Origin of the sequence: Pseudomonas sp. B21128 (genome assembly GCF_044218865.1) — a bacterium.
In the GTDB taxonomy this organism is placed as follows: Bacteria; Pseudomonadota; Gammaproteobacteria; order Pseudomonadales; family Pseudomonadaceae; genus Aquipseudomonas; species Aquipseudomonas iridis.
This window is the reverse complement of sequence record NZ_CP162590.1, coordinates 4142104-4199774: the sequence shown is the minus strand read 5'-3', so window position 1 is coordinate 4199774 and position 57671 is coordinate 4142104. Positions and strand designations below refer to the sequence as shown.

Genomic DNA, 57671 nt, shown 5'->3' with positions numbered 1-57671 from the left:
ATCCAGGGCTCCCAGGTCTGACCATCGTCAGTGCTGTGCAACACCATGCCGAAAGCACCTACGGCAAAGCCATTACCCTGCTCATCAAACAGCACATCCAGGAACGGTGCGGCCAGTACGTCGGGTGTCGCCGAACTGCTGGCGGCCATTGCAACTTCCCTGAGCACCAGTGCGGCCGATTCATCGCCTTGTTCAGCGCGCGGCCCGTAGTAAGCATTGAGCAACGTCAGCAGACGGCGTCCGTCGAGTTGCACCTGCCAGCTGTCACCGCCATTGCTGGTGTGCAGCACCACGGCATCGTGACCGACGATCCAGCCATTGCGCTCGTCGCGAAAACGTACCTGCACCAGATCGCTGGACACCGGGCTGTCGAGTTGTCGCCAGGTCCGGCCCTGATCGGTGGAACGCTGGATCAACCCGTGCAGGCCGACGCCAATCATTGCATCGCCCACCGTGGTGACCGACAGCAAGGGTGCTGGCAGCTGCGCGTCGATCGGTTGAGCCGGCACGTCCAGCGAATCGGAAGACGCCGCAACTGCGCTGTAAGCAGGCGTGGTCAGCAACGAACTGGCGCCGACGATCAACGCGACAGCCATCAGCCGGCGCGATTTACAGAGAAGAAAAGAAGCAGGGCAAGGGCTAGTCATTATTTTTATTCCTTAACCATCCCGCGGGGCAAACCCGCCCGTGACGCCTGCCCGGCTTGATGCGCAAACCGGCAGGCAACACAGGCGAATCACATCAGCGCTGGGTGACCCGCGCCACAATGGCCTCAGGGTTCATGTCACGCTCGGACAAAGGTTTGTCGATGAACTTGTAGCCGCCCTTCAAACCATCGTTGAGCAGCGCGTACATGCCTTTGTTGAAGTCATACACGACGTTCTTCACGTTGTACGGGATGTTCTTGTCATACAGCTGAACGCCGCTGAGGAAGATCGAGCGATACAGCGCGCCGCTCTTGTCCCAGGCGTCATACAGGCCAACGCCGAAGGTGTCTTCATCCAGGTAGTAAGTACGTTTGCTGTATACGTGGCGCATGCCCGGCTTCAGTGTCGCCTCTACAACCCACACCCGATGCAGCTCCCAACGCTCGTTCGCTGGGTTGGCGTGGTGCGGCATGAACTGATCTTCCTGCTTGGCAACGCCGAAGTAGAATTTGTACGCGTTGTAAGGGATGTACATTTCCTTGCGGCCGACCAGTTTGTAATCGAAGCGGTCCTGGCTGCCCGAGAACATTTGCAGTTCGTCGAACAGCGTCACGCCACCCTGGCTTGCTACCGGTGTATCGAAGGCGAATTCAGGCGCCAGTTTCACCCGACGCTGACCTGGGGAATAACTGAACGAACGACGAGCCTTGGCCAATGGATCGAGGAAGTCGGTAAGCACCACAACTTCACCCGAGCGGCGCGCCGGATAGTCGTTGCGCGAGAACACCCGGGCGTACATCATCGGGTCGCGGTCTTGCTGAGTAACCTGGTAGTACGGCGTTTCTTCGAACGTCGCCTGCTCGGCGGTCTTGGTGATCGAACCGTTGGCATCCACTACCCAGCTGTTGGAGGAAGTCGTGGTGGAGTAACCGGTGCCGATCTTGTAACGCACCTGCTGGTTCCACATCACTTCGTTACCGGTCTTCGGGATCGGGAACGGCAGGCCGCCACGGCAGGCTGGATCCACGGCGAGGCCGTCCTTCTGGATCTTGCAGCTACTGGCATTGCGCACCGTCGCGTCCAGCACTGCCTGCGGATAGGCCGTAGTGCGGTGGCTCGGGTACACGTCGAGATAATAAGTCGGGTACTTCTTTATCAGGGCCTTCTGACCCTCGCTGAGTTTGTCGGCGTATTTGTCGAGGTTCTTGGCGTCGATGCGAAACAGGGGTTTCTCATCCTTGAACGGATCGACCCAGAAACCGCTGTCGGGTTTGAATCCTGCCGGTGCGGTGGTCAGGCCGCCCTCGTAAGCGGGGATCGTGCCGTCTGCGTTGCCGGCCTGAATGGCGCCGAACTGCGTGAGGCTTTTGCCCAGGTCCGCGGCATCGCCAGCAGCAACTGCTGAGAGGCTACAGGCCGCAAAACTCATCAAGGCGACAGTTAAAGCAAGTGGACGTTTCATGAACACGTTCTCCGATTCTTGTTTGATTTATCAGAAGGAGGTCTTGAAGGTGAAAGCCAGCCAGCCGCGGTCTTCACCGCCGACATTGCCGTTACCGGCAACGGTACCGTTGGCCAGGTTTTTCGGTTGGGCCGCTGTGTCGGCATAACGCAAGCCGAACTCGTACAACTGGGCATAAGTAAGCTTCACGCCGACGGAGTAAGCCAGGGCACCTTCGCTGCCACCACCGGCGGTCGGCGCGTTACCGTGCAGCCCGTAGTTGACGGTCAGAGGCACATCCATATCCCAGGACGGGAAGATCGAAATGTATTGCGGAGTGTAGTTGACCGCGACAGCGTAATAGTTCTTCGAGGAGCAGCCGTCCGACTCGCTGCCGGACCCGGCAATGCCGGGCGTTCTGGCATTTGTGCAGGCGTTTTTGCCAACCCCTTTATAGAGTTCTTCATGCTCGGTCACACGTTGCAAGTGGCTGTAGGCGAATTCGCCGACCAGCGTTGCGTTGTTGGAGATGAAGTTACGTGGCACGCCGTAAACGGCGTTGGCAATGAAGTGGATGGTGTCGCCGCGCGGGCCTTCGTTGTCCAGGGCGCTGACACCCGTGGCATTCAAGGCGCCGTTCATGCGGTAGGACAGTTCGGAACCCACTGCGACCGTGTTGAACACCCGGGCAAAACTGACGCCAGCCAGTTTCACGCCGCGCGGGTAAACAACCCGATACGCACCCTGCGCGGCTTTGACTTGCGGGGCGAGCCATGGCTGATAGTCGTCGAACTGACGGTAGTACGCGCCAAACGTGGACTCGACTTCTTCAACGTTGAGTTTGGCCATCACACCCCAGTTCTTGCCATCGCGGCCGAAGCGCGAATCCTGACGCTGAAAAGCTGCGCCATTAGGTGCCAGCGGCAGTTGGTCCGGCCCTTCGAACAATGGGTCAGCCGCGCCGAAATAGGTACCACCATAAGGGATGCGCGTAGGCTCCCATTCATAAAAGTACTGACCGGCAACGGACAGGTGATCAGTGACCTGCGCCTTGGCCGAGATCTGCCCGACCGGCAGGAACACTTCCTTGGTTTCGATACCCGGGCTGGTCGATGCTTTCACGCCATCGCTGGGTGCCTGGGAGTAGGACACCGCGTGCCCCCCGAACAGCAGGCTTTCACCCCAGTAGTTGGTGTGGCGACCGACCTTGAGGTTGACCGGAGTATCGCCGACGTTGAAGTTGCGCCAGACAAACGCATCGAGAATCTCACCCGACGGCCCGTTCATGTAGCGGTCCACTTCGTTGCTGTACTTGTTGTTGTGATAGCTGGTGGCGTAGCCGGGAATGTTGCTTTCCACCTTGTCGTCGTTGTAGGCCTGGTCGAACCAGCCGGCGGCACTGAGACGAGCGCCCCACTCGTTGAGGTAGGAAAAATCGAACTCACTCAACACATCGAGACGATTTGTAACAATATCGCCCCGGTCGAACTTGCCGTCGGACTCGTCGAAGTTCGGCGTGTTCATGATGCGACTATCTTGACTGTCTGTTCGCACGCCCAAGTTGTAACGGACTGTGTTATCCCAGCGCAGGCGGTAGTCGGGGTTGGGGAGATCGAACGAAAGCGCCATTACGCCTGGAGCAACGCCAGCCAGCATCAGCGTAAACGCACCTTGAGCCAGCACCAGCCGACTCTGCTTGGTCTTATGTTTCATACACACTACCTTTTATTTTTATTTTCAGCCGTTATGTGCGTTCAAACGATCCTTCCAGCGCCCTGCGAAACCTCACAGGGTCATTGAAATCGCGCTTGGACAGTCCGCTCAAAAGGTCTGGCAGGCATTCAGGACCACTTCCCTCCTCAGCTGAAAGTCACCGTAACGGATCGCAAAACAAAATTCCACATAAAGATTTGTATTCTCTATCCAGAATCACGCTTCCGTTTGCGCGCATAAATGATTCAGCTGCAGGTAATCCTTGGCTAATACTGCACACATAACAGATAAACGTTCAAATAATCTTTGACGCTTTCCGCCTTTAGGCTTTCAATGACCCTGCCTTGACCACCAGAATCGTGGTTCGGCGCAACGAAACGGCAGTTCAACCGGCAGAACAAAAACAACAGGAACCCCCCATGAACATTGATTTGAGTGCCAAACGCGTGATCATCACGGGTGCTTCCCGGGGCATTGGTCTGGCGATCGCCCGAGCATTCGCCGCGGAAGGGGCACGCGTTGCCATTTGTGCGCGCAACGAGGACGACGTCCATGCTGCCGGCGCACAGCTTGCGGAACACGCCCAGGCCGTTATCGCCCGCGTCGTTGATGTCACCGACAGCGACGGAGTCAAAGCTTTCGTGGCGGAAGTTGCACACACTTGGGGCGGCGTCGACGTGCTGGTCAACAATGCCGGTCAAGGTCGTGGCGGCAACCTGGATACCCTCACACCCGAAGTCATCCTCGAACACGCCAATATCTTGCAGATGGGGCACTTCCGCTTCGTTCAGGCCGTGGTGCCGTTCATGCGTGCACAGCGCTGGGGGCGGATCATCGAGATCAATGCGCTGGCCGGGGCGATCCCGACGCCAGACGGCATTCCCTCGGTGATCAATCGCGCCTCGTGCATCGCCCTCTCCCGCTCGCTGGGCATGTCACTGCCAAAGGACAATATTCTGGTCAACAGCCTGAATATGGGCTGGATAGATACCGGCCAGTGGGACCGTCACTACAAAGAAATGGGACCGGGTGTCAGCCGCGACGAGTTCGACGCCATGGTGATGAAGGTCGTGCCGCTCGGCCGCTACGGCAAGCCTGAAGACGTTGCCGGCATGGCGCTTTTCCTCGCCAGTGAATATGCCAGCTTCATCAGCGCGGCCTCGATCGACATCGCTGGCGGAATGGGTGGGCAGATCGCCTATTTCCCGACGCTCAAGCGAGATTTCGCGGCGGCCATTGCAGCACGCAACGCGGCAGGCGAATAATCCGAGCATGCATTCGAGCATCCACTGACCGCCGCGCATGCGGGGTCAGTCCCGGTGCGTAGTCCTAGGCCTCCAGCAGACTGTTTCGCAGCGCCTGCAAGCCCTGCTGGCTCAGACCACTGAAGCGCTGCAGGTATGAATCCAGCCCACCGTAATCGGCGTCGATACCTGCATACGCGGCATTCAGATACTCGGGCCGGGCATCCAGCACCGCATCGAGTGCCGCCTCGCTGACCACTTGGCCCACCAGGTGATTTACCGTGATGCTCGTCGCTTGCTGACGCTCCACTTCCAGTTGACTGTATCGACGTGCCGACAGCAAATAATCGGCCATGACAAGTTCCGGCGCGACGCCCAGGGCGTGCAACAGCAGCATCACCGCCACCCCGGTGCGGTCCTTGCCGGCCGCGCAATGAATCAACACCGATGCATGCCGGGTAGAGAACAGCTCAAACAGCGCAGGCAACAACGGCGCCAACAGCTGCGGGAGTTGCCGATAAACCTCCAGCATCATGTTTCGCGCGCCCTCCTCCGTCGGGTTTTCAGCGAACATGGCGGCAATCCGGGGGTCGGCACGAACATCACCCAGGACTTCCAGGTGAAGTTGTGCAATAGCAGATTCCGGGACGCAGTTGGGGTAACGTTCACGCTCCCCCGCGCTGCGTAAATCGCAGACGGTTTTCAGGCCGATCCGCTGCAAGGTCTGCCAGTCTTCAGCCGTCAGTCGATGCAGCTGCTCTGCCCGCAACAGGTGATGGTTGCCGATACGACGACCACAACCGGTGGGCATGCCTTTGAGGCTGCGAAAGTTGTCCGCGCCCTGCAAGAGCAAGTCTTCCTGCCCAGCCATCTTCAATCCTCCAATAGATGTTGATAGGCCTGCGTCAATGGACGCGCACCCTGCCCCAACACCGGTGTGCGGCGAGGCGTACGGCCACGCGTCAGCAAGGGCAAAGTATCAAAATCTTCCGCGGCGGCGAAGAAGCGTTGCACCATCGGCAACCCGGCCTGTCCCCATTCATCCATGTTGGACATCCAGGTCTGCATTCCCCAAACCGGCCAGCGCCGGAACTGTTCCCACGCAGCATCCTGGTCAAGCACGCCTTCGGCACCCAGACTGATCAGTTTTTCGCGGTACAACCCCAGCAGGTGTTGCGCATCGGTGCGCCGTTCCTCGACGGTCAGTGCCCCCAGCATGAAATAGGCGACATCGCGCCATGGCCGGCCACGCCTCGCCAGCTGCCAATCCAGCCAGATTCGTTGGCCATCGCTGCGTAAAAAGCTGTTGCCCTGATGCGAATCACCATGGATCAGGCAGCTGGGTGACGTCTGTTCGCGTTCGAACGCAGCCAGTTCATCGAACGCATGGCTGAACAATTCCGGCGTCTCGTACATCCATTTCGGCAACAGCTTCTGATAGTCGGGTTTGCGCAAGTTGACCTTTATGTAGTTGTACATGCGCAGCAGCCCCTCGGTGTCGACCGGGTTGGCCATCGACACCGGCAGCCAGCTTTGTGCTTGTAACTGCGGGCTGTTTCAGGTGGCCGCATGCAAGGTCGCGAGAGATTCCAGCCCGCGAGCGACACCGTCCACGCCGAGGTGATCATTGCTATGACCAAATTGTCCGGCTGCCAGGCCAAGGTCTTCCATGATCACTACGCCTCGACCACCGCCGTCCGCGTCCCAGTCCGTGAAATACACCCTCGGTAATGGCGCATGGGACCAGCCACGCGCCAAATGATAAAAACGCGCTTCCAGCTCGCAAATATCTCCGCTCTCGAATCCCTCGGACCAATTCGACTTCAGGCACACTTGCTGCGCAATGCCGGCGTGCCGACCGATTTCATTCAACTCGAGGCTGGCGCGAAACTTTGTGGTGTGCCCGTTTCGTACCTCCACCGCCTCCAACGCCAGTACCTCGATGCCCGGGTAGCAAGGCTGCATCAATTGCGTAAGCCAGGCCGCGCTGAGCTCGCTCAAGTGCCGAGGCAGGCGCCCGCTACGCTGCGGATAGGGGCGCCCGGCAGGCATGGCCAGCAGGCTGTCCGTCACGGCGTCAGAATCCGGTCCGACCCAACCGGCACTTCAAGCTTGAGCAGTTCGATGGCATTGCCACTGCGGATCCGCTCACGGTCGACCGTCGACAAACCAATCCCATCGGTCAAATCGCCATGGTCATAGGCACCGCCGAAGTTGGTGCCGTACAGCAAACGCTCGACCCCTACCACCTCGGCGACTCCACGGCGCAGGCCGGGCGCATGCACATCGAGGTCGAAGTAGAAATTTTGCATGTAATCCATCAGCGGGCGCTGGTTGCGCGAATCCGGAGCCATGGCGCGATTCAATTCACTCAAACGCCCCAACTGGAAAACCGCCATGCCACCTGCGTGGGTGATGTAGGTTTTCAACGTAGGGAAAACATCCAGCGCACCACCGCAGATCAGGTACCAGAAAAACAGCGTTTCATCGACACAGTCGCCGATAATCGACGTGGTCTCGAACTTGTCGTCGGTGTGTTTTTCACCCCAGTAAATCGACTGGTTGAAGCCATGCACCATGATTGGCACATCCAGCTGAGTGAGTTTTTCCCAAACAGGGAACAGGCGTTCGTCGTGCGCCTCCAGACCATTAAAGTTGGCTCCGCCCACGCACACGCCTTTGGCGCCTAACTGCGTGACCGCGCGCTCGATTTCCCTGGCGGCGTTTTGCGGGTCGGCAAGGTTGGCATGACACCAGAAATCGAAGTGATCGGGATCGGCACGGCAGAAGGCGGACAACTCGTCGTTGCAGATGCGCGCGTATTCATTGGCGAAATCGCCTGCCCAATACATGAAGCAGTGGGACGGTGTGGACATCACCAGTTTGTCGACACCGCGCTCGGCCATCAGCGCCCGGCGGCTGGCGTGGCTCATGCGCGCCAGCAGATTCGCCTGCGCTTCGGCATCTGTTGCGGCTTTGGCTGGTTGTTTGGTGCCGAGGGCAAAATGACCTACGGTCAGCCCTTGCACCTTCATGAAGGGGCCCCAGAACTCGTGACGGTTGAACATGCCCTCGGTCAGCAAGTGGGCGTGGACGTCGATCAGCATGGCGTTCTCCTTGTTGTCATTTGCCAGCAGGTCCGAACCCCCTTGGGCGAACGGCCGGGTCGTTTGATGCGATGAATGCACCAGGAATAATATAAACACATATTTGATATGTGTTCATATTATATCTCGGTGAAATTAGCGCGGAGGGATTTGTGGCGAGGGGATTTATCCCCGTTGGATTGCGAAGCGATCCCAAAAAGTGATCGCTGCGTAGCACAACGGGGAGGTACGGCATTCCGATAAATCCCCTTGCCACAATGGATGCCAGGCTCAACCAATCACTCGCTGGGTCAGCGTTGCGTCTCCTGAGAAACAATCGACTCGGGTTTCATATCACGCTCAGACAGCGGCGTGTCGTGCACCTGATAACCACCTTTGAGTCCATCGTTCAGCAACGACCACATGCCCTTATTGAAGTCGTAACTGACGTTTTTCACGGTGTAAGGCAATTTCTTGTCGTACAGCTGTACACCGCTCAGGAACAACGCACGGTAGAGAACGCCGCCCTGATCCCAGGCGTCATACAGACCGGCACCGAACGTGTCTTCGTCCAGGTAGTACGTGCGTTTGCTGTAGACGTGGCGTTTGCCCGGTTTCAACGTCGCCTCCACCACCCAGACCCGATGCAGTTCCCAGCGTTCGCAGGCCGGGTTGGCGTGACGCGGCTTGAATTGCTCTTCCTGACCGCAGCTGAAATAGAACTTGTAGGCGTTATAGGGAATGTACATTTCCTTGCGGCCGACCAGCTTGTAATCGAAGCGGTCCTGGCTGCCGGAAAACATCTGCAATTCATCAAACAGGTTCACGCCCCCCTGATTGGGCACGGGCGTGTCGTAGGCGAACTCCGGCGCCAATTTGATGCGGCGCATGCCCGGGGTGTAACTCCAGGCGCGGCGCGGCTGGCTTTGCGGGTCCAGGTAGTCCGCAAGAATGATCAGTTGACCGGCACTGCGCGCCGGATAGCTGTCCAAAGCCCAGGCGCGGTAATACAACTGCGGATCCCGATCGGTTTTTTTGGTCTGGTAATACGGCGCCTCTTCCATAGTGGCGGACTCGGCGGTCTTGGTCACCGAACCTTGCGAGTCTATCACCCAACTGTTGGATGACTTCGTGGTGGTGTAACCCTGGCCCTTGTAGCGCAACTGCTGATTCCAGATCACTTCGTTGCCGTTTTGCGGCAATGGAAAAGGCAGCCCGCCCCGGCACGCCGGGTCGACTGCAAGGTTGTCCCTGGCCGTGCGGCACGCGCTGGCGTTGCGCACAGAGGCATCCAGAATCTCTTGCGGGTACGCGGCGGTACGGTGAGTCGGGTAGATATCAAGGTAATACTCGGGGAATTTACTCAGGAGCATTTTTTGCCCGCCGCTCAAGCGATCAGCGTACTGCTCCATGTTTTTCGAAGTGATGCGCAGCAGCGGTTTTTCATCCTTGAAAGGGTCTATCCAGAATCCGCTATCGGGCTTGAAGCCTGGCGGGATTTGCGTCAGGCCGCCGCTGTAAGGGGGAATGCTGCCATCGGCATTGCCCGCGATGATCGCGCCGAACGGCGTCAGGGTTTTACCGATTTGCGCCACCTGATCGGCCGGTGCCGCGCCCTGGCTGGCCGTGGCGATGGTCAACAGCGCCAGTGCCCATGCAATTTGTCCTTTCATAAACAGATACTCCGCATTTCAGCTTTGTCAGATGGAGGTTTTGAAGGTGAAGGCCAGCCAGCCACGGTCTGTTCCGCCCACGGCGCCGTTACCACCGATGGTGTCGCCAGGGATGTTTTTCGACTGGGCCTCGGTGTCGGAGTAGCGCAAGCCAAATTCGTAGCGCTGGGCGTAGGTCATTTGCACGCCGGCCGACCAGGTCAAGGCGCCTTCGTTACCACCGCCGGCGCTGGCGGCGTTGCCCGACAAACCGTAATTGACGGTCAGCGGCACCGTCATGTCCCAGGACGGGAATATCGACAGGTATTGGGGGGTGTAATTGACCGCGATGGCGGCGTAATCGCGGGTCGAACAACCGTCGCGTTTGCCTCCGGAACCCGGCGTGCCCGCCCGCGGATCAACACAATTGCTGCTGTTCTCACCCAGATAAAGCTCTTCGTGGTCAGTCACTTTGCGCAAATGGCTGTAAGCGAATTCACCTATCAGGGTGGCGTTATTGGCAATGAAGTTGCGTGGCACGCCGTACACAGCGTTGGCAACGAAGTGGAAGGTGTCACCGCGCGGCCCTTCGTTGTCAGTGGGGTCCACGCCCACGGCGTTCAATGCAGCGCCTTTTCGATAGGAAATTTCGCTACCGACCGAGACCGTGTCGAGCACAGTGGACAGGCTCAAACCGATCAGTTTGACGCTGCGTGGATACACCAGACGATAGCTGCCGGTGGCAGCGGACACTTCAGGTGCAAGCCACGGTTGGTAGTCATCGAACTGGCGGTAGTACGCGCCCAGCGTCGACTGTATGGCGTCGACGTCATATTTGGCCATCACGCCCCAGTTGGCGGAGTCACGACCGTATTTGGATTTCTCTCGATTGAGGGAAAAACCCGGCGCGACCGGCAAGCGGTCCGGGCCTTCGAAAAAAGGGTCTGCAGCGCCAAAGTAAGTCCCACCGTAAGGGATCCGGGTGTAATCCCACTCGTAAAAATACTGCGCAGCCAGGGTCAGATTGTCGGTGGCCTGGGCCTTTGCCGATATCTGCCCGATGGGCAGGAACACTTCCTTGGTTTCGATACCAGGACTGGTGACGGCCTTGGCACCATCGAGTGGCGCCTGCGAGTAGGAAATCGCATGCGCACCGAACAACAGCCCTTCGCCCCAGTAATTGGTATGCCGGCCAATCTTGACGTTCACCGACGCATCGCCCAGGCGAAAGTTCTTCCACACGAAGGCATCGAGAATCTCCCCCGACGGGCCTTCGACGTAGCGTTTCACTTCCGAGCTGTATTGATCGTTGTCGTAGCTGGTCTGGAAGCCGGCAACTCGGCTGCGCACATCATTGTCGTGGTAGGCCTGGTCATACCAGCCGGCTGCACTGAGACGCGCGCCCCATTCTTTGCGATAGGAGAAATCCAGTTCGGTCAGCAGGTCGATACGGTTGGTGACGATGTCACCTTTGTGGAACTTGCCGTCAGATTCATCGTAATTGGGGTTGTTCATGATGCGCCGGTCCTGATCTTCCATGCGCATGCCCAGGTTGTAGCGCAACGTGTTATCCCAGCGCAGGTTGAAATCCGGGTTGGCCAATTCGATGGGCGCCGCCATGGCCGCACCACCGTAGCCCATCGCCAATTCCCCGACTGCCAGCAATACCACCGCGCGCCGGGCTCGCATGCGGCCCTGTTTACTAATCTTTTTCATGCCAACCACCTGTTGTTTTTATTGTCAGTCGTTCGGACGCGCCCTCGGTTACAGGGCGCTACGGCTAGCGTCCGATGGGATAGATGATGGATTTTTCCTGTGTGAACTCTTTAAGCCAGTTCGGCCCGAACTCGCGGCCCAGCCCCGAGCGCTTGAAGCCACCGATGGGTGCGTATGGCAGGCTGCCGCTGCCCCCGTTGATGTAAACGCTGCCGGCGCGAATGCGTCTGGCCATAGCGTAGGCGGTGGCGGCATCGGCCGAGGCCACGGCACCGTTGAGGCCGAAGCGTGAATCGTTGGCGATGGCAATGGCTTCGTCATCGCTGTCGAAGCCGATCACCACCCCCACTGGCCCGAAGATTTCTTCCTGAGCGATGTGCATGTCGTTGCGCACGTCATCGAACAGGGTGATGTCGCTGAAAAAACCTCGCTCAAGGTGGGCCGGTCGTCCACCGCCACACACCAGCGTGGCACCGGCATCGCGGCCACTGGCAATGAAGTGTTCGACCTTGGCGCGCTGCGATTCGCGGATCAGCGGGCCCATCATCACGCTCGGGTCCGCCGGGTCGCCGACTTTCCATTGCCCGGCGATGGCTTTGGCGCACTGCACAAATTGCTCGCGCACCGACTGGTGCACTACGAAACGCGTCAACAGTGCGCAACCTTGCCCGGCATTGACCGCCAGCCCGGCGACGGCACCCAGCGCGGTGGCCTGAATGTCGGCATCGGCGCGTACGATCAAGGCCGACTTGCCACCCAGTTCCAGGTGCACGCGTTTCAGGGTCGGCGCCGCCTGACTCATGATGCTTACACCAACTGCCTCCGAGCCGGTGAACGAGACCATGTCTACCCGTGGGTCGCTGCTTAACAGGCTGCCCACCTCAACGCCGCCCGTGACAATGTTGAGTACGCCTTTGGGCAAGCCGATTTCCTCGGCAATCTGACCGAACAGCAGCGCCGAGAATGGGGTAAACGGCGAAGGCTTGAGCACCAGGGTGTTGCCCGCCAACAAGGCTGGAAAGACCTTGGCCAGGTTCAGCAGAAACGGAAAGTTGTAGCCGGTGATGCCGGCCACTACGCCGATGGCTTCGCGCTCCACCGTGCCGCTGCCCAGCAGCATCGGCCCGGTCGGGTTGAACGGATTGGGATTGGCCTGCACGGGGATTTGCAGACTGTCGCTGTGCAACGACTGCTCGATGGCGGTCAGTACATGACCCAGCGGCATGTCCACCTGCATGGCATACGTCACGCCCTGAGAGCAGCCGACTTCAGCGATGATCAGCGCAGCAATCTGCGCCCGTTTAGCCACAAGCGCAGCGTGCATGCGGCGCATATAAGCGGCGCGCTCGGCCATGCTCAGCCAGGGCCAGGGGCCGTTATCAAAAGCGTTGCGCGCGGCGGCGATAGCACTGTCGGCGCTGGGCAAGTCACCGGTGGGTGCATGACCGATCACCGCCTCCGTTGCCGGGTTGAGCACCGCTTCGCGCGGGCCATCGGCGGCCACCCAGGCGCCGTCGATGTAGAGTTTGTCCAGTTGGGTGAAGGGGATACTCATGGTGCTGGATCTCCTGAGACTTTGCCGGTAATAAGCTCTGCGGCACGCATGGCGATGGCCATGGCCGGGGCGTTGGTGTTGCCGGACACCAGACACGGCATGATCGAGGTGTCGACCACACGCAGGCCTTCAACGCCTCGAACACGCAACTGCGGATCGAGCACCGAAGCGCTGTCACCCCCCATGCGGCAGGTGCCGGACACGTGGTAAGCGGTTTGGCCGAAGCGCCGGAACGCGGCAAGAATCTGCTCATCGCTCTCCACCTCAGGACCCGGGGTCAGTTCGCCGACAATGAACGGCTTGAGTCCCGGTTGTGCAGCAAGGCGGCGAAACCAGCGGAACAAGGCAATGGCGGAGCTGCGATCAATGTCGGCGCTCAAGTAATTGGCATTGATCTGCGGTGGCACCGAGGCATCTACCGATTGAATGCGCAACTCGCCCTGGCTTTGCGGGCGCAGAAAGTAGCCGCCGATGGTCAGGCCGGGCTGCTTGTCGATTTCGACCTTGTTGCCGTCGCCGTCCATGGAATAGAGGCTGACGCCGATCTGCGCGTCCGGACAGTCCAGCTCCGGGCGGGTTTTGATAAAGCCACCCGCCTCGTGGGCGGCATGGGTCATCGGTCCTTTCTTGCGCAGAAAATACTGCGCCACGGCACCCAGCAACCCCACTCCGTGGAAGCAGTGGTTGAAGCTGCCGCTGGTGACCCGATACTGCATGGCCATGTAAACGTGCTCGCGCAGGTTGCGCCCCACTTGAGGGGCGTGTTGCAGCACGCCGATACCCAGTGATTCCAGCAACCCCGCCGGGCCGATGCCGGACAGTTGCAAGAGCTTGGGCGACTCGATGGCGCCGGCGCACAACAGCACCTCGCGGACCACGGCGAAGCGCGCTTTGCCGCCACTCCCCATGACCTGCACGGCGCTCGCGCGACGCTGGCTGAATTCGATGCGCTGCACGAGCGTGCCGGTCATGACCGTCAGGTTCGGGGCGCACGCACCGGGTCGAGAAATGCTTTGGCGGCACTGAAGCGCTGCCCCTTCCAGGTGGTTTGTGGCTGATAACCGAAGCCTCCGTGACTGACCGAATCGACATGGTTGGTGTCGTCGGTACGCGCCGCCCCAAGCTCACCCGCAGCGCTGATCACCGCATCACAGAGGGCGTGACCGGACGGGTGCACGCTGACCTTCAACGGGCCACCCACCCCGCGCCATTGGCTTTTGCCCAACTGGTGATCCTCCAGGGCTACAAACTGGCGGCCCATGTCTTTCCAGCCCCAACCGGTACAGCCTTGCGCTTCCCAATTGTCGTAGTCGGCAGGTGTGCCCCGCACATAGACCATGCCGTTGACCGAACTGGAACCACCAATGGTCTTGCCTTTAAGCCACTGTTCGTCGCTCATGCCCTCGCCGCGTGCGGCCTTGTAGCTCCACACATGGGGATTGCCGGGACTGAGCAGTTTGCCGATACCACGCGGCATCGCAATCAACGGGCTGGTGTGGTCCGGCCCGCTCTCGATCAGCAACACTGAAACGTCCGGGTCGGCGGACAGACGATTGGCCAGGACACAGCCAGCCGACCCCGCACCGATGATGATGTAGTCGTACGATTTGCTCATTGTTGTTCTTCTTTTGCTGGTTGCTTAAAGCCTTGATGACGGGGCGACGGTCACCGTGGTTCGTCACCGCTGTGACTCACCTCAATGACTCGCTCCGGACAGGCTCTGGCGCCGCGTTGCGCCATTCCCTCCTGTCCCTCCGGCACGCTGAAACCGCTGCTTGCGATGTAGCCGTTGTCGTCGAGTGGAAATAGTGCGGGGGCAATGTGGTTGCAGCGGGCATGGCCCACGCAGCCAGGTTGATTGATCAGCACTTTCATGCGCCCACCGCCGCTGACTGCGAGAAAATTGCCGTGGCATCCGGCTCGTCCCACTGCAGGTGCAGGTCCTCCATCCCGAAGACGCCGAAGGCATTGAATTTGGGCGTGCTGTTGTCGGCAATCCGCAAGGACGGCAGCCGTTGCAGCCATAACTCCATGGCGATACACAATTCCCTGCGCGCCAGGTGCGAACCGACGCAACGGTGCACGCCATAGGAAAATGCCATGTGTGGAGACGCACCGGCGCTGCGCTGGAAGTCGACCTTGCCAGCCTGGTCGAACACTTCAGGATCGAGGTTGGCCAACTCGGTGCTGATCAGCACCGTGTCACCCTTCTTCATCAAAACGTCGCCGATCTGTACGTCGCAGGTGACCGTGCGCCGCATGTTGACGATCGAGTACGAGCGCAGCAGTTCTTCCACCGCATCGCCGATCAGTTCAGGGTTGTCTCGTAGTTGTACCTGCTGCTCGGGATGGCGCGCCAGATGCCGAAAAAACAGGTCCAGACAACACGTCACCGTATCCAGGCCGGCAATAAAGATCAGGAAGTTGATGCCGAGCATTTCATCGTCGGTCAAGGGCCGGCCATCGATCTCGCTGGTCAGCAGATAGCTGGTGAAATCATCACCCGGATTGGCGCGGCGTTCAGCGATGTGATTGCGGATCCAGGTGGTAATCGCCCGCGCGTTTTCGGTGACCGTTTGCAGGTCGACGCTTTTGATCAGTGTCCGTGTCCTGTGCTGGAACAGGGGTCGGTCTTCCAGCGGCCAGCCCATGAGCGTCAAGAAAATCAAGGTAGGAAATGGCTTGGCGAACGCCTCGTTGAAATCGCAACGCCCGGCGTCTTGCACCTCGTCAATCAATTGGTTGGCCAGCTGGCGAATGTTCTGCTCCAGCGCCTCGATCTTTTTCGGGGTGAACAGCGGGTTGAGCAAGGCACGGTATTTGGCGTGTTCCGGTGGATCGATTTCCAGCGGCGCCAAGCGCCAGCTCTCACCTAGCAATAGCGCGTAGGGCGTCAGGCCGACACCGCTGAACGTCTGCGGGTCTTGCAGAATGCACCGCAGGTCCTCGGCACGTCGTGGTACCCAGATTCCGGGCAAGAAGCCCAGGCGCGGGATCCAGAAAACAGGCGGTGTGGTCTGGTGCAGTTCGGCGGCCCAGGTATAAGCGTTTTCACCTTGGGCGGTGAGTTCCGCCCACAGGTCGAAATCGCGTACCAGATGCTCGGGGATGTGTGCGGGAACAGGTACTGGCGTTTCAGGAGTGTTATTCATTATTGTTCTCCAGGGCCTCAGTCGGACTGGAGAAACGGTAAGGCCGAGGGCACAAAGGCACAACGGACAGAACTGCAAAACTGTACGGCATGCGCTGGATTCATTAACACTTTCACGAAAAATGTTCTAAAACTAATCTGTGTGGAATGAAAACCCGCCGTTACTGTTCGTCGATCACCGCCGGAAAGCTCAACTGCCCGGCGCCAAGAAATCAATAATAAGCACCGCAGAGGTTCAGCATGTCTCACCTAGCATCCGTGCCACTGTCCGATAAAAACCACGCCAGCCAACGCCACGCTTTGCGTTCCCGGCGTACCCGTGAATTGCTCCTGGACCACATGTACCGTCTGGCGCTGGAGAAGGGCTATGAAGGCATCACCGTTCAGCAGTTACTCGACAGCACGGGGGTGGCGCGCTCTACCTTCTATGCGCATTTTCGCGACAAGGAGGATCTGATCGTCGCCGGCTACGAAGCCATCGGCACACCTTCGACCAAGGTGACCGAGGTCGATGGCGACCGCCGCGTGCTACTGGATGTTTCAGCCTGGCTTTTCAGCGCCACTGAACGCCACGCGGCGTTGACAACCTCATTTTTCAGCGGACCGGGGCAGAATGTGATTCTGGCCCACCTGGAAAACATCCTGATCATCCAGGTCCGCGAGCATTACCGAAAACAGGGTCTCTATCAGGTCGATCAACTGCGCGGCGAAGCGGCCGTGCGCTGTTTCGTTGGTGCCTTGGTCGGGCTGTGGTTGTGGTGGGTGCGCCATGATTATCCGAACTCCGCGCGGGAATTGACCGAGACGTTCGATGGCCTGATGAACAACGGCACCTGGCCGCCCGACCAAAGCGTGCGCCAGTAACCGGATTACGAGGCGCAGGCCATGACCAGAAATTGCCGGAATGCCTGCGCCGGTGCTGACAAAGCGTTGTCCGGCAGCCAGATCAGCCCCAGCTCCATAGGTGGAATCACGTCTACCAATGGCCGGATCTCGATTTTCTTGCCTTCCAGCGACCAGGCCCGATAGAGCATGTCCGAAAGAATAGTCACGCCAAAGCCATGCCCCACCAGTCCGCGCAATGCCTCGATGGATGAGGTACGCAAAGCCACTTTGGGAGCGAGCCCGCGTGAGTTCCAGTAGCGCAAGGTCGAGGTCTCGCCCTCATCCACCGTTGCAAGGATATAAGCATGGGCGGCGACGTCTTCAAGGTTGATCAAGGTAGCCGACATCAACGGATGCTGACTGGACAACCAGAGCTGGCGGCGCGAGCGGATCAACACCTGGTGTGCGAACCCTTGCAGGTTCAGGGTGTTCGAGACAATCGTCAGGCCCAGGTCCAGATCGCCGTCACCCACAGCGTCTTCTATGCTCTGCCGGTCCATGTCGATCAATTCGATTTCTATCTGCGGATAGCTGCGTTTGAAACGTGCCAGCAACGCCGGCAGAAAGTATCCCAGCACTGTATAGGAGGCGCCTACGCGCACAGTACCTTGCAGGGCATGGCCAAGAAACAGCGGTTCACTGAGGGCATCCTGCAAGGTGTCCAGAATATGCCGCGCATGCTGGGCAAACTTGTTGCCCTCAGCGGTCAGCGTCACCCCATGTGGCAGCCGGTCAAAAAGGCTGACGCCCATGGACTGTTCCAGATGCAACACCGCTGCGGTGATTGCGGACTGCGACACGTGAGCCTTCATCGCCGCCTGGGAAAACTGCCCGGCATCCGCAGCGGCAACGAAATAGCGCAATTGGCGCATGGAAATATCTTTGCCTTTGGTCATTCGATTTTCTGATACCTGCTGCCTGAATTTATAAAACAGCTCGATCCAGGGGGTGGTTACACTCCAGAACGGGTAGCTGCCCCAACCTATCGTTATCCTTCGAATTTCAGCGCCAATAATAAAAATGGCTGAAGGTTGAAAAATGAACGCGATCCATTACAGCGAGTACAACTGTGAAGCGTCTGGCAATTTCCTGACTGAAGCTTCACTGGCAAAACAAGGCTTCGACATTCGTGTTGAACACGCGCAATGGTCCAACACCGGCACCGCCCTCATCGAAACGGGCGACAGTTGCTTGTTACGCCTGATGCTTCCTGCCAGCGCTCAGATCAAGCCCAACTCCGGCAGTTTCTCCAGTCACGGCGCGCATCAGTTCCAGCCGTTGGGCAAACTGTTGTTTATTCCCGGCGGCACTGAATTCCATTTGCGCCACGATGCCGGCGAGCAAAAAGCCCTGGTGTGTCTGTTCGATCCCGCTTCCCTCGGTGTCCTGGGCAGTTATCGCTGGAACTGGCAGGACAACGTCAGCGCAGCCATGCTCAACCTGCAAAGCGGCTACCTGCACGCCTCGCTGCAACGCCTGGCCGAAGAAGTGGCCAATCCGGGTTTCGCCAGTGAACTGCATACCGAGTGCCTGCTCACCAGCATTGCCCTGGACCTGCGTCGGGAATTTATCGACGCGCCCGAGCCGGCTGTCTGTGCTTCACCCTGCGCTGAAAAACTCAACCCTCGGCAACTCAACATCCTGCGCGAACTACTCAACAGCAACAGCGAAGAAGGCCGCTCCCTGGGCCACCTGGCGCGGGCCTGCGACCTGCCGCTGCGCACGCTGTCGAGTCGTTGCAAAAACACCACCGGCATGACCTTGCGCCAGTACGCCGCGCAAAGTCGCCTGCAAAAAGCCGTGGCGCTGTTGGCGGACCCACGGTTGCTGATCAAGCAGGTGGCCTATCAGGCTGGCTTCAACAACGCCGCCGCGTTCAGTGCTGCTTTTCGCAAAGAACTCGGTGTCACGCCCGAAGAATTCCGCCAGCAGCGCCAGCGTTGACAGGCGCCGGCACAGCGCCTGACAGTGAACCTGTGGTGAGGGGATTTGCCCCACAGCCACAAGGCTTAACGTCGGATCGTCGCGGTGATTTTCGCGTGCGGCCCATTCACTTGCGCGGCCCAGGCTTCAGCCGCCTGATCGAGGGTGAAATCTAGGTAATCCACCTGAATCTGCTGCTCCTTGGCGATCTTCAGCAGACGCAGCCAGATCTGTTCACGGTCTGCGGGTGGACGCTGGCCCGTGCCGATGCACGACAAGTTGCGAAACAGCAGATCGGCAATATCCAGATTGAGCTGGCGTCCGGCGCCTGTGCCAATGGTCATGATTCGCGCGCCCCAGTTGGTCGCTTTCAGAGACGTCAGCATCGGTTGACCGCACACTAGGTCGAGCACCACATCAAAACCGCCATCGGCCGCATCCTTGAGCGCAGCGACATCATCGCTGCCCCCCAGGGTCACCACCTCATCGGCAAGGCCTCGCGACTTCAATCGCCCGAGGGCCTCAGCAGACCGGGCAGCCCCGACCACTTTCCCCGCACCCAGACCACGCGCCAGTTGCAGGGCGATCTGGCCGAGCGTGCCGGTCGCGCCGAGGATCAGTACTTTCTCACCCTTTTGAATCGCGGCTTTTTCCAACGGCACGATGGCACCGGTCGCGGCGATGCCCATGCTGATCGCAGTCTTGTCATCCACGTCGTCCGGCACATCCCACACTTCGGCTTGCGGCACCAAAGTGCGTTCCGCCCAGGCACCAAACGGCAGCACCGAACGCTCGCCGAAATACACCCGACGGCCATCCGGAGCACGTCCCACGCCTTCGCCGCGGATGACACAGGGATATTCAACACCCAGTCGGTAGGCGCCAAGTACATCCCAGCCGCCAAGGCCCGCGGTATCGACGTCGATCAGCACCGAGCCGTCTTGCGGTTGCGGATCACGAAACTCTCCCACTACCGGCGGCGCATTGCGCTCGGAAATGATTGCTGCACGCATGGCATTCTCCTTGTCTGTTTTATTGTCAGGCTGCACTTGATGCAATAATTGAACATTATTCTATTATTTGTCCATATCTACTTCAGCAACTGCCCTGGGTGGCCACCCGTGGCTGGGGCTTATAGCGCGGGTACCCGCCGAGTGTCAGGAGCAGCAAGGGGCCAACCACAAAGCAGATGAAACTGAACAGCAGCATCGCCGAATAGCCGCCGGTGAGCTTGAACAGCCCGGCGAACAACAACGGCGAGATCGCCGCCCCGGCGGTGATCAAGCCCAGGTGCGCGCCGAACAGACGGCCGTAGTCGCGCATGCCGAAATAGCGGGCAATCAGGAATGCAGCGATATCAAATTCGGCGCCGGCACCCACGCCTACCAACAAGGTGGCGAGGGTGTACATCGCGATAGTGGAATCCCCATAGGCGAAAATTGCGCAGGCAAATGCCGGCATCAGCAGCGCGACGGAGGCGACGCCGGGCGCCCACAACCGGTCGATCAGGTAACCCACCAGCAGCCGGCCCAGAATCAGTGACACGCCGAAGCTGGCAAAAATCTGGCTCGCCTGCAGGGCGCTCAGGCCCCGGTCCTGCAGCAATGGCACAATGTTGGTGACCATGCCCACTACGCACGCCACCACCAGCGTCATCGACAGGTTGCATACCCAGAACCGCCACGAGCGCAGGGCCTCACGCAGCAGCAATCCGCCGCTTTGCTCACTGGCGGTGGGAAGTTGCGTCGAGTGGTCGCTGACGGTCGCCGCCGGCAACAACCAGCGTAATGCCAATGGCAACGCCAGCAGCACCGGCAATACACCCAGCGCGAGGAAACCCGCCTGCCAGTTCCAGCGACTGATCGCCCAAGCGGTGATCAGCGGCAACATGATGGCCGCCAGCCCGGAGCCGCTGAGGATGATTGCCAGCGCCAGACCACGGTTGTCTTCGAACCACAAGTTGACCAAGTGCGACCAGGTCACCTGCAACGTGCCCAAACCCGCCAGCGGCACCAGAAAAAACCCGAGATACAAGGTCCAGATCGAGCCGTTGATTGAGGTCAGAAGAAAGACACTGGTGGACAACGCCAACAGCGACAGCAACGTCACCCGTCGCAAGCCGTAGCGCGCGTTGAGCCAGCCGGCCAGTTGCGAAGCCACGATCGTGCCCAGCGACAACGCGGTGATCGCCGCTTGCAACTCCGCCCTGCCCCAGCCCATGGCCTGTTCCATCGGAATCACCATGGAGCTGAAGCTGTACAGCAGCAATGAACTGGAACTGGTGGCAACGCCGACCAGCGCCAGAATCAGTACCCGCCAGCCGCGTTTGAATTCTGCGTTATCAAAGCCTTTCATGGTCTGTTGCCTCAGTCGTTGCCGATAAACACAGCCGCTTCCGCGCTCTTGCTCAGCACATGCGCACGGCGTGCCGGGCCAGGTGCAGTCGCGACCTGCACAAGGGTGTCCTCGGGGTGAATCAGCGTCGGGCCATTGCCCAGTTCCTCAAGCGCCAGCAGCGCCAGGTCTTGCGCCTTGGGCAGGGTCATGGTCAAGGCATCGGGAATCTTCAGTTTGACCATGGCATCGCGCATGGTCGGCGTGTCAACGGTGCCAATGAGCAGGTTGAGCACGTCCACACCGCGGTCCTTCCATTCGGCCCATAGCGACTCGCCGAGGTTGAGGGCAAAGCCTTTGGTTGCGGTGTACATCGCCAGTTTGCGAATTCCCCCCAGGGCTGCCTGGGAACCCACCAGCAGCAAGCCGCCCTGCCCGCGTTCCAGCATGGCGGCTCCGAAGGCGTGGCTGCATTGCATGACGGTCGAGCAGTTGAGGCGCAGCAAGGCGCCCCAGTCCTCGGCCGACGTATCGAGAAAGCGCGTGATGTAGGGATCACCACCCGCGTTGTAGATAAACAGCCCGACTTGCCGTGGTCCGACCGCCATTAAAAGCCGTTCACAGGCATCGGGATGTGAAAGGTCCAGGGTCACCACCAGCACCTCGACGGCATAACGATCCTCGAGTTCGCCTTTCAATTGCGCCAGGGCATCGCCGCGGCGCGCCACCAGAATGCAATGGAGGCCGCGCTCGCCGAGCGCGTGGGCAAACGCCTCGCCGACGCCATGTGAGGCCCCGGCGATCACTGCCCATGGGCCATACCGATGCAGGAAAGCGTTATCAGGAACAGACATAAACACTCCAAAAACAGGGGCCCGGCGATCAGCCGCCGGGCGAAACAGGCTGCACCGCGTCAGACGACGGGCGGCAGGTCGATGTGGCTGGCGGAGGCACCAATGGCGGTGCTGCCATACACCAGCACGCGCCGCTCGATCTGCGCCATGAATAGCCGCAGCAAAGGTTGGTCGTGTTCAGGGCCGGCACTTTTGACGAAAGCTTCCAGCGCTGCATCGATCTCGCTGTAGTCACTGAAGGTGCGGTCCAGCAGGACTTGCGCTTCCTGTTGCTCCAGCGCGCGCAAGTGCAATTCCATGGCATCACCACGGCCCAGGTACTCGACCAGCTTGCTCACCGCGCGCAGTTTGGTTTTCTGGAAGTCACTGCCGACCTCCACCTGCGCCAAGGCATCGGTGAGCATGGTCAGCAAGTGCGCATTCGGGCCGCTCTGGACAATGTCCAGCGCCGGCGTCTGCAGCGCCACACCCATGGCTTCGGCCAGCGCATGCACCACCACCCGGCGCAGGGCTATGTCAAATTCGGTGTAGGTGTCATGAGGGTCGCCCGGTTGCGGCGTGGCCACCGATGCCGAGAACTGCATCGTGCTGACCGTGGCGAACAGAGCCGTGTGGTAGCGCACGACGTCGGGGTCTGCGGGCTCACCGGTCATCTGCTGATAATAGAGATAGAGCGCGGCGAAACTGTCGCCCAGCGGCTCGTAATTGTCGCGCATCCGCGCCGATGCCAAATCAGCCAACGGATCACCGATCATGGCGAATTCGAAATCGTAAAGCCCGTGGACCTTGCCGTTCTCAAACAGAAACTGACCGGAATCGTATTGAACGAAAGCTGGACGGGTACGGTGCTGTGGCACATTGCGGCGCAGCCAGCCGAGGGCGAATTCGGCCAGAGGCTGAGGCCGGGTCTTGTTGCGCGCATACAGTGGGTAATAGGCTTCCAGGCCTGCGAGAGCGATGTCCTCGGCACCGATCGGCAGATGAATGCCCTGGTCAATGAAAGGTTGCAACGGCAGCTGATGCATACGCGCCATGGCATCGACCCACTGGCGTGAGACGGCGTGCCGTTCGGCATCATTTTTTGCCGTCTTGACGTCGCGGCTGCCCGGTACCAGCTCCATCAGGATCGCTGGCGGGTCCCCGCAAAAACCGTAGATCCGCGGTACCGGCACGCCTTGCTCACCGAGCAACGTCAGAATGTCCGCCTCACGACGCAGATCCGGAAAAGGGCTGACATCGCCGCCCCGTTCGCCACGGATATGCAGTTGCAGGGTTTCGCCAGCCCGTTGCAGCTCCAGGTTCCACGCCGGACGCCAGCGCAGCAGGCGCTGCATGGAGGTGATATTTCCGCCCAGCAGCCCTTCGACAAAGGCACGCAGCTTTTCTTCGAGCGGATCAGGGCTTGTATTTATTGTTGTTGGCATACGGGGTCTTCCTCACGCGCTGTCGTCCAGCGCCGGTATCAATGGGTGCTGGTGGTAACAGCGCTCGGCCCGCCGACGTGCTCCAGCGCCACACCCTTTTTCTTCGCCAGATCGGCGGTGTCCAGGTATTCGCGCCAGGCACAGATCAGACCGTGCTCGTCCAGCTCGTAGACTGCGACCATGGAGTGCGGCATCGGCACGCCATTGCTGACGCAGTAGTCATCGCGCTCGGTCATCACCACGCGCTCGGAGGAGACGATGTGGCGCGTGGTGCAGCGGTTATGCGTGACGTAACTCATCTGCCGCTCGATCTCCTGGCGCAGCGCCTGACTTCCGCGGATCACCGGGCCACCCGGCACCCACAGTTGCCACACGGCGTCGTCGGCGAAGGTGGCCATGATGCGTTCGATATCCGGGCGGCTGCCATCGCTGCCGTCGCCCCAGGCGGCGAGCATGTCGAGGATGAAACGTTCCTGTTCGAGTGCCATTAAACGGGCTCCAGTGCAGTGAATGGATCGGGGTCAGATTGCGATGTTGGTCACTTGAGGCAATTTTCCGGCGAGCAAAAAATCTGTGGCAATGGGATTTATCCCCGATCAAGGCGACTTGTTCTGTCTGATCAGTCGCGGAGGGCCGCTTCGTGTCCCAACGGGGATAAATCCCCTCGCCACATGGCCCGCGCTTTGCTCGTCAGCATTTCGGGATCAAGCCGAGGTTTGCGGCAGCAGAAAATTACGCACCACCGGCACCATCGGCGTGCCGCAGCTCATGCCGCCGTCAACACGCATCAGCGTGCCGTTGACGTAGGCGGCGTCATCGCTGGCGAGAAAGGCCGCCATAGCGGCAATGTCTTGCGGCTCGCCCAGTTGCGGTACATTTTGCAGGTCCAGAAACGCGGCCTTCATGGCCTCGTTGGCCCAGCTCTCCATGGCTGGCGTGCGAATCACTCCGGGCAAAATGCCGTTGCAGCGAATGCCGCGTTTGCCGAAGGTGGCGGCAATGCTTTGCACGTACCAGTTGAGCGCGGCCTTGGAAGCGCCGTAGCTGAACTGGGAAATTTCCCCGGCAATCGAGCTGGTGGACGAGGTGAACAGAATCGAACCGCTGCCTTGGGCGAGCATGTGCGGCAAGGCGTATTTGCACGCCAGTACGCCACCCAGCACGTTGACGCGCATGCAGTTGTGGAACAGCTCGGTGTTGAAGTTGATGAAGTCAATGTCGCGGGTAGTGGCCGGGTTTCGGTACACGGCATTGTTGAAGAGGACGTCAATTCGGCCGAAGGTTTGCACAGTCTGTTCGACCATCAGCCGCAACGCCTCTTCATCGCCGACATCCACCTGCAGGGCCAGTGCCTTGGCGCCGATTTCAGTCGCCACGGCCTGCGCCGATTCAGCGAACAGGTCGGTGACCACCACCGTGGCGCCCTCTTGGGCAAAACGCAGGGCCGAGGCACGGCCGATGCCACTGCCGGCGCCGGTGATCACGCAGACTTTGCCGGCTAAACGTTGGTGAATCTCGCTCATAAAGGGATCTCGGGACGGATAAAAAAATCGGCGCCCATGGCGAGCGCCGAAAAGGAGCATGAGGTCAGCGGGTCTGGCCACCGGCTATGGTCTGCGGATTGGCTTCACGCTCAGCGACCGGGGCCTCGCGGTAGCGCGTCGGGCCATTGCCGAACATGCCGTACTGGTCACGGGTGAAGTCGTACAACGAGTAGGAATCCTGTTGCGGATTATTCGGAACGCCATAGGCCTGGATGTTGTATTGCGAGCCGGTGCGGAACAGCGCGCCGCTGTCGTCCCAGGCGTCGTAGACCGCAGCGCCGAAGGTGTCTTCGTCAATGTAGTAGCGGCGCTTTTTCTGCGCGTGGCGCACGCCGTCCTTGCGCGTCGCTTCCACCACCCAGACGCGGTGCAGCTCCCAGCGCTCACAGGAAGGATTGATGTGCTTGGGCATGAGCTTCTTGTCCATGTCACAGCCCCATTTCAGCGTGTAGTTGCTGTAGGGGATGAACATTTCCCTCTTGCCCACCAGCTTCCAGTCGAAGCGGTCCATCTTTCCGGAGAACAGGAAGATTTCGTCGTAGAACGCCACACCACCAAATGCCGAGTTGGGCGTGTCGTAGTTGAATTCCGGGGCTTTGCGGACACGGCGCTGGCCGGTGCTGTAGCTCCACGCATAACGAGAGTCGGCGACCGGATCGAGGTAATCCCAATACCCGGAAGCCTGCCCGGCCGTACGGGCCGGCGCGACGATGCGTGACCAGATGCGCTGGGCTATTTTCGGATCACGCCCCGGAACATCCATCTGGTAGAAAGGTTTTTCGCCGGTGGAGCGGTTGGTGTTGGTCAACGTCGCATGACCCTCGTTGACAACATAGGCGCTGTGATTCCAGTCCCAGCCATTCACCCCCTGGTAGTTGAGGATGTAGTTCCACATCAGTTCTCGGCCATCTCGCGGCAACGGAAACGGCAGGCCGCCACGGCAGCCCTCGCTGATCGACAGTCCGTCGTTCTCGGTTTTGCAGTCCTTGCGGTTGGCGTTACGTTGGGTGGCGGCGAGAAAATTGGCCGGAAAGGTCGCCGTGCGGTGGGTGGGGTACACCTCTAGGTAATAGGTGTCGGGGTTCTGCTTGAGCAACTGCATTTGCCCGGCGGCCAGTTGGTCGGCGTATTGGTCGGCGTTGGCCGCGGTAATGCGCAGTCGTGGTTTCTCGCTGGCGAACGGGTTTGGCCAGTTGCCGTCGCCGGGCACCAGCCCTGCGGGCACTTTCAGGCCACCTTCGTAGGGCGGAATAGTGCCCGCCGCGTTACCCGCCACAATTGCACCAAAGGTCGTCAGCTTGCCGCCCAGGTCGGCGGTGGTAGCGCCCTCATCGGCCACGGCCGACCCCGCCAAAGCAACGGCCACAAGGCCTATCGCATATGCATTAACCGTCATAACATTCTCCATTCAGATGGGTGATAGCCGAGCCCGGCAATCACTGCATTGCAGTTCAAGGGCGGTTCAGAACGCTGTGCTGAGGGTTAGCGAGACCCAGTTACGGTCGGTCAGGCCCACGTCGCCGGTCCCGCCAATCACGGTTTTGCCTACGCCGGCAACCTCGCCATATTTGCGTTCGCTGCCGTAGCCGATGTACGACAGGGTCACGTCGACACGCTCGTCGTAGGTGCCCTTCACACCGGCTTTCCAGGTGTATTTGCCTTCGTTGCCACCGCCGGTGGCGGCATTGCCGTTGACCCCGTAATCCACACTCATGGGCGTGGAAATATTCCAGCCCGGGAATACCCCCAGCCATTGCGGCGCGAAGCTGACCGCGAGGCCGACATAGTTTTTGGTCGCGCAGCCGTAGTGCTTGTCCTGGCCCGCCGGGCAGCCGTCATAGCCCTCGCCCTTGAAGAGTTCTTCGTGCTTGGTGACCCGCTGCACATGACTGAACGCCATTTCGGTAATCAGGCTGCCGGTGTCGAAGTAATCGGTGCGCGGCAGCAGCCACAGGCCGTTGACCACCATGTGCCAGGTGTCACCGCGTGCGCCCTGATTGTCTGCCGTACTGATGTTGCTGGAGACCAGCGAGGTGTTTTGCCGATAGGACAGGTCTACGCCGAGGGACCCGCCACCCAGCACCGGGCCTGCGGAATACCCCAGGCCATAGAGTTTGACGTTCTCGGCATACACGTAACGGGCAAAAGTCGGCGCCACTTGCAGGCCCCATGGGTTGTAGTCATCGAACTCGCGATAGAAGGCACTGACTTCCGAATGCAGGAAGTCGAAGCTGTAGGTGCCCATCACACCCCAGTTGCCCTTGTCCTTGGGTTTGAGCGGGTCAATCAGCGGCCGCGAGAAACCACTGAACAGCGGCAAGCGGTCCGGCCCTTCCAGCGCGACATCCGCGGAGGCCAGATACGTGCCGCCTTCAGGGGCGCGTGTGGTGTCCCATTCGAAGAAATACTGCGCCGCCACTGACAGCTTGTCGGTGACTTGCGCCTGGGTGGAAATCTGCGTCAGCGGCAGGAAGATTTCGCGGGTTTCGGTGCCAGGGTTGCTCACCGCTTTGCGACCATCCAGCGGTGCCTGCGAGTAGGACACGGCATGACCGGCGATCAGCAGTCCATTGCCCCAATACACGGTGTGCCGGCCGGCACGCACGCTGACCGGGATGTCGCCCAGATCGAAGCGGGTAAACGCGAAGGCATCCAGTAACTCGCCGCTCGGTCCGCGGTGGTAACGCTTGGTGAAACTGGAGTATTTGCCGTTGTTGTAACTCGGCGTGCTGGTGCCGGGAAAAGTGCCGGGATAGTAGACATTGCCCGGGCTGGTTTCGACGTCGGTGTCTTCGTAAGCTTGGTCGTACCAGCCCGCGGCGCTGATGCGAAAGCCGTTGTATTGCTTGTAGGCGACTTCCATTTCGCTCATCACATCGACGCGATTGGTCACCACGTCGCCACGATCAAACTTGGCGTCTGACTCATCGTAACTGGCGTTGTTGGCCAATGCCGAGTCGCGCCCTTCGGCCCGGATGCCGAGGTTGTAGCGCACGGTGTTGTCCCAGCGCGCTGTGAGGTCAGGACTGCCGGTATCAAACTCGGCCGCCTGACTGTCTGCAACGATCAAGGCTCCCCCGGTCACGCTGAACCAGACAGCCAAGCTTAACGACTTCAGCTTTGCGTCGATCATCAACACTCCCTCTACATTCTTGTTGTTATTGGCGGCCGTGGCGTCGGGCCCTGTGGACCTCGCTGATCAGCACCGCCCCAGGGCATTCGGCGTGGGTTGAAGTAGACGGGACGGGGTGGTTTGGGCACAACGAAAGGGAGCATTGCTGAAGTGCATTTCGCTATTGGTCAAATGCACAAACGCCAGACAGGGATCGCGCAATACAAGCCGGCGATGTGGCGCGTTATTGGAATAACCAATACCGACTGCCTGTTTTTGTGATTTTACGATGACTACACCGCTCCCTAGACTTCGGCCAATAACAAGGCAACGCCGTGCCTCTGGCGCCGCCATGACAATAAAGCCTGGAGAATGAACATGAGTGCGGCCCCGTCTCTGGATGACAAGTACGTCCAGCACACTGGAAAAGTTTTGCTCACCGGGATTCAAGCGCTGGTGCGTCTGCCGTTGATGCAGCGCCAGCGCGATCTGGCCAACGGTCTGAACACGGCCGGTTTCATTTCCGGTTATCGAGGCTCGCCGCTGGGCGGTTTCGATCAGGCATTGTGGAAGGCGCGCGACTATCTCAAGGAGCACCACACGGTGTTCCATCCAGGCATGAACGAAGACCTCGCCGCGACCTCGATCTGGGGCACGCAGCAGGTCAATCTGTTCGAAGGCTCGACCTACGACGGCGTGTTCGGCATGTGGTACGGCAAGGGCCCGGGCGTCGACCGCTGTGGCGACGTGTTCCGCCACGCCAACGCTGCCGGTACTTCACAGTTTGGCGGTGTGCTGGCCATTGCCGGTGACGATCACGGGGCGCGCTCCTCTTCACTGCCGCACCAGACCGAGCATATTTTCAAAGCGGTGATGATGCCGGTGCTGGCACCTTCGGGCGTTCAGGAATACCTCGACTACGGCATGCATGGCTGGGCCATGTCGCGTTATTCCGGGTGCTGGGTGGCCCTCAAGGCTGTGGCCGATACCGTAGAAAGCGCGGCCATCGTCGACATCGACATTCATCGCGTACAACCGATCATTCCGCAAATCCCGTTGCCTGAAGGCGGCTTGAACATCCGCTGGCCGGATCCGCCCCTGGCGCAGGAGCAGCGGTTGCTGGAGCACAAGTTGTACGCCGCCCTCGCCTACGCCCGCGCCAACCGCCTCGACCGCATCGTGATGGACTCACCCAAAGCGCGCATCGGCATCATCACCTCCGGCAAGTCGTACCTCGACGTGTGCCAGGCCCTGAAAATCCTCGGTATCGACGAGACGCTTGCGCAGCAGATCGGCCTGCGCGTGTACAAAGTCGGGATGGTCTGGCCATTGGAAGCGGAAGGCGTGCGCCAGTTCGCCGAGGGCCTGGAGGAAATCGTCGTGGTGGAAGAGAAACGCCACATGATCGAATACCAGTTGAAGGAGGAACTCTACAACTGGCGCGACGACGTCCGCCCGCGCATCGTCGGCAAGTTTGATGACAAAGGTGAATGGAGCCTGCCTCACACCGACTGGTTGCTGCCAGCGATCAGCGACCTGACGCCAGCGATGATCGCTCGGGCCTTGGCCAAACGCATCTTGCGCCTGCATCAAAACGGCCCGCTGCAAGTACGGCTGGCGGTGCTCGATGCGCAGCTGGCCAGCAAAGGTCAGTTCACCAATCTGATGGACCGCGTGCCCCACTACTGTTCCGGTTGCCCGCACAACACCTCGACCAAAGTCCCGCAGGGCAGTCGTGCACTGGCCGGCATCGGTTGCCATTACATGGCGGCATGGATCTACCCGCAGACCCAGACGTTCAGTCAGATGGGCGGCGAAGGCGTCGCGTGGATTGGTCAGGCACCGTTCACCACCACGGCGCATGTCTTCGCCAACCTGGGTGACGGCACCTATTTTCACTCCGGCATTCTCGCGATTCGCGCGGCCATCGCCGCCAAGGTGCAAATCACCTACAAGATTCTCTACAACGACGCCGTCGCCATGACCGGCGGACAACCTGTCGACGGCAGCCTCAGCGTCGCGCAAATCAGCCGGCAACTGGTGGCCGAGGGCGTGCAGCGCGTGGTAGTGGTCAGCGAAGATGTCGAAAAATACCAGCACATCAACGATCTGGCAGACGGCGTCCCGGTGCTGCGGCGCGACAAGATGGACGAAGTGCAAGAGGAGCTGCGCCAGTTCCAGGGCGTGTCGGCCATCATCTATGACCAGACGTGCGCTGCGGAAAAACGTCGCCGGCGCAAGCGCGGCAAGTTCCCCGATCCGGCACGCCGGGTGGTGATCAACGAAGCCGTCTGTGAAGGCTGCGGCGATTGCAGCAGCAAGTCCAACTGCATGTCGGTGGTGGCGGTGGAAACCGAGTTCGGCCGCAAGCGTGAAATCGACCAGTCTTCATGCAACAAGGACTTCACTTGCCTCAACGGCTTCTGCCCGAGTTTTGTCACCGTCGAAGGTGGGACGTTGCGCAAGCCCAAAGCACTGGCAGCGAACGCGGATGAAGTCTGGGACTTGCCCACGCCTTCGGCTGTCTCGCTGGACGTGCCTTACAGCATTCTGGTGACCGGCGTGGGCGGAACTGGCGTAGTGACGATTGGCGCCTTGCTCGGTATGGCGGCGTTTATCGAGGGCAAGGGCACGCTGAACCTGGACATGGCCGGCATGGCGCAAAAAGGTGGCGCCGTGTGGTCGCATATCCGCATTGCCGCGCATCAGGAACAATTGTTTGCACCGCGGATTGCCGAAGGTGAAGCCGCCCTGCTGTTGGGTTGTGATCTGGTGGTAAGCGCCAATACCGAAACCCTGTCCAAGCTGCGCCAGGGCGTTACGCATGCGCTTATCAACAGCGAAGAAACCATCACCAGCGCTTTTGTGCGGACATTTGCGCAACAGGCGGAAAGCGGTGACCTGCTCAAGCATCCGGACCCGACATTCCAGACCCGGACCATGTCGGCACAAATCGCTGAAGCGGTCGGTCATGCTCAGGCAGACTTCATCGACGCAAGCAAAATCGCCACGGCATTGATGGGCGATTCGATTGCCACCAATACCTTCATGCTTGGCTATGCCTGCCAGAAAGGCTGGCTTCCGGTTGGCGAAGCGGCGCTGCTGCAAGCCATTGAACTGAATGGCACGGCGGTGCCCTTCAACCTCGCCGCGTTTGCCTGGGGCCGACGCAGCGCCGAAGATTTGCCACGGGTATTGCGCAAGCTGGAAGCGGGCAAGGTACAGAATGCCGACCGCCTGTTGTCGCAAAGCCTGGAAGAAACGCTGGAGCGGCGCGTGGCATTCCTCACCGGCTATCAGAACAAAGACTATGCCCAGCGCTACCGGGACAAGGTCGAGCAGTTCATGCAGGCGGAGACTGCGCTGCTCGGGCAACCGGGCGAGCTGTCGGCAAACGTCGCCCGCTACTACTTCAAAGTGCTGGCCATCAAGGACGAATACGAAGTGGCACGCCTGTTTACCGACGGCCAGTTCCTGCAAAAAATCCAGGCAGGCTTCGAGGGTGATTACCGCCTGCGCTTCCACCTCGCTCCACCGCTGCTAAATGACAACGGCAGTGGCCGTGAGCCGAAAAAACGCAGTTTTGGCCCATGGATGCTGCAAGGCTTCAAGCTTCTGGCCAGGTTCCGGTTCCTGCGGAACACCTGGGCCGATCCGTTTGGTCACACTCACGAACGCAAGGTGGAACGTAACTGGCTGGCCAATTACGAACGAGTCCTCGACGAAATGTTGATGGATTTGACTGCCGACAACATGAGCCTGGCCCAGGACCTGGCACAGCTGCCAGACAGCGTGCGCGGTTATGGCCCGGTCAAGGAGCGCTTCCTCGTCCACGCCCAACAGCGTCAGGCGCAATTGCTTGAACGGTGGCGCGATGGCTCGAACGCGCAGTTCCACGATGCCAGTCAGACCGGCAGCAAAATAGCCGTTACCCAACTTTAAGCCCGAGTGTGGCAGGCGTCGTTTGCCGGAAAAGGCACCACGCCGTATCTACCGAAAACTGGAGCACAGCATGCATGAAGTCGTGATAGTCGCCGCCACCCGCACCGCCATCGGTACCTTCCAGGGCGCATTGGCCAACACCAGTGCCGTGGAATTGGGCAGCGTGGTGGTCCAGGCGCTGCTGAAAAAAACCGCGATTGACGTCGACCTGGTCGATGAGTTGATTTTCGGCCAAGTGCTCACGGCCGGGTGTGGGCAAAACCCGGCACGCCAAGTGGCGCTGAATGCAGGCCTGCCTCATAGCGTATCGGCCATGACCCTGAACAAGCTCTGCGGCTCCGGATTGAAATCCGTGATGCTGGCGGCTCAGGCGATTCGCTGTGGCGATGCCGAGGTGGTAATTGCCGGCGGCATGGAAAACATGAGCCTGGCCCCCTACACGCTGGCCAAAGCGCGCACCGGCTTGCGCATGGGTAACGCGCAACTGGCCGACTCGCTGCTGCAGGACGGCCTGATCGACGCCTTCCACGAGTACCACATGGGCATCACTGCGGAAAATCTGGTTGATGCTCACAGCCTGACCCGTGAGCAGCAGGACGCTTATGCCCTGCGTTCGCAGCAACTGGCCAGCGCGGCCATTGAGGCCGGCCGTTTCGTCGCGGAGATCACCCCGGTGCCGATTGCCCAGCGCCAAGGCGAGCCGCTGCTGTTTGCCGTGGATGAGCAACCTCGCGCGCAAACCACTGCTGGCAGCCTGGCCGGGCTCAAACCGGCCTTCAGGAAAGACGGCAGCGTCACTGCCGGCAACGCCTCGACAATCAATGACGGCGCCGCTGCAGTGCTGTTGATGAGCGAAGACAAGGCCAGGGAGTTGGGCTTGCCCGTTCTGGCAAAGATCAAGGCGGGCGCGAGTGCTGGCGTAGACCCGGCGATCATGGGCATCGGGCCGGTGTCGGCAAGTCGCAAGTGTCTGGCAAAAGCCGGGTGGAGCCTGGCTGATCTCGATCTCATCGAGGCCAACGAAGCATTCGCTGCCCAGTCGTTGGCGGTGGGTAAAGAGCTGGATTGGGATTTTGACAAAGTGAACGTCAACGGCGGCGCCATTGCCCTCGGTCACCCGATTGGCGCTTCGGGTTGTCGTGTGCTGGTCACGCTGCTGCACGAAATGCTCAAGCGCGACGCGAAAAAAGGCCTGGTGACCTTATGCATTGGCGGTGGCCAGGGCGTCGCCCTGTTGCTGGAACGTCCATGATTGGCGCCCGCGCCGCAACGGCCGCCGGCCCTCAGCCGTGCTGGGCTGGGCAGCCGGAAGGCAATGTCGGAACCCGCGAATTGCTGTACCGAACGGCGCTCAAATTATTTGCCGAGTATGGATTCGAAAGTGTCAGCCTGCGCCAATTGGCAGCCGCGATGGGTTTGCAGCCGGGGTCGCTGTACAACCACATTGAAAGCAAGCAGGCGCTGCTGTTCGAACTGATCGAGGCGCATGAAAGCGACCTGCTGGCGTTGCTGCAAACCAAGGTCGCGCGGCAGGCTGACGGCAGACTGCGACTTCAGCGTTTCGTGCGGGCGCACCTGCAATTCAACAGCTTGCACGATCAGCGCCACACGCTCACGCGCATGGAATTTCGCAGCCTCAGCCTGGAGCAGCGCGAACGCGTCGAGCAGCTGCGCGACACCCGCACCCGGCAGCTGGAAAACATCCTCAGCCATTGCGGATTGCCGGCCGGCCAGCGCGCGCCGATGGCGCTGGGCATGCAAGCATTGCTCGATGGCGTGGTGGCCGGTTACCCGCAGGGCGCGCGGCCTCCTCTGGAAAGTCTGACAACTCTGTTCACCAGCATGGTGCTGACCGGTTTGAGCAGGCCACAGGCTTAGCACCTCCTTTCGCATCCATAACAACAAGGTCGACCGATGAACGAACAAATGACGGAAAACTACCGGGAAATTCTCCAGCACGTCGGCGAAGACCCGAAGCGTGAAGGCCTGCTCAAGACCCCGGAACGCGCAGCGAAAGCCATGCGTTATCTTTGCCATGGCTACCGGCAAACGCTGGAAGAGATCGTCAACGGCGCACTGTTCGAGTCGGATAACGATGAGATGGTCATCGTTCGTGAAATCGAATTGTATTCGCTGTGTGAACATCATCTCTTGCCATTTATTGGCAAGGCTCATGTTGCCTACATACCGACAGGCAAAGTGCTGGGATTGTCGAAGGTCGCGCGAATTGTCGACATGTTTGCCCGCCGCCTGCAGATCCAGGAAAACCTCACCCGGGAGATTGCCGATGCAATTGCCAAGGTCACCAATGCCGCCGGGGTGGCCGTGGTGATCGAGGCCAAACACATGTGCATGATGATGCGAGGTGTAGAGAAGCAGAACTCGGTGATGACCACCTCTGTGATGCTTGGCGCCTTCAGGGAGTCGTACAACACCCGACAGGAATTCCTACAGCTGATCCGCGGCGGCTAGGCAACGTGCCCAGTCTGCCCAAGCGTGTTCAGGTTGCCACGTCACATTTCTGTTCGACGCCAGACCTGTAGGAGCCGGCTTGCTGACAGTATTCAAGCGATGCTGCGCATGGCGTCAGTCAAATCCTTCTGACACTTGCTCAACGCCGTCCTGATCGCGTCGATGCTTTCTTCCATCCGCCATACCGGCCCGACCACATCAATCGCGTATTGACTTTGCGGTGTTTGCAAGCCGACAGCTGTTGCCCCTAACTTCTAATAGCTCTGCCTGAGCCAGCGCATCTTTAGCTGGTTAATCGTCGGCCCTCCTTCTTGGCGTGATCGACCTCCCGGTGGGCGCGAGCTTCAACGCCACGCACGTAGTTGTCCTGGGCCATACGCTCCTGCTCGGTCTTGAGCCGCAATGCCTGCAGTTTCTGCTGGACTGTCTGACTATGGTGCTGAGCTTCACCGCGCTCGCGAAACAGATCGTCGCGCTGCTGATGCAGGTACTTGATCTGCGTCTGGCGCTGCGCCAGCAACAACTCGAGGTCGGCCAGTCATGTCTCAGCGGCCTCGCGCCTCGTCAGCGCCTCCGCCGCTTGCTGGCGGAACTGCGCCGCATCCTGACGCGCTCGGTCCTCAACCACCGCCAGCCTTTCGCGCTCGGATAGCACCTGGCGTTGCTCCGCCATTGCCTCTTCGGCATCAGCCCGCGCCATCAGAACTGCCTGCTGCCACACCGCAACAAAGACGTCTCTCGGTAGTGCCGGCAGGCGGGTCTCACCGCTCAAGCGCTCGGCCAAACGCGCCACCCTTGATCGAGCAGCCCACTGACGCGCGCCGGGTTGCCCCGCCCCAGCTCCAGACGAACGCGTTCGACCGTCGGCCATTCGCCAAGGGCTAGCACCGGAACCGCAGCGGCAAACACATCACTTTCTGGTACCCCCACTGCCTTAGCTTACCTACAGTTATATTAGGTCTGATAATGGAATGTTATCCGCCGTTATTTTCGAAGACGGAAATTTCAGTCCGATGGCCGTAATCAATACTACCGATCAGTCAGCGCAGGTCGACGCAACGCCCCTCGACCCGCATGTCCTGGCGCTCACCGCCCAGCAAGCGGCGGCCGCCTTTATCGCTGCCGGCACCGCGGCCAATACCGTGCGCAGCTACCGCAGCGCCCTCGCCTATTGGTCGGCCTGGCTGCAGTTGCGTTATGGTCAGGCGCTGGGTGACGCGCCGCTGCCCGTTACCGTGGCCGTGCAGTTCGTCCTCGACCATCTGGCCCGGCCATTGACTGACGGCAGTTGGGCGCACCTGCTACCGCCCAGCATCGATGCCGTCTTGGTCAAGGCACGGTTCAAAAACAAACCCGGAGCATTGGCCTACAACACGGTCAGTCACCGCCTAGCCGTCCTGGGGAAATGGCACCGGCTCAACGAGTGGGACAGTCCGACCGAGGCGCCGGCACTGAAAACCCTGCTGCGCGACGCGCGCAAGGCCCAGTCGCGCCAGGGCGTGTCGGTCCGCAAGAAAACCGCCCTCGTGCTCGAGCCGCTGCAGGCACTGCTCGCCACCTGTACCGATGGGGTGCGTGGCATTCGTGATCGTGCCCTGCTCTTGTTGGCCTGGAGTGGTGGCGGTCGGCGTCGCTCGGAAGTGGTCGGACTGCAGGTCAGCGATGTGCGTCGACTGGATGCCGACACCTGGCTGTACGCGCTCGGCGCGACCAAGACCGACACCGGTGGCGTTCGTCGGGAGAAGCCGCTGCGAGGTCCTGCAGCGCAGGCCCTCGCCGCTTGGCTGGCCGCCGCTCCCGCCGACAGCGGCCCGCTGTTTCGCCGACTGTACAAAGGTGGCAAGGTCAGCGCTGATGGACTGTCGAGCGATCAGGTCGCGCGTATTGTCCAGCGCCGCGCTCAATTGGCGGGACTGGACGGGGATTGGGCGGCGCACACTTTAAGGTCAGGTTTCGTCACCGAGGCGGGACGCCAGGGTGTGCCGCTTGGTGAAGTCATGGCCATGACCGAGCACCGCAGCGTTAGCACTGTGATGGGTTACTTTCAGGTGGGGGCGTTGCTTAATAGTCGAGCAACACAACTACTCAATGCCCCAATGCCCCAATGCCATCAGAAACATGCGCTGAAGCTCGCCAGTTCACAGACGCAGAAGTAATTCACCGTGACCGGAGTGAGCCAGAAGGATAATGCCCCTTGACTCTTGGACACGAAATCGCCGCAAGAACTATCTCAAACACAGCAGTCTTAGATTTTAACGATATTCATTAATTAGCGAATTTTTAAGATTCTTGTACAGCAATAAACATTTTCTCCAAGCATTTAATTATATTAAATAGGAATACTTTTTTGATAGTACTGGGTGCCAATCCAAAGCTTTTGCTTTTAACCACTCGCGAAAATCGCACACTTCACTAGCCAAGGTATAGTCCCATACCGCTTCCTTACTATCCCAATTTGTCAGCGAGTAGTCATCAATCTTTAAATATCCTGGTATCTTTCTCCAAGCACTCAACCCGCCGGGCACATCTAAAATTAGTGCCATTATAGCAAAAGCGACGATCCTCGCCCTTATAGAATGCACGCAAAATTCAGGCTTAACTAAATCTGCAAAAACACTGCCATAACAAGAGCAGTTAAAAGAATTCCATGAGCTACGTTGTAATAATACGGACAAATACGTCTTAACATCACGCTCCCAAAAACGCTTTCTCATTATTATGCTTAGTACATCTACTAAGAAATTCTTGAACTGAACACAACTGATTGAGCTCCCCCAAAAATCAGTAGTATTCTTTCCACCTGATAAGCAGCGCAAACACCACTGCTGAAATTTTAATGCCCCAAAATTAAAGCAAGCCTGACCTTTTAAATAACCAGATCGAGTGTCAAAGTGAATTGGTTCACTACGAGCACCTTCGGTAATGCCGATCAGCAAAGCTTCAACTTTAGTCGTCTCCAGATCGGCGCCACTGCTAATTTCCGTGAGCGCACAATAGTGATGATGACAAATGGTATACCAGCAATTAGACCAGCATGACATTACAACTAGCTTCCCAGTAGAGATATACTGCTCACTCAAGCACTTGGTACAAAAATAAATACGCTGTCTAGGATTGTCGATTAACCAACATGAGGGCGGTTTGAAAATTGAATTGAGCATCTCTGATTCTAGACCCAAAACACTTGAAATAGTTGAGACCAACGAGTCTTGCACGTTGAAGTCTTTCTCATACAAAAATGAATCACGATGAATTTGATACGCTAAAGACAAGTTTGGTTCTTGATTCGAGGTAGCGCCGCGACTCAGCCAAGAAGAAAGTGTCTCTCCATGCATAGGCTTGATGTATCCAGAAAAATATTTACTCACTCGCAAAATCCTCTGGTAGCGGCGGAATCATCGCGGCTTTTTCGAGGCATTCTATATCTATGCATTCTTTGCGCATTAGTATCGACCAAACGGCGCCTCTCGAGATTCGCGTGACGATATCATCAGTTATACCAGCACTTACCCTTAGTAAATACAACACTTTTTCTTGCTTCCATAGTTCCGATGGCTGCCTAATAGGTAATTGCTGTTCATAAGCGATTAAAAAAGATCTGAGTTCTTCACTTTCAGTCCAAGGCATCAAATGGTAAATTTGAAAACGCCTCTCCAACTGACGATCAGAGCGCAGGGCGTTTTCTGCATCCTCGATTCCAAACGCTATTATCGATATGAATGATGGCGAACCTCCAAGATTTTTCATAAACGCCAACATTTTGCGTTGCTCTAACCGCCCGGAAAGAAGCAAATGATGGAACTCGTCGATTATAATAGCTTTAATTTCTCTTGCCTTCAGTAGAACAGTGAGGCTCTTCTTTTTTTCTCGGAATGAACCAGGAGGAGAATTGACACCCAGAGCGGTGTAAATCACGTCAACGAGAGAATAGACAGACAGAGTTTCCTCAAGAGTGAAACTCAGAACGCCAGAGTGTGCTCTTCCGTTCGGTGCGCTTTTCCGCACATCATCCAAAATCCTATTAAATAAACTGCTTTTACCCATCCCCGAATTCGCAGACACTAAAATACATTGCGTCTGTAATTTTTTTGGCATATTTAGAACTGCGCGTACGGCTGCTCGTACCACGGCACTTTGTGGGTAACTTATCCAAATATCTTTTTGTATAAACCTTATTCTTTTATCATCTCCTAAAGAGGCTATTATTTTGTGCTTTGGAGACAAATGATCTAACGAGGGAGCGCCTAAACTCAATGAGGTTTCCATATATCAGTCCTCGACTCTAAACGGTGCAGGCTTAAGAGAATAATTGACTGTGGTTGCTTGATTATTCAGCAGCAACTCATCGTTATCGTGCAGAGGATGAGATTTATCCTGCCGAAGCTTTGATCTCTCATTTAATGCGCGAGCTTTCTTTGTATTGGATTCCGCAGTGGAGACTAATGTGCTATTTCTTTTTTTGAGCTCCAGAATTTCTGTTTGTGATACTCGCCGACCACTTCTTTCCTTAAGCAGCTTTCTGATAAATTTCAGCTCTTCTAACGATGCATCAGGCAAACTCAGGTCCGAATATGTCAACCTAATATAATGATCGGTACACGCTGGCTTAACCCAAATATGCTTTATGGAAAGAGGGTCATACCGAACAACACACTGTGTTCCGTTATTAAAGTTCTTCAGGGCGGGTTCATAATATTCGATATTGAACAGTTTTATTCCCGAGCGCGTTATCACCCTTCTTTTTAGCGGCATAAAGTCTAAAAGCAATTTTTGGCTATCTGGAATTATAGGGGGATTACTTATGCTTCCGTCACTTAACCTAAACGCTTGCTCCCACTTAAAAAGTGGTGAGCATCCTAGTTCGGAGTGGTCGGTTTTATGATAGATCTCAACCTCGCGGACAAACCATTCTCGAAATTCCGTGAAGGTCAATGCTGCGTGTTTTTCTGGATTATAATCACCCTTCTTTAAAATAGAGGACATCGTAGTCCCAGGTAGAAAATGTACTTTCCCCATCATAGTACCGATTAACCTTTCTATATGCGCGCCGTTATGAGGAACTCCTGGAGGTCGCCACGTGAGTTTAATGCCATAGATCGCACACCCGCCTTTCAAGACTGGAGATTTGAACTCTTTTGCGTTGTCTACATGGATTCGCCGTGGTAGTCCGTAGAATGGATATTCGCAGCTTTGCATCGCAATTTTTTTTAACCAATTATATTTTGGTAAAATCATGTGTGAAACACACAAAGCCACAGACATACCTGACGGATAACATAGTGTTACATGCATCCCCAAAATAACTCTAGTATGTATATCAATAGCGAGCGTGACCCAAGGTCTGCATAACGGAGTGCGAGTTTCACCATCCACGACGATACAATCAACCAAGCCATGATCAATCTGAACAATTTCCAGAGGGCGTTCTGTTAAAAGCTTTCCCCCTCTAACTTCATATTTTTGCTTGGCTTTTTTAGGACCTTGTGTTTTTGTCAATAATTCTTTGGGATTTCGAGATTTAATTCGACTGGCTATCGTTTTATTTGCCGGCGGCTTTAAATTTGCCAAGGAGCAAAGCTCGTGTACCTTTCGAATCACAACAGCCTGATTGCCTGAAACCCCCTTGTATTCAGCTGAAATTGCTTGATCAATTATTTTCTCAAAATCAACCGCAATACTTTTACTCCCTACTTTTCTTCCTTTTTTCGAATCAAGTAAACTAAGCGGACCCTGTTCGTTATTAAATCGATTAAAAATTCGATATGCGCGTGACTGATTCACATTTGGCAAGCTCGTTAGTTGCTTGATTATTTCTTTTACTTGGGCGCCGGCTTCCAACATATCTTTGATTAGGTGGAATTGCTCCACTGCCAACACACTAGCAGTCTCTTCGTACTCAATTAATTTCCCCTCGCTATCGATTGTGTGCAGCGTGTCGCTCGCCAAAGCTGTATCTTTGTCCGTATTCTTTAGCTCAAACTCTATTTCCCCAGGTGAGATTGCAAATATTGCACCGGTCGAAACTTCCTGGACTTTGACGCGACCAACGGAAAGCATCGCAAGAATCCTCACCTGCGAGCCCTTAGCAAAAACGCGCATTCCTACAGTAAGCTCAATCATCACATACGACAGCCGACGGTCGATTTTAAATGATTCTATTATAGAAAAATCAAAAATAAAATTTTTATTTTAGTGTTTAAAATCAACAAGATACTACATGTTGCTTCGCTTAGTTATATTAAACATTGTTAACTTTCCACGTGACAATCCTTGCACATTTTAAATTTCAGCGCGACCTACCGCTGCATATAGCGATAAGCAATATATAGACGGTAGAACCCATGCGTTTAGATCTTTGCTAACCCTTTAATTGAGCTATATTGACATGATCAATGTTCAATATTTTTATATTAATAAAACAGCAGACTATTTATGCGCACCTATCGCGGACTGCACTAAAATGAAAAAACTACAATCTGAACTTACTCCGCACATGTCTCCATTTACCTCTCCACAAGACAAAGCAAATAAGTGCACCATGGAAATGGCGCTGCACTTTTTTTTGGAACCTCTCGCTAAAAATAGCCGACACACAGTGCTGCATTGCTTAAGAAAAGCTGCTGATGACTTGGGATATGAAGGCACTACGCTTGATTTGGTGCCATGGGATCGAATTGGCGCCGCAGAACTTAGTCAGTTGGTTCAATGCTGGCGAGGAACTGTCTCGCACGCATCGATTCGCGTCTACATTTACGCTGTGCGCGGCATAGTCAAATCCTGCGTTAAGCATGACCTTGTCGATCGTAGTCAACTTGAGCCAATGCAGTTAATAAGGGTGCCCAAACCGCCGTGTCGAAACGGTCTCGGTCGTTACATCAACGAGAAGGAACGACGTCAGATCTTACAAAGTTGTGATTCAGATAAGCGTCATGTACTCGGAAAACGAGATAAAGCCATGTTGAGCATTCTTTTCGGTTCGGGGGCTCGTCGAACAGAAGCCACTCGTCTACAGATCCAAGAACTCAACCTTACTCAAGCGACTTTCAAAGTTGCCCTAAACAGCAATCGGTCGATTGAAAAATACCTCGCTGCGTGGGCGATTCCACCACTGCAGAGATGGATTGCCGAGCTGAAAAATCAGGGCATAACTTCAGGTTACATCCTCCGCCGCGTTAGCAAAGGAGGCAGAATATTATCGAATCTAAGCCCGAACGGATTGTGGAGGGCTCTTGGTCAGCGGTGTTCATACGCAGGTGTGCCAGCCATTAAACCCTACGATGCGCGCCAGACTTTAGGAGCGGACCTGATCAACGAACACGGTTTGATGGTAGCTAAACTTGCCTTGGGTCATAGCGATGTTACGACCACTGCTACGTACAACATGACTGATCGTGAGGATATGCAATACATTTTCAACAACAAAACAATTTGAATCGCACGCTGAAATGGATATTCTAACCATACTCACATTTTACACATCAAACCATCATGCTGTTGCAGGCTATTCGTGGGCATATTTATTATCGAGTGATAGATTTGATCTCGCGCCCTCTGGATCCGCCAAACATCTAATCGCACGATCTTGAACTTATTTTGGTAAGCTTTCATCAGAACGCCATAATTAACTCTAAAAAATAAACAATTTTAGTTTTTGATCATACTGCATCGATCTGAAGTATGTTTTTCATTTTAGAAAAACTTAGACTTGTAGGTTAGGGCAAGGAATTTAATTGCGTAAAAAATGCATTCTGGTATTTAATAGGGGAAAAAATTCACTTTTGGCTCAGGAACGGCATGTGATTAAAAAAAAGAATGTGTTAATTCAACGTATTGCGTCATTTCTCAAAAAAAAAATCGCGACAGGAATTAAACCTCGAGCACGGCTTCTGCCGCCGCAGTCCTTGAGCCCGGTAACCTCCTGAAATGCCGCATGCTCAATCTTCCTCTCGCGTCATCTTTTCAATCAGGGTTCGATGTTGAGGAAACTGCGTCGTGAGTTTCTCGCGATTGCCCATTTCCATATCGCCGAAACTAAATCCTGGTGAAACGGCTTCGCTGATCAAACCAAATCCTTGTGAACCCTCAAGCAAGCGTGAAGCTTTCCAAATGCCACCCGGTACCTGCAACTGCAGATGTTGTCCTGCCAAAATATCGCTACCCATTACCAGGGTTTGCAATGAACCGTCAGCGAGGATCATGCTGTATTCGATGGCGTCGCCCAGATGAAAGTAATGCAGGATGTCGGACTGGTTGAAATGAAACTGGCCCACGGGTGATTGTTCGGTCAGCAAATAGTAGATCGACGTCATCAGATATCGTGGGCCGCCAGCGGTATCAAGCATTTCGCGATGGTCGGCTTGATAGGTTCTGCGAAAATAGCCGCCTTCAACGTGGGGCTCTAGATCCAGTGCGGTAATGAGCTCATCAACTTCTATATCGCGCTGAATCATGACCTTCCCTCTTGATTGATGACTTATTCCTGTTAGCTCTACTAAACGACCATTTAATATAGTTAACGTCATATCGACGACATTTGAAGACGTTTAGCGTCGTTGCCAAAAAGAAGATGCAACCGCCCTTCACGCCTCACCGTCAAAAATCGACTGTAGCTGACAACAGATAGGTCCGCGGCGTCGACAGCGTCAAACCCGGCTCGCTATCGTCCGACGCGCCCGCCGAACTCCAATAGCGTTCATCCATCACGTTCTCGATGTTGGCACGCAAGGTAATGTTTTTGTGATCGACTTTAAACGCGTAACGCGTGCCTACGTCGAAGCGCTCCCAAGAGTCGATTTCCTTCTCGTTGGATTGATCCAGGTACTGCGAACTGGAATAGATTCCGCGCCCGGTCAGCGTCAACCCCTGCACAGTCGGCACGTCCCATTCAGCCCCCAGGTTGACGTTGTATTTCGGCGTTGCCGGCGCGCGGTTGCCGTCGAAAGTGCCGTTGGTGGTGTGAGTCAACTCGCTGTCGATGTACATCACACCGCCGAGCAGTCGGAAACCTTTTAGCGGCTCGCCAAACATGCTCAGCTCTACCCCGTTGTTCTGCCGTTTACCGTTCGGACCGAACACCCGCGTCGTGGCGTTGGTTTCGTAGGCGGGTTGTTTGATCCGGAACACCGCAGCGGTGAATGCGTACGCGCCGGCGTCGTATTTGGCGCCCACCTCGACCTGACGACTGATGAACGGCGGGAAGATTTCATCCTCGTTCACCGAGGTCGAAGGCGCGATCTTGCCCTGACTCAGGCCTTCCATGTAATTGGCGTACAGCGACAACTTGTCGGTCGCCTTGAACAGAATGCCGCCCGACGGCGAAATCTTTTCCTCGTCGTAAGCGGTGTCGCCCTTCACGTCATCGCTCCAGTCGTCGACCTTGACCCGCTGCCAGCGCGCGCCGAGGGTCAGCAACAGGCGATCATCAAAGAAGCCCAGCGTGTCGGACAACGCCACGCCGCTGAAGCGGTTTTCGGTATAGACCTTGGCATCTTGACGCGTCGGCGTACCGGGCTTGGCAGTGGTCACCGGGTCGTAAAGGTTGCTGCGTCCTGCCGCATAGCGGGCGCCGCCGTTCTCGAAGTCCATGTAGAAATAGCTGGCCGCCAGGTTGACTTCATGGCTGACCGGGCCGGTATGGAACCAGTTGCGTACGCCCGCCGTGGCTGTACGAACGTTCTCGTCGCGGGTGAAATCCCGTGGCTGCACGCTGAAATCGCCAGCGTCATTGGTGACGGAAACGGCATGGCGCAGGAAGTCATGGTTGCTTTTGCGTGCGCCGACACCGCCGTACACCATGACCGAATCGCTGACATCGAACTCACCGTTGACCGTGCCAAAGGTGTCCTTGGTTCGCGCCTGGCTCCAGGGCTGCGCGTAGTTGTTTCGCACGTCGTTGGCGTTTGGAACCTTTGCGTTGGCCGCCACCTGAACACGTTCTTGCGGGGCGTCAGTATCGCGCTCGGTATGACCGATGTCGGTCGACAGGCGCAAACGATCGCCACGAAAGTCCAGGCCCAGCACGGCCATATCGCGATCGACACTCTGGTGATCCCATTCAGTATCGCCAGACTGTTTGACGCCGTTGAAACGCAGGCCGAATTGGTTGTCTTCACCGAAACGTCGGCCGACGTCCACTGCCCCCCCAAGCTGATTGTTGGAGGCGTAACTGGTGGTCAATGAAGTGATGGGCTTGTCGGTCGCGTGCTTGGGCACCACGTTGATCCCGCCGCCCACACTGCCCCGAGGTGAGATGCCGTTGATCAGTTGGCTCGGGCCTTTGATGATGTCGACGCGATCGGCCATTTCCATGTCGATCGTGTACGTTGGCAACACGCCGTAGAGCCCGTTATAGGCAACGTCACTGTTGAACAGACTGAAGCCGCGGATGGTGAATTGCTCGTAACGCCCCCCTGCCGGGTTGGTCGCGCGCACCGAAGGATCACTGGCGATCAGATCCCCCAGGGTCCGGGCCTGCTGGTTCTTGACCGCCTCACTGGTGTAAGTGGTCATGCTGAACGGAGTTTCCATGAAGTCCTTGGACCCCAACAGCCCTTGCGAGCCACGCCGCGCGACCTGGCCACCGGCAAACACGTCGGCATCTGACGAACCGGTGGCACCGAGAATCGAGGTCGGCGCCAGTTCGAGACTGCTGCCGTCCGCCGCCGGAACCAGGATGTAGGCATTGCCGCCCGCTGGCTGCAACTGCAAACCACTGCCCAGCAACAAACGAGTGAAGCCCTCCTCCACCCCGTATTCGCCGGACAGCCCGGCGCTGTTACGCCCACTGACCAGTGCCGGGTCCACTGACAGATTGACCCCGGCCAAACCGGCAAAGCGCGTCAACGCCGCGCTCAGATTACCGGCCGGTACCTGATAGCTGCGGCGCTCTGCGCCATCGGCCCAACTGGTCGACATCAACAACGGGCTGGCACTCAGGCTCAGCAGCAGACTCAATTGCAACAACGGACGCAAACGGCTAGGGAATACTGCGGGCATTGGAAAAAACTCTCGATTTTGTTCACTTGCCTGAAATGACCAGCGAGGCGAAAAAAAGGGACAGCCTTTAGCCAAAGTTTTTTCGCGGGACGAGAGAAACCCAGAAACGGGTGCGCATATGGACGTCGATTGGCAGACTCGCCGCCAGTAATGAAAGGACTTGATCAGTGTTGTCGAGACGGAAACTGCCGGTGATGCGCAACGACTCCAGTGCCGGATCCCAGCGCAACAGCCCGGACCGATAACGGCTCAACTCCCGCAGGAAATCCCCCAACGGTTGGTTCTGCGCCATCAACACACCTTCACGCCAGCCCGGCATCAGGGCATCGAACGCTGCGACACGCCCGGCGCCGGACGCTTGCAGACTGACCTGCTGGCCTTGATTCAGAATCAGCGCCGGCCCTTGCAGCGGCTGCAATTGCACCGCGCCACTGACCACCGAAACGCGGCATTCACGTTCGCTGAGGCGCAGGCAGACTTCACTGCGGCTGACGCTGATCCGCCCGTAAGGTGCGTTGATCATCAAGGCTGAATTGCCGGCAACCTTGAGCGCCATCTCGCCACGTACCAACGTCAATTGACGGGCGACCAGATCGATATTGACCGCGCTGTCCGTGTTCAACTCCAACGAACTGCCATCCGCCAACTGTAATTGACTGTGTTCACCGGTGCTGGTGTGCAGATCGGCCCGCCAGGCGTCCAGCGGCAATTGCCGGCTGATCAGCCACGCCGCGGGCACCAGCACCGCCAGACCGAGTGCGCGTTTCAGCGCTGCACGACGTGCAGGATCCGGGCGATCCAGGGTGGCCATGGCCAATGCCGAAGGCAGGCCGCAAAAGCGTCGGCGCAACAGCTGAATCTTCTGCCAGGCGTTTTCATGGCGGTGATCGCTGCTGCGCCAGTGTTGCAGGCGCGTGTGATCATCCTCCGTGGCCTCGCCCGACTCCAGCAACGCCAACCATTGCGCAGCAGCGCGGGCCACTTCACGCGTTTCGTCGCTGGGGGCAACGCGCATCACAAATCCACCAGCAAACAATGCTCGTACGCCTGCGCCATGTAGCGTTTAACCGTGCGCTCAGAAACCTGCAAGCGCTCGGCAATCTCGCGATAACCCAGCCCTTCGAGCTGACTCCACAAAAATGCCCGGCGCACCGGCCGCGGCAAACCATCGAGCAACTCATCCAGCGCTTGCAGGGTTTCCAGCAGCAGCCAGCGCTGCTCTGGCGAAGGCACGCTCTCCTCCGGCAATTGCGCCAGTGCTTGCAGATAGGCTTTTTCGAGTTGGCGGCGTGTGTAGAAATTGCTTAACAGGCGTTTGCCCACGGTCAGCAGATAGGCTCGTGGTTCCTGAATGTCGGCCAGGGGTTGCGCACTGGAGAGCACGCGCATGAAGGTGTCCTGACTCAGATCCGCCGCATCCCAGGCGTTGCCCATGCGGCGACGCAGCCAGGTTTCCAGCCAGCCACGGTGATCCCGGTAAAGGTCGTGCAGGTTCTGCTCCGAGGGCGCTGCTGCTTCAATCATCTCAAGAGACCCTGCGCGAAGTTAGATTCAAATGAGACTGATTCTAATTAACTTCACGGATGAGACAAAGGTCTTTTTACGGGTCAGGCCATGTGTGAACGCTTGAGGGTCTCGCTCGGCAACTCTTTGAACAACGCTCGGTAGCTGCTGGAAAACCGCCCCAAGTGCCAAAACGACCAATGCATCGCAACCTCGGCCACCGTGGTTTCCGTGGGCCTGCGCTTGAGCAACTCGCGGTGCGCACTGTTCAACCGGCGCAGTCGCAACCAATGGCTCGGCGTCATCCCGGTGAAGTGCTTGAAGGCTTGCTGCAACTGCCGCAGCGGAACACCCGCCACGTGCGAAAGCTCCAGCAGATTCAGCGTCTCTTCAGGTGAATCTGCCGCCCATTCGCCGATGCGCTTCATGATCATTCGCTCCTCGGTCCGGCGCTGCAAGCCGCCGCGATCCAGATGCACCCGCGCGTTATCGAGGATGAACAGACAGTCTTCCAGCAACTGTTGAGTCAGCGCCTCTTTTTCAATCAGATCAATCGGTTGCGTCAACTTCGTGAGAATCGAGCTTAACCAGCGACTGAACAAGGCGTTCTGCCCGCCATTGAGCGGCGCCATGAACAGACCTTCGAGTTTGGCCACGTCCAGACCGTGCTGACGGACGAATTCGGGGCCGAACACTACAGCAATTTCCTGGTAGTTCTCCGGGGTGATCCAGATGTTGCGGCTCTCTTCATTGAGCAGATACAGCGCGTTGTCACTGCGATCAAAACAGAACGCCAAAGCACCCGATGGCGCGCTGAAATTTTGCTCGACCCGGGTGTTCATCTGCTCTTCGTAAACCTCGACACCCTGCAGATCCAGATAGCGAATCTGTCCGGCGAAATGGCCTGGCGACATCTGTTGGTAATGCTGAACCCAGCCCGGCGTGGCGCGGACTTGCTCGGCCACATCGGCGGTATTGAACGCTTGAACCTGAAGCGAGTTGCACGTTGTCATGGGGTGACCTTGCGCACTCTTTTGGTGCGCTTTGGTGTGTTTAAAGTGGATAGATGGAACCGCAAGGCTCGCCCAAGATAGTCGTCAACGCGCTACAGGGGAAGGGGCGGAAGATGAAACCCGCCCTCCCCGGCGTCAATAAAACCAATAACGAGGTCTTTATGAATGCCCCTTTCGATCAGCTGTTCACTTGGCTGAAAGATCACAAGATTACCGAAGTTGAATGTGTGGTCAGCGACCTGACCGGCATTGCCCGCGGCAAAATCGCACCGACCAACAAGTTCCTGCATGAGCGAGGCATGCGCCTGCCGGAAAGTGTGCTGCTGCAAACGGTAACCGGGGACTTTGTCGACGACGACATCTACTACGACCTGCTCGACCCGGCCGACATCGACATGGTCTGCAAGCCTGTGGCGGATGCGGTCTATGTGATTCCTTGGGCGATCGAGCCGACCGCCATCGTCATCCACGACACTTTCGACAAATTCGGCAACCCGATCGAACTGTCGCCACGCAACGTGTTGAAGAAAGTCTTGCAGCTGTACACCGATAAAGGCTGGAAACCGATTGTTGCGCCGGAAATGGAGTTCTACCTGACTCAGCGCTGCGAAGACCCGGACCTGCCGCTCAAGGCGCCACTGGGCCGCTCGGGTCGTGCTGAAAGTGGTCGGCAATCGTTCTCCATCGATGCCGCCAACGAATTCGATCCGCTGTTCGAAGACGTCTATGACTGGTGCGAACTGCAAGGCCTGGACCTCGACACACTGATCCACGAGGACGGCCCGACGCAGATGGAAATCAACTTCCGTCACGGCGATGCTCTGGATCTGGCCGACCAGATCACCGTGTTCAAACGCACCATGCGTGAGGCAGCGCTCAAGCACAACGTCGCGGCGACGTTCATGGCCAAGCCGGTTGGCGACGAGCCGGGCAGCGCCATGCACATTCACCAGAGCGTGGTGGACATCGCCACCGGCAAACCTGTCTTCGCCACCGCTGACGGGCAGATGAGCGAGCTGTTCCTGCATTACATCGGCGGTTTGCAGAAGTACATCCCCAAAGTCCTGCCGATGTTTGCGCCCAACGTCAACTCGTTCCGCCGCTTCCTGCCGGACACCTCGGCGCCAGTGAACGTCGAATGGGGCGAAGAAAACCGCACCGTCGGCTTGCGCGTGCCGACGTCCAGCCCTGAGGCAATGCGCGTGGAAAACCGCTTGCCGGGCGCCGATGCCAACCCGTACCTGGCGATTGCCGCGAGTCTGCTCTGCGGTTACCTCGGCATGGTCGAGAAAATCGAGCCAAGCGCGGGCGTCGAAGGTCGTGCTTACGAGCGCCGCAACCTGCGCCTGCCGATCACCATCGAAGAAGCGCTGACGCAAATGGAAGAATGCGCCACCGTCGCCGAGTACCTGGGCAGCAAGTTCGTCCGGGGTTATGTCGCGGTGAAACGTGCCGAGCATGAAAACTTCAAGCGTGTGATCAGCTCGTGGGAACGCGAGTTCCTGATGATGAGCGTTTAAGTAACACCACCTGACCCTGTGGGAGCGGGCTTGCCCGCGATGGCTTTGGCACATCCAACAATGTTGCTGAAGCCACCACCCTCATCGCGGGCAAGCCCGCTCCCACAGGGAACCAAACAAATCCAAGAAGAGGTGTCGATATGCGTCTATTGAAATCCCTGATCCCGCTCAGCCTGAGCGTTCTGTTCAGCGCCGTAGCCCACGCCCAGCCACAGGTCAGCGTGTACAACTGGACCGACTACATCGGTGAAACCACCCTCGCCGACTTCCAGAACCAGAGCGGGATCAAGGTGATCTACGACGTTTTCGACTCCAACGAAACCCTCGAAGGCAAGCTCCTTGCCGGCCGCACCGGCTATGACGTGGTGGTGCCGTCCAACCACTTTCTCGCCCGCCAGGTAAAAGCCGGGGCGTTCCTCAAACTGGACCGCGCGCAACTGCCCAACTGGAAAAACCTCGACCCGAAACTGCTCGAACTGTTGGAGAAAAACGACCCGGGCAACGAGCATTCAGTGCCGTACCTGTGGGGCACCAACGGCATCGGCTACAACGTCGACAAGGTCAAACAAGTGCTGGGCATCGATCGCATCGATTCGTGGGCGGTGCTGTTTGAACCGGAAAACCTGAAGAAGCTCAGCCAGTGCGGCGTGTCGATGATGGACTCTGCCGACGAAGTCTTCCCGGCCATCCTCAACTACATGGGCCTGGATCCGCGCAGCGAGAATCCCGAAGACTATAAGAAAGCCGAAGCCAAACTGCTGAGCATTCGCCCGTACATCACCTACTTCCATTCGTCCAAGTACGTGTCGGACCTGGCCAATGGCGATATCTGCGTGGCCTTCGGTTATTCCGGCGACGTGTTCCAGGCGGCCAATCGCGCCAAGGAAGCCAACAACGGCGTGAACATTGCCTACGCGATCCCGAAAGAAGGCGCCAACCTGTGGTTCGACCTGCTGGCGATTCCGGCCGACGCCGGCAATACCAAAGAAGCTCACGCGTTCATCAATTACCTGCTCGATCCGCAAGTGATCGCCAAGGTCAGCGGTTCGGTCGGTTATGCCAACCCGAACCCGGCCGCCAAGCAGTACATGGATCAGGAACTGGTCAATAACCCTGAGGTTTATCCGTCTCAAGCGGTGCTCGACAAGCTCTACATCTCCTCTACCCCGCCCCAGGCAATCATGCGTTTGATGACGCGTTCCTGGAGCAAAGTGAAGTCGAACAAATGAATCAGTACACCCAAGAACACGCCCGCTCCTACTACGCAGCCTCGGCTCGGGCGACCAGACCCTACCCTGTCCTGGACGGTGATCTGAGCGTTGATGTCTGCGTGATCGGCGGCGGGTTCACTGGGGTCAACACCGCCATCGAGCTGGCTCAGCGCGGGCTGTCGGTGGTGTTGATCGAGGCGCGGCGGATTGGCTGGGGCGCCAGCGGCCGCAATGGCGGTCAATTGATCCGCGGGATTGGCCACGAGGTCGAAGGTTTCGCCAAGTACGTGGGTCAGGAAGGTGTGCGCTATTTGCAGCGTGCCGGGATCGATTCGGTGGACCTGGTGCGCCAGCGCATTACGGACAATGGCATCGAATGCGATATGCGTTGGGGCTTCTGTGAGCTGGCGAACACGCCGACGCAATTTGCCGCGTTCAAGGAAGAACAAGTCAGCCTCGCCGAACTCGGCTACGCCCATGAAACCCGTCTGGTCGGGCCCGAGCAGATTCGCCAGCAAGTGGTGAATGCCGAGGGTTATGCGGGCGGTCTGATCGACATGGGCTCGGGGCACCTGCATCCCTTGGATCTGGTGCAAGGTGAAGCGCGACTGGCGGCCTCACTTGGCGTGAAAATATTCGAGCAGAGCCCGGTACTGGAAATCATCCATGGCACGACGGCTCAGGTGCGTTGCGCCACGGGCACCGTGCGTGCCGGCAGCCTGGTGCTCGGTTGCAACGCGCATCTGGATGAGCTCGAACCTCAGCTGAGCGGCAAAGTGTTGCCCGCCGGTAGCTACATCATTGCCACCGAGCCGTTGTCCGAAGCACGCGCCGCGCAACTGATCCCGCACAATCTGGCCCTGTGTGATCAGAAGGTCGGACTCGATTACTACCGGCTCTCGGCGGATCGGCGCTTGTTGTTCGGCGGTGCCTGCCATTACTCCGGGCGAGATCCGGCAGACATCGCCGCCTACATGCGCCCGAAGATGCTCAAGGTCTTCCCGCAACTGGCCGACGTGCGCATTGATTATCAGTGGGGCGGCAAGATCGGCATCACTGCCAACCGTTTTCCTCAGGTCGGGCGCCTTGAACAGCACCCGAACGTGTTCTACGCCCAGGGTTACTCCGGTCATGGCCTGAACGTGACTCACTGGTGCGCAAAACTGCTCGGCGAGGCGATTCATGCCGGCCACAGTCAGGGCATGGACGTGTTCAGCGGCGTGCCGCACATGACCTTCCCCGGCGGCCCGGCCCTGCGTTCGCCCCTGCTGGCACTGGGCATGTTCTGGTATCGCCTGCGTGAACTCATGGGCTGATCCTGAATGATCGGTTCCACGCAGCGCCCGGGATCGATCATTCCAGGGCCGACCCGCTAGCCATATTTGCTCTATCGCCAAGCACTTCTATATTGATGAAGTGCTTTTGCGTTCCTGACGCTCAGTGCCCAATTATCAGAGGAGGACACGGATGAAGTCGTCAGCCACCAGCGAGCCGCCAGCACCAGGCCAAGCGCCCATAAAAACCCGACGCTTCAGCCTATCGCTGGTATGGATCGTGCCGATTATCGCGGTGCTGGTGGGCATTTCGCTGGTGGTGCACAACCTGATGCAGGAAGGGCCGACCATCACCGTCAACTTCAAGACCGGCAGCGGTCTGGTGGCGAACAAAACCGAAGTCAAATACCGCAACGTGGTCATCGGCCAGGTCACCGATGTCGAGTTGAGCGATGACCAGAAAAGCGTCAACGCCACCATCAAACTGGCCAAGCAGGCCGAAAGCTTTACCCGCGAAGACTCGCAGTACTGGGTGGTACGCCCACGCATCGGCGCGGGCGGCGTGTCCGGTATCGACACTCTGCTCTCCGGCGACTATATCGGCGCCGATATCGGCCAGGCCAATAACCGCGCCAAACGGTTCAAGGGTTTGGAGAACCCGCCGCCGATCACCTATGGCGAACCGGGCAAGCGCTTCATGCTGCACACTCAGGATCTCGGCTCGCTGGACATCGGTTCGCCGGTTTACTACCGCAAGATCCCGGTCGGCCAGGTCGTCACCTACGCCTTGGCGCCGGACGGCAAGGGCGTCGATATCGAAGTGTTCATTCATTCGCCCAACGATGCCTTCGTCACGGAAAACACCCGGTTCTGGAACGCCAGCGGTATAGACGTCAGCGTTGGCGCCAACGGTTTTCAGGTCAAGACCGAGTCGTTGTCGTCGATGCTGGTCGGCGGCATCGCCTTCCGTGCGCCGGATTACAGTCCCAACGATGTGGCAGCGGCCGATGACAAAGACTTCGAGCTGTTCGAAGATCAGGTGACCGCCCTCGCCCCGCCCAACGGCAAGGCGCAATACCTGAGCTTGCGCTTCGACCAGGCCCTGCGCGGGCTGAAAGTGGGTGCACCGGTCGAGTTCCTCGGCATGGAGATAGGCCGCGTGGTAGGCATCAATCTGGATTTCGACGCAAACAAACGCAGCTTCCCGCTGAACGTCGGCATCGTCATTTACCCGCAACGCCTCGGTCAGGCCTACGGCAAAATGCTCAAGGCGTTCAAGCATGACCCCAACGACGAAGCCGCCGGCATACGCCTGATGGGCACCTTCATCGACAACGGCCTGCGCGCACAGGCCCGCAGCGGCAACCTGCTGACGGGCCAACTGTACGTGGCGCTGGACTTCTTCCCTAAAGCCGAAAAAGTCGCCTTCGATCCCACGGCGCGTCCCGTGGTCATACCAACGGTGCCAGGCAGCCTCGAACAGTTGCAGGAAAAACTCGAAGCGATGGTCGACAAAATCAACAAACTGCCGGTGGAACGGATCGCCAGTAACCTCGACGGTAACCTGGTCGAGTTGCGCAAAGGCCTGACCCAGTTCAACGCGAAAACCTTGCCGGGCGTACAGAGCACCCTCGCCGATGTCAGCAAAACCCTGCAGTCTGCCAACTCCACGCTGGCCGATGATTCACCGCAGCGGGAAAAAATCAATGAGACCCTCGACGAGCTATCTCGCATGTCGCGCTCCCTGCGTGAGTTCTCGGATTACCTGGGTCGTCATCCGGAATCGTTGATTCGCGGTCGTCCCGAAAACGCCGGGCCGATGGACCTGAAAGGACCGCCACGTAATTGAGCACAGGAGCTGAACCATGGCTTTACCGATGAAGATCACCGTGCTCGTCGCATTTCTGCTGCTGGGTGCTTGTCGCAGCGATCCGATCAGCTTTCACACGCTGGTGCCGGCACAACCGGGTTCTGGCCGCAGTGGATCAGAAATCGCCATTGAAGGCATCACCGTGCCACCGCAGGTCGATCGCGCGCAAATCGTCATCCGCCAGGGCACCAGTGGCCTGGCGATACTGGAGACTGACTGGTGGGGCGCGACGCTCGCGGATGAATTGCGCAGTGCCTTGGTCGACCAGTTGAGCAGTGCCAGCGGCCAGCAGAAACTCTCGGTGCGCGTCGACGTGCAGCGCTTCGATTCGATCCCCGGCCAGTACGGTTTGATCGACGTCAAATGGCGTTTGCGGTCACTCGGCGCAGCTGACAGCGCCCTGCTGACCTGCCGCTCCGTCCTGCAAACGCCGTCCGGGCCAGGCATCGACGAACTGGTGACGGCGCAGCAAAACAACGTCAAACGGCTTGCCGCGCAAATCACTCAAGCCGCCAGTGGGTCGCGCGGCTGCCCACCCGCCTCCTGATCAGAGATCGAAGCGATCCACCGCCCGCCGCCGCTCGTTGTCGTCACGCACATCGTAGTTGGCGGTGGTCTGGATGTTGCTGTGATGCGCCAGCTTCTGCGCAATCGACAGATCATGTTCTTCGATCACCCGGGTGATGAACGAACGCCGGAAATCGTGGGGCATGATCTTTACCCCGACCTGTGTACCGCGCTGGCGGGCGATGTAATAGATCGCGTGTTTGGTGATGCGTTCGCGGGTGATGTGGCTGCCACGGCGGATGCGATTGAACAGAAACCCGTCATCGCTTTCACCTTCCTTGAGCTGTGAGCGACGCAGTTCCAGCCACGCATCGAGCTTTGCGAACGCCCACGCCGGAGCGTACTTGATCAGTTGTTTGTTGCCTTTGCCGATGACGGTCAGGCTGCGCTCAGTGAAATCGACCTGATTCAAATCCAGATCCACCGATTCGGATTTGCGCATGCCGGTGCCGTACAGCAGCGCAATCACTGCGGCGTCACGCAGCCCCTGCGGACGCGGATCAGCGGCGCAGACTTCCATCAATTCATGAATCAGCGTGCGCTTGAGGTTGCGGCCCTGCGACAACCGCGTGCCGGCGATGCCTTTGACCGAACGCATCTTCAACAGGTGATCCTGGCTGATCAGGCTCATGCGCCAGGCTTCGTTCATCACCCCGCGCACCGCATTCACGTAAAGCGACGAGGTATTGGGCGCATAACCGTCGGCGCGCAAGGCGGCGACCAGGGCCACGACATCCTCAGGTTGCAACGCGTGCCAGGGGATTTCCTCGATGTCCATTTCGGCAAAACCGAGGCGGTCGGCGGCGTCCTGCAGTACGTAGCGCATGGTCAACTGGCTGGAGGGCGCCAGCCGTGCCAGATAAAGCGTTAGCGGATTGGTGGTGGACGGTATGGATTCGGTACTCGACAAGTCAATCAAACGAAACGGCCTTGAATGGAAAACAGTTCATTACAACATGACAAAAGACGGCAAAACCTGAATGCAACCGGTTGCCGGAAAAGCCTCACAACCTGCCGGCCAAGGGCTTAAAAGTCAATCATGCATTCCCCGGCCGGTAACCCAAGCTCTTGAAATTCCGTGTTTTTCAGACAACCGGGCGGACGTTGCAAGCGCGATAGACGAATTGAAACATGCCCTTGCCTACCCTGACCGCGGTCAACAACAGATCAACACTCATCTGGCTCGTGCGTCCGCATTCAGGAGTGCTTCATGAAAATCACGGTATTTGGCAGCGGTTACGTCGGTCTGGTGCAAGCGGCTGTGCTGGCCGAAGTCGGGCATGACGTGGTGTGTATGGATGTCGACCAGAACAAGGTCAACTTGCTGAGTCAGGGCCACGTCAGCATTTTCGAACCGGGGCTGGCCAGCCTGGTGCGCGAGGGTCTGGATTCGAAACGCCTGTTGTTCACCACCGACGAAAAAATCGCCGTGCAGCACGGCCGGGTGGCGTTCATTGCGGTGGGTACGCCGTCGCGTGACGATGGCTCGGCGGATCTGCGTTATGTGCTTTCGGTCGGCGACGCCATTGCGAGGCACCGTGAGCAACCGCTGATCCTGGTGGAGAAATCCACGGTGCCGGTGGGCACGGGCGACACCTTGCGCACGCACATCGAAAAGGCCTTGATCAAGGTGGGTCGGTTGCTGCATTTCGATATCGTCTCCAACCCGGAATTTCTCAAGGAAGGCTCAGCCGTCGCCGACTGCCGCCGCCCGGATCGTATCGTCATCGGCTGCGAGGGCGATGAGGTGCGTGATGTGATGCGCGATCTGTACGCGCCGTTCAATCGCAACCATGACCGCATCATGTTCATGGACCTGCGCAGCGCCGAACTGACCAAATACGCCGCCAACTGCATGCTCGCGACCAAAATCAGCTTCATCAACCAGATCGCCGAGCTGGCCGAACACCTGGGTGCCGACATCGAATCGGTGCGCCAAGGCATCGGCGCCGACACGCGCATCGGCTATCACTTCATCTACCCGGGTTGTGGTTATGGCGGTTCGTGCTTTCCCAAGGACATGCGCGCCTTGATCCACAGTGCCGAACAGGCGCACTGCTCCAGCGATTTGCTGCAAGCGGTTGAAGCGATCAATCAGCGGCAGAAACACAAACTGTTCGAGCGCATCAACGCGTTCTACCGAGGCGAACTGCGCGGCAAGACTTTCGCGCTGTGGGGCCTGGCCTTCAAACCCAATACCGACGACATGCGCGACGCCCCGAGTCGGGTTTTGCTGGAGCAACTGTGGGCCGCTGGCGCCAGCGTGCGCGCCTTCGATCCCGAAGCCATGCAGCAAACCCAGAGCCTCTACCCCAATGAATCGAAACTGCTGCTGATGGGCACCCCGGAATCGGTACTGCCCGACGCGGACGCATTGATCATCTGCACCGAATGGCAACAGTTCAAGGCGCCGGATTTCGACTTGATCAAGCAGCGCCTCAACACCCCGGTGATTTTCGACGGTCGCAACCTGTACGACGCTGAGCGGTTGGCGCGCAACGGCTTCCAGTACTTCCCGATGGGTCGTGGGGAATTGCGCAAACTGCCGATCCCGCTGCAGCAATGGCCGCGCGCGTCCGACGTCGCGTGATCCTGCCCACGAGGCGGCACGTAGACCCGCCCTTCGTGGGAGCGAGCTTGCTCGCTCCCACAGGGGATTTGGTTGTATCAGGTTGACCGTTGCGCGAGACCCGGTGAGGATGGCGTCGCCCGCCCGTGCATTTGAAATAAGGACATTGACCTCTTCGTGGCCGCCTACTCTCCCCTGATCCGCCGGCTGATGATCAGCTCGCTGACGGTCGTCATCAGCCGTGCCCTGATCAGCCCATTGCTGACCTTGTTCCTCAGCAACAAACTTGGCCTCAACCCACAGGACGTCGGGCTGCTGCTGGGCATTGCGGTGTTCAGCGCCACACTGCTGTCGCTGTATGGCGGCTACATCATCGATCGACTGGACAAGCGCCGGTTGCTGATCCTTACCATGCTCTCGAGCGGCATCGGCCTGATGCTGCTGACCTTCGCGC

The 57671-nt window shown here is 58.0% G+C and carries 49 protein-coding genes and 1 pseudogene (2 of these 50 only partly in view); 16 read left to right on the top strand and 34 right to left on the bottom strand.

The genetic code is table 11. The annotated features are described in order from the left end of the window. From AB4P91_RS18710 to AB4P91_RS18700, 3 genes are all read right to left on the bottom strand, one after another. Positions 1-647, bottom strand: the 5' portion of a protein-coding gene (locus AB4P91_RS18710) for a YCF48-related protein (RefSeq protein WP_395603399.1). Its footprint begins 484 nt before the window's first position; the window shows 647 of its 1131 coding nt (coding positions 1-647); the start codon lies at positions 645-647; the stop codon falls past the left edge of the window. A gap of 94 nt (positions 648-741) precedes the next feature. After that, complete coding sequence (locus AB4P91_RS18705) at positions 742-2109, bottom strand: DUF1329 domain-containing protein (RefSeq protein WP_313005213.1); 1368 nt, start codon at positions 2107-2109, stop codon at positions 742-744. Positions 2110-2139: 30 nt separating this feature from the next. Then, complete coding sequence (locus tag AB4P91_RS18700; protein ID WP_150581020.1) at positions 2140-3801, bottom strand: DUF1302 domain-containing protein; 1662 nt, start codon at positions 3799-3801, stop codon at positions 2140-2142. 419 nt (positions 3802-4220) lie between these two features. On the opposite strand from AB4P91_RS18700, the gene AB4P91_RS18695 reads away from it, so the two are divergent. Then, a complete protein-coding gene (locus AB4P91_RS18695; RefSeq protein ID WP_313005211.1) occupies positions 4221-5066 on the top strand; it encodes an SDR family oxidoreductase in 846 nt (281 codons plus the stop codon). 64 nt (positions 5067-5130) lie between these two features. Here the strand turns inward: AB4P91_RS18695 and AB4P91_RS18690 are convergent, their stop codons facing one another. The 11 genes from AB4P91_RS18690 to AB4P91_RS18640 form a co-directional block, all read right to left on the bottom strand. After that, positions 5131-5916 (bottom strand): tyrosine-protein phosphatase, encoded by a 786-nt coding sequence (locus AB4P91_RS18690; protein ID WP_313005209.1) that lies wholly within the window; start codon positions 5914-5916, stop codon positions 5131-5133. Between the two features lie 2 nt (positions 5917-5918). Beyond that, the gene (locus AB4P91_RS18685; RefSeq protein WP_313005208.1) at positions 5919-6560 is read right to left on the bottom strand and encodes a phosphotransferase; all 642 of its coding nucleotides are present in this window, start codon (positions 6558-6560) and stop codon (positions 5919-5921) included. A gap of 42 nt (positions 6561-6602) precedes the next feature. Next, positions 6603-7118 (bottom strand): hypothetical protein, encoded by a 516-nt coding sequence (locus tag AB4P91_RS18680; protein WP_313005207.1) that lies wholly within the window; start codon positions 7116-7118, stop codon positions 6603-6605. Continuing rightward, positions 7115-8152 (bottom strand): amidohydrolase family protein, encoded by a 1038-nt coding sequence (locus AB4P91_RS18675; RefSeq protein WP_150581024.1) that lies wholly within the window; start codon positions 8150-8152, stop codon positions 7115-7117. Before AB4P91_RS18675 ends, AB4P91_RS18680 begins: the two co-directional genes overlap by 4 nt. A gap of 290 nt (positions 8153-8442) precedes the next feature. Next, entirely contained in the window at positions 8443-9804 is a 1362-nt protein-coding gene (locus AB4P91_RS18670) for a DUF1329 domain-containing protein (RefSeq protein ID WP_395603398.1), read from the bottom strand. 27 nt (positions 9805-9831) lie between these two features. Then, a complete protein-coding gene (locus tag AB4P91_RS18665; RefSeq protein ID WP_313005203.1) occupies positions 9832-11499 on the bottom strand; it encodes a DUF1302 family protein in 1668 nt (555 codons plus the stop codon). A gap of 64 nt (positions 11500-11563) precedes the next feature. Continuing rightward, positions 11564-13054 (bottom strand): aldehyde dehydrogenase family protein, encoded by a 1491-nt coding sequence (locus AB4P91_RS18660; protein ID WP_395603397.1) that lies wholly within the window; start codon positions 13052-13054, stop codon positions 11564-11566. Then, positions 13051-14025, bottom strand: a complete 975-nt coding sequence (locus tag AB4P91_RS18655) for a GMC family oxidoreductase (protein WP_395603396.1) — start codon at positions 14023-14025, stop codon at positions 13051-13053. The genes AB4P91_RS18660 and AB4P91_RS18655 overlap by 4 nt, the downstream gene beginning before the upstream one ends. 5 nt (positions 14026-14030) lie before the next feature. Continuing rightward, on the bottom strand, positions 14031-14669 hold the full coding sequence (locus AB4P91_RS18650) for a GMC family oxidoreductase (protein WP_395603395.1): 639 nt from the start codon (positions 14667-14669) through the stop codon (positions 14031-14033). A gap of 50 nt (positions 14670-14719) precedes the next feature. After that, a complete protein-coding gene (locus AB4P91_RS18645) occupies positions 14720-14929 on the bottom strand; it encodes a ferredoxin (protein WP_313005196.1) in 210 nt (69 codons plus the stop codon). Then, positions 14926-16206 carry a cytochrome P450 gene (locus tag AB4P91_RS18640; protein WP_395603394.1) on the bottom strand — a complete coding sequence of 427 codons (1281 nt, stop codon included), beginning with the start codon at positions 16204-16206 and terminating at the stop codon, positions 14926-14928. The genes AB4P91_RS18645 and AB4P91_RS18640 overlap by 4 nt, the downstream gene beginning before the upstream one ends. A 239-nt stretch (positions 16207-16445) precedes the next feature. On the opposite strand from AB4P91_RS18640, the gene AB4P91_RS18635 reads away from it, so the two are divergent. Beyond that, positions 16446-17069, top strand: coding sequence for a TetR/AcrR family transcriptional regulator (locus AB4P91_RS18635; RefSeq protein WP_313005192.1), 624 nt, complete (start codon positions 16446-16448; stop codon positions 17067-17069). 5 nt (positions 17070-17074) lie between these two features. On the opposite strand, the gene AB4P91_RS18630 is transcribed toward AB4P91_RS18635, so the two are convergent. After that, entirely contained in the window at positions 17075-17986 is a 912-nt protein-coding gene (locus tag AB4P91_RS18630; protein WP_313005190.1) for a LysR family transcriptional regulator, read from the bottom strand. Positions 17987-18128: 142 nt separating this feature from the next. Here AB4P91_RS18630 and AB4P91_RS18625 point away from each other — a divergent pair, with 142 nt between their 5' ends. Continuing rightward, entirely contained in the window at positions 18129-19034 is a 906-nt protein-coding gene (locus tag AB4P91_RS18625; RefSeq protein WP_313005188.1) for an AraC family transcriptional regulator, read from the top strand. A gap of 65 nt (positions 19035-19099) precedes the next feature. Here AB4P91_RS18625 and AB4P91_RS18620 read toward each other — a convergent pair whose 3' ends face one another. The 8 genes from AB4P91_RS18620 to AB4P91_RS18585 form a co-directional block, all read right to left on the bottom strand. Next, positions 19100-20026: a zinc-binding dehydrogenase gene (locus AB4P91_RS18620; protein ID WP_150581032.1), complete on the bottom strand. Its 927-nt coding sequence runs from the start codon at positions 20024-20026 to the stop codon at positions 19100-19102. Positions 20027-20108: 82 nt separating this feature from the next. After that, positions 20109-21368, bottom strand: coding sequence for an MFS transporter (locus AB4P91_RS18615; protein WP_150581033.1), 1260 nt, complete (start codon positions 21366-21368; stop codon positions 20109-20111). 11 nt (positions 21369-21379) lie between these two features. Further along, the gene (locus tag AB4P91_RS18610; protein ID WP_313005183.1) at positions 21380-22201 is read right to left on the bottom strand and encodes an SDR family NAD(P)-dependent oxidoreductase; all 822 of its coding nucleotides are present in this window, start codon (positions 22199-22201) and stop codon (positions 21380-21382) included. A gap of 59 nt (positions 22202-22260) precedes the next feature. Further along, positions 22261-23625: a phosphotransferase family protein gene (locus tag AB4P91_RS18605; protein ID WP_395603393.1), complete on the bottom strand. Its 1365-nt coding sequence runs from the start codon at positions 23623-23625 to the stop codon at positions 22261-22263. Between the two features lie 38 nt (positions 23626-23663). After that, positions 23664-24113, bottom strand: coding sequence for a nuclear transport factor 2 family protein (locus AB4P91_RS18600; protein ID WP_150581036.1), 450 nt, complete (start codon positions 24111-24113; stop codon positions 23664-23666). A 216-nt stretch (positions 24114-24329) separates the two neighbouring features. After that, the gene (locus tag AB4P91_RS18595) at positions 24330-25148 is read right to left on the bottom strand and encodes an SDR family NAD(P)-dependent oxidoreductase (RefSeq protein WP_150581037.1); all 819 of its coding nucleotides are present in this window, start codon (positions 25146-25148) and stop codon (positions 24330-24332) included. Positions 25149-25212: 64 nt separating this feature from the next. Next, positions 25213-26565, bottom strand: coding sequence for a DUF1329 domain-containing protein (locus AB4P91_RS18590; protein ID WP_313005175.1), 1353 nt, complete (start codon positions 26563-26565; stop codon positions 25213-25215). Between the two features lie 66 nt (positions 26566-26631). Further along, on the bottom strand, positions 26632-28302 hold the full coding sequence (locus AB4P91_RS18585; protein WP_313005173.1) for a DUF1302 family protein: 1671 nt from the start codon (positions 28300-28302) through the stop codon (positions 26632-26634). A 357-nt stretch (positions 28303-28659) separates the two neighbouring features. Here AB4P91_RS18585 and AB4P91_RS18580 point away from each other — a divergent pair, with 357 nt between their 5' ends. From AB4P91_RS18580 to folE, 4 genes are all read left to right on the top strand, one after another. Further along, positions 28660-32223, top strand: coding sequence for an indolepyruvate ferredoxin oxidoreductase family protein (locus AB4P91_RS18580; protein WP_395603392.1), 3564 nt, complete (start codon positions 28660-28662; stop codon positions 32221-32223). A gap of 70 nt (positions 32224-32293) precedes the next feature. Next, positions 32294-33475 (top strand): acetyl-CoA C-acetyltransferase, encoded by a 1182-nt coding sequence (locus AB4P91_RS18575; RefSeq protein ID WP_313005168.1) that lies wholly within the window; start codon positions 32294-32296, stop codon positions 33473-33475. Then, positions 33472-34101, top strand: coding sequence for a TetR/AcrR family transcriptional regulator (locus tag AB4P91_RS18570; protein ID WP_313005166.1), 630 nt, complete (start codon positions 33472-33474; stop codon positions 34099-34101). Before AB4P91_RS18575 ends, AB4P91_RS18570 begins: the two co-directional genes overlap by 4 nt. A 36-nt stretch (positions 34102-34137) precedes the next feature. Then, entirely contained in the window at positions 34138-34695 is a 558-nt protein-coding gene (folE, locus tag AB4P91_RS18565; protein ID WP_395603391.1) for a GTP cyclohydrolase I FolE, read from the top strand. A gap of 92 nt (positions 34696-34787) precedes the next feature. On the opposite strand, the gene AB4P91_RS18560 is transcribed toward folE, so the two are convergent. Then, the gene (locus AB4P91_RS18560) at positions 34788-34925 is read right to left on the bottom strand and encodes a hypothetical protein (RefSeq protein ID WP_395603390.1); all 138 of its coding nucleotides are present in this window, start codon (positions 34923-34925) and stop codon (positions 34788-34790) included. 68 nt (positions 34926-34993) lie between these two features. Continuing rightward, positions 34994-35625 (bottom strand): annotated as a pseudogene (locus tag AB4P91_RS18555) (DNA-binding protein); the annotation flags it as partial. Positions 35626-35708: 83 nt separating this feature from the next. Between AB4P91_RS18555 and AB4P91_RS18550 the strand changes: the two are divergent. Next, positions 35709-36851, top strand: a complete 1143-nt coding sequence (locus tag AB4P91_RS18550) for a site-specific integrase (RefSeq protein ID WP_313005162.1) — start codon at positions 35709-35711, stop codon at positions 36849-36851. A gap of 168 nt (positions 36852-37019) precedes the next feature. On the opposite strand, the gene AB4P91_RS18545 is transcribed toward AB4P91_RS18550, so the two are convergent. From AB4P91_RS18545 to AB4P91_RS18535, 3 genes are read right to left on the bottom strand one after another with little or no spacing between them, the layout of a single operon-like run. After that, positions 37020-38063, bottom strand: coding sequence for a TniQ family protein (locus AB4P91_RS18545; RefSeq protein ID WP_313005160.1), 1044 nt, complete (start codon positions 38061-38063; stop codon positions 37020-37022). Next, the gene (locus AB4P91_RS18540) at positions 38056-38961 is read right to left on the bottom strand and encodes a TniB family NTP-binding protein (RefSeq protein ID WP_313005158.1); all 906 of its coding nucleotides are present in this window, start codon (positions 38959-38961) and stop codon (positions 38056-38058) included. Before AB4P91_RS18540 ends, AB4P91_RS18545 begins: the two co-directional genes overlap by 8 nt. Before the next feature lie 3 nt (positions 38962-38964). Continuing rightward, complete coding sequence (locus tag AB4P91_RS18535; RefSeq protein WP_313005156.1) at positions 38965-40815, bottom strand: transposase family protein; 1851 nt, start codon at positions 40813-40815, stop codon at positions 38965-38967. Positions 40816-41080: 265 nt separating this feature from the next. On the opposite strand from AB4P91_RS18535, the gene AB4P91_RS18530 reads away from it, so the two are divergent. Continuing rightward, on the top strand, positions 41081-42127 hold the full coding sequence (locus tag AB4P91_RS18530) for a site-specific integrase (RefSeq protein ID WP_313005154.1): 1047 nt from the start codon (positions 41081-41083) through the stop codon (positions 42125-42127). Between the two features lie 502 nt (positions 42128-42629). Here AB4P91_RS18530 and AB4P91_RS18525 read toward each other — a convergent pair. The 5 genes from AB4P91_RS18525 to AB4P91_RS18505 all read right to left on the bottom strand — a co-directional run bounded on the left by AB4P91_RS18525 (position 42630) and on the right by AB4P91_RS18505 (position 48206). Continuing rightward, positions 42630-43145: a cupin domain-containing protein gene (locus tag AB4P91_RS18525; protein ID WP_395603389.1), complete on the bottom strand. Its 516-nt coding sequence runs from the start codon at positions 43143-43145 to the stop codon at positions 42630-42632. A gap of 142 nt (positions 43146-43287) precedes the next feature. Then, a complete protein-coding gene (locus AB4P91_RS18520) occupies positions 43288-45690 on the bottom strand; it encodes a TonB-dependent siderophore receptor (RefSeq protein WP_395603388.1) in 2403 nt (800 codons plus the stop codon). 67 nt (positions 45691-45757) lie between these two features. Next, the gene (locus AB4P91_RS18515; RefSeq protein WP_395603387.1) at positions 45758-46705 is read right to left on the bottom strand and encodes a FecR domain-containing protein; all 948 of its coding nucleotides are present in this window, start codon (positions 46703-46705) and stop codon (positions 45758-45760) included. Continuing rightward, positions 46705-47214, bottom strand: coding sequence for a sigma-70 family RNA polymerase sigma factor (locus AB4P91_RS18510; RefSeq protein WP_042559152.1), 510 nt, complete (start codon positions 47212-47214; stop codon positions 46705-46707). The genes AB4P91_RS18515 and AB4P91_RS18510 overlap by 1 nt, the downstream gene beginning before the upstream one ends. A gap of 83 nt (positions 47215-47297) precedes the next feature. Further along, a complete protein-coding gene (locus tag AB4P91_RS18505) occupies positions 47298-48206 on the bottom strand; it encodes a helix-turn-helix domain-containing protein (protein WP_150596394.1) in 909 nt (302 codons plus the stop codon). A 161-nt stretch (positions 48207-48367) separates the two neighbouring features. On the opposite strand from AB4P91_RS18505, the gene AB4P91_RS18500 reads away from it, so the two are divergent. From AB4P91_RS18500 to AB4P91_RS18480, 5 genes are all read left to right on the top strand, one after another. Continuing rightward, positions 48368-49726: a glutamine synthetase family protein gene (locus AB4P91_RS18500; RefSeq protein ID WP_395603386.1), complete on the top strand. Its 1359-nt coding sequence runs from the start codon at positions 48368-48370 to the stop codon at positions 49724-49726. 140 nt (positions 49727-49866) lie between these two features. After that, complete coding sequence (locus tag AB4P91_RS18495) at positions 49867-50955, top strand: polyamine ABC transporter substrate-binding protein (protein ID WP_150591872.1); 1089 nt, start codon at positions 49867-49869, stop codon at positions 50953-50955. Beyond that, positions 50952-52253, top strand: coding sequence for an NAD(P)/FAD-dependent oxidoreductase (locus tag AB4P91_RS18490; RefSeq protein WP_395603385.1), 1302 nt, complete (start codon positions 50952-50954; stop codon positions 52251-52253). The genes AB4P91_RS18495 and AB4P91_RS18490 overlap by 4 nt, the downstream gene beginning before the upstream one ends. A gap of 151 nt (positions 52254-52404) precedes the next feature. Beyond that, complete coding sequence (locus AB4P91_RS18485) at positions 52405-54060, top strand: intermembrane transport protein PqiB (RefSeq protein ID WP_150596397.1); 1656 nt, start codon at positions 52405-52407, stop codon at positions 54058-54060. Between the two features lie 16 nt (positions 54061-54076). Further along, positions 54077-54628, top strand: a complete 552-nt coding sequence (locus tag AB4P91_RS18480) for a membrane integrity-associated transporter subunit PqiC (RefSeq protein WP_395603384.1) — start codon at positions 54077-54079, stop codon at positions 54626-54628. Here the strand turns inward: AB4P91_RS18480 and xerC are convergent, their stop codons facing one another. Further along, positions 54629-55474, bottom strand: a complete 846-nt coding sequence (xerC, locus tag AB4P91_RS18475) for a tyrosine recombinase XerC (RefSeq protein ID WP_224787123.1) — start codon at positions 55472-55474, stop codon at positions 54629-54631. It abuts the gene before it with no gap. Positions 55475-55858: 384 nt separating this feature from the next. Between xerC and AB4P91_RS18470 the strand changes: the two genes are divergently transcribed. After that, entirely contained in the window at positions 55859-57238 is a 1380-nt protein-coding gene (locus AB4P91_RS18470; protein WP_395603383.1) for a UDP-glucose dehydrogenase family protein, read from the top strand. Positions 57239-57394: 156 nt separating this feature from the next. After that, a protein-coding gene (locus AB4P91_RS18465) for an MFS transporter (protein ID WP_150596400.1) crosses the window boundary here: on the top strand, positions 57395-57671 show its start. The gene runs 902 nt beyond the window's last position; only the first 277 of its 1179 coding nucleotides appear in the window; it begins with the start codon at positions 57395-57397; its stop codon lies beyond the right edge, outside the window.

Coding starts and splice junctions, on each gene's coding strand:
- AB4P91_RS18705 (WP_313005213.1), bottom strand. CDS start 2,109: ATGAAACGTCCACTTGCTTTAACTGTCGCCTTGATGAGTTTTGCGGCC.
- AB4P91_RS18700 (WP_150581020.1), bottom strand. CDS start 3,801: ATGAAACATAAGACCAAGCAGAGTCGGCTGGTGCTGGCTCAAGGTGCG.
- AB4P91_RS18695 (WP_313005211.1), top strand. CDS start 4,221: ATGAACATTGATTTGAGTGCCAAACGCGTGATCATCACGGGTGCTTCC.
- AB4P91_RS18690 (WP_313005209.1), bottom strand. CDS start 5,916: ATGGCTGGGCAGGAAGACTTGCTCTTGCAGGGCGCGGACAACTTTCGC.
- AB4P91_RS18685 (WP_313005208.1), bottom strand. CDS start 6,560: ATGGCCAACCCGGTCGACACCGAGGGGCTGCTGCGCATGTACAACTAC.
- AB4P91_RS18675 (WP_150581024.1), bottom strand. CDS start 8,152: ATGCTGATCGACGTCCACGCCCACTTGCTGACCGAGGGCATGTTCAAC.
- AB4P91_RS18670 (WP_395603398.1), bottom strand. CDS start 9,804: ATGAAAGGACAAATTGCATGGGCACTGGCGCTGTTGACCATCGCCACG.
- AB4P91_RS18665 (WP_313005203.1), bottom strand. CDS start 11,499: ATGAAAAAGATTAGTAAACAGGGCCGCATGCGAGCCCGGCGCGCGGTG.
- AB4P91_RS18660 (WP_395603397.1), bottom strand. CDS start 13,054: ATGAGTATCCCCTTCACCCAACTGGACAAACTCTACATCGACGGCGCC.
- AB4P91_RS18655 (WP_395603396.1), bottom strand. CDS start 14,025: ATGACCGGCACGCTCGTGCAGCGCATCGAATTCAGCCAGCGTCGCGCG.
- AB4P91_RS18650 (WP_395603395.1), bottom strand. CDS start 14,669: ATGAGCAAATCGTACGACTACATCATCATCGGTGCGGGGTCGGCTGGC.
- AB4P91_RS18645 (WP_313005196.1), bottom strand. CDS start 14,929: ATGAAAGTGCTGATCAATCAACCTGGCTGCGTGGGCCATGCCCGCTGC.
- AB4P91_RS18640 (WP_395603394.1), bottom strand. CDS start 16,206: ATGAATAACACTCCTGAAACGCCAGTACCTGTTCCCGCACACATCCCC.
- AB4P91_RS18635 (WP_313005192.1), top strand. CDS start 16,446: ATGTCTCACCTAGCATCCGTGCCACTGTCCGATAAAAACCACGCCAGC.
- AB4P91_RS18630 (WP_313005190.1), bottom strand. CDS start 17,986: ATGACCAAAGGCAAAGATATTTCCATGCGCCAATTGCGCTATTTCGTT.
- AB4P91_RS18625 (WP_313005188.1), top strand. CDS start 18,129: ATGAACGCGATCCATTACAGCGAGTACAACTGTGAAGCGTCTGGCAAT.
- AB4P91_RS18620 (WP_150581032.1), bottom strand. CDS start 20,026: ATGCGTGCAGCAATCATTTCCGAGCGCAATGCGCCGCCGGTAGTGGGA.
- AB4P91_RS18615 (WP_150581033.1), bottom strand. CDS start 21,368: ATGAAAGGCTTTGATAACGCAGAATTCAAACGCGGCTGGCGGGTACTG.
- AB4P91_RS18610 (WP_313005183.1), bottom strand. CDS start 22,201: ATGTCTGTTCCTGATAACGCTTTCCTGCATCGGTATGGCCCATGGGCA.
- AB4P91_RS18605 (WP_395603393.1), bottom strand. CDS start 23,625: ATGCCAACAACAATAAATACAAGCCCTGATCCGCTCGAAGAAAAGCTG.
- AB4P91_RS18600 (WP_150581036.1), bottom strand. CDS start 24,113: ATGGCACTCGAACAGGAACGTTTCATCCTCGACATGCTCGCCGCCTGG.
- AB4P91_RS18595 (WP_150581037.1), bottom strand. CDS start 25,148: ATGAGCGAGATTCACCAACGTTTAGCCGGCAAAGTCTGCGTGATCACC.
- AB4P91_RS18590 (WP_313005175.1), bottom strand. CDS start 26,565: ATGACGGTTAATGCATATGCGATAGGCCTTGTGGCCGTTGCTTTGGCG.
- AB4P91_RS18585 (WP_313005173.1), bottom strand. CDS start 28,302: ATGATCGACGCAAAGCTGAAGTCGTTAAGCTTGGCTGTCTGGTTCAGC.
- AB4P91_RS18580 (WP_395603392.1), top strand. CDS start 28,660: ATGAGTGCGGCCCCGTCTCTGGATGACAAGTACGTCCAGCACACTGGA.
- AB4P91_RS18575 (WP_313005168.1), top strand. CDS start 32,294: ATGCATGAAGTCGTGATAGTCGCCGCCACCCGCACCGCCATCGGTACC.
- AB4P91_RS18570 (WP_313005166.1), top strand. CDS start 33,472: ATGATTGGCGCCCGCGCCGCAACGGCCGCCGGCCCTCAGCCGTGCTGG.
- folE (WP_395603391.1), top strand. CDS start 34,138: ATGAACGAACAAATGACGGAAAACTACCGGGAAATTCTCCAGCACGTC.
- AB4P91_RS18550 (WP_313005162.1), top strand. CDS start 35,709: ATGGCCGTAATCAATACTACCGATCAGTCAGCGCAGGTCGACGCAACG.
- AB4P91_RS18540 (WP_313005158.1), bottom strand. CDS start 38,961: ATGGAAACCTCATTGAGTTTAGGCGCTCCCTCGTTAGATCATTTGTCT.
- AB4P91_RS18535 (WP_313005156.1), bottom strand. CDS start 40,815: ATGATTGAGCTTACTGTAGGAATGCGCGTTTTTGCTAAGGGCTCGCAG.
- AB4P91_RS18530 (WP_313005154.1), top strand. CDS start 41,081: ATGATCAATGTTCAATATTTTTATATTAATAAAACAGCAGACTATTTA.
- AB4P91_RS18525 (WP_395603389.1), bottom strand. CDS start 43,145: ATGATTCAGCGCGATATAGAAGTTGATGAGCTCATTACCGCACTGGAT.
- AB4P91_RS18520 (WP_395603388.1), bottom strand. CDS start 45,690: ATGCCCGCAGTATTCCCTAGCCGTTTGCGTCCGTTGTTGCAATTGAGT.
- AB4P91_RS18515 (WP_395603387.1), bottom strand. CDS start 46,705: ATGCGCGTTGCCCCCAGCGACGAAACGCGTGAAGTGGCCCGCGCTGCT.
- AB4P91_RS18510 (WP_042559152.1), bottom strand. CDS start 47,214: ATGATTGAAGCAGCAGCGCCCTCGGAGCAGAACCTGCACGACCTTTAC.
- AB4P91_RS18505 (WP_150596394.1), bottom strand. CDS start 48,206: ATGACAACGTGCAACTCGCTTCAGGTTCAAGCGTTCAATACCGCCGAT.
- AB4P91_RS18500 (WP_395603386.1), top strand. CDS start 48,368: ATGAATGCCCCTTTCGATCAGCTGTTCACTTGGCTGAAAGATCACAAG.
- AB4P91_RS18495 (WP_150591872.1), top strand. CDS start 49,867: ATGCGTCTATTGAAATCCCTGATCCCGCTCAGCCTGAGCGTTCTGTTC.
- AB4P91_RS18490 (WP_395603385.1), top strand. CDS start 50,952: ATGAATCAGTACACCCAAGAACACGCCCGCTCCTACTACGCAGCCTCG.
- AB4P91_RS18485 (WP_150596397.1), top strand. CDS start 52,405: ATGAAGTCGTCAGCCACCAGCGAGCCGCCAGCACCAGGCCAAGCGCCC.
- AB4P91_RS18480 (WP_395603384.1), top strand. CDS start 54,077: ATGGCTTTACCGATGAAGATCACCGTGCTCGTCGCATTTCTGCTGCTG.
- xerC (WP_224787123.1), bottom strand. CDS start 55,474: ATGCGCTACGTACTGCAGGACGCCGCCGACCGCCTCGGTTTTGCCGAA.
- AB4P91_RS18470 (WP_395603383.1), top strand. CDS start 55,859: ATGAAAATCACGGTATTTGGCAGCGGTTACGTCGGTCTGGTGCAAGCG.